Origin of the sequence: Thalassospira profundimaris WP0211 (genome assembly GCF_000300275.1) — a bacterium.
GTDB classification, from domain to species: domain Bacteria; phylum Pseudomonadota; class Alphaproteobacteria; order Rhodospirillales; family Thalassospiraceae; genus Thalassospira; species Thalassospira profundimaris.
Genome location: NZ_AMRN01000009.1, coordinates 1 through 57,671 on the forward strand (window position 1 = coordinate 1; position 57,671 = coordinate 57,671).

50 protein-coding genes, 1 pseudogene and 1 riboswitch (1 of these 52 running past the window's edge) are annotated in these 57,671 nt (G+C 55.7%); of the genes and pseudogenes, 28 read left to right on the forward strand and 23 right to left on the reverse strand.

All coding sequences use genetic code 11. The features are described 5' to 3' along the window. The 10 genes and pseudogenes from TH2_RS16045 to ftsY form a co-directional block, all read left to right on the forward strand. Nucleotides 1-6,358: pseudogene (locus TH2_RS16045) on the forward strand (Ig-like domain-containing protein); the annotation flags it as partial. Nucleotides 6,359-6,517: 159 nt separating this feature from the next. Next, the gene (rpmH, locus tag TH2_RS16050) at nucleotides 6,518-6,652 is read left to right on the forward strand and encodes a 50S ribosomal protein L34 (protein WP_007091264.1); all 135 of its coding nucleotides are present in this window, start codon (nucleotides 6,518-6,520) and stop codon (nucleotides 6,650-6,652) included. 16 nt (nucleotides 6,653-6,668) lie between these two features. Then, nucleotides 6,669-7,118 carry a ribonuclease P protein component gene (gene rnpA / locus TH2_RS16055; protein ID WP_238538725.1) on the forward strand — a complete coding sequence of 150 codons (450 nt, stop codon included), beginning with the start codon at nucleotides 6,669-6,671 and terminating at the stop codon, nucleotides 7,116-7,118. Between the two features lie 5 nt (nucleotides 7,119-7,123). Then, nucleotides 7,124-7,423 carry a membrane protein insertion efficiency factor YidD gene (gene yidD / locus TH2_RS16060; RefSeq protein WP_040824357.1) on the forward strand — a complete coding sequence of 100 codons (300 nt, stop codon included), beginning with the start codon at nucleotides 7,124-7,126 and terminating at the stop codon, nucleotides 7,421-7,423. A gap of 45 nt (nucleotides 7,424-7,468) precedes the next feature. Beyond that, nucleotides 7,469-9,175 (forward strand): membrane protein insertase YidC, encoded by a 1,707-nt coding sequence (gene yidC, locus TH2_RS16065; protein WP_008891490.1) that lies wholly within the window; start codon nucleotides 7,469-7,471, stop codon nucleotides 9,173-9,175. 71 nt (nucleotides 9,176-9,246) lie between these two features. Beyond that, entirely contained in the window at nucleotides 9,247-9,909 is a 663-nt protein-coding gene (gene yihA / locus TH2_RS16070; protein WP_008891491.1) for a ribosome biogenesis GTP-binding protein YihA/YsxC, read from the forward strand. A 39-nt stretch (nucleotides 9,910-9,948) separates the two neighbouring features. Then, nucleotides 9,949-10,878 (forward strand): acetylglutamate kinase, encoded by a 930-nt coding sequence (gene argB, locus TH2_RS16075; RefSeq protein WP_008891492.1) that lies wholly within the window; start codon nucleotides 9,949-9,951, stop codon nucleotides 10,876-10,878. 150 nt (nucleotides 10,879-11,028) lie between these two features. Beyond that, nucleotides 11,029-12,051, forward strand: a complete 1,023-nt coding sequence (locus TH2_RS16080; RefSeq protein ID WP_008891493.1) for a GGDEF domain-containing protein — start codon at nucleotides 11,029-11,031, stop codon at nucleotides 12,049-12,051. 227 nt (nucleotides 12,052-12,278) lie between these two features. Continuing rightward, nucleotides 12,279-13,526, forward strand: coding sequence for a tRNA (N(6)-L-threonylcarbamoyladenosine(37)-C(2))-methylthiotransferase MtaB (gene mtaB, locus TH2_RS16085; protein ID WP_008891494.1), 1,248 nt, complete (start codon nucleotides 12,279-12,281; stop codon nucleotides 13,524-13,526). Next, nucleotides 13,523-14,458: a signal recognition particle-docking protein FtsY gene (gene ftsY, locus TH2_RS16090; RefSeq protein ID WP_008891495.1), complete on the forward strand. Its 936-nt coding sequence runs from the start codon at nucleotides 13,523-13,525 to the stop codon at nucleotides 14,456-14,458. Before mtaB ends, ftsY begins: the two co-directional genes overlap by 4 nt. A gap of 58 nt (nucleotides 14,459-14,516) precedes the next feature. Here ftsY and TH2_RS16095 read toward each other — a convergent pair whose 3' ends face one another. Together TH2_RS16095 and TH2_RS16100 are read right to left on the reverse strand one after the other, a co-directional pair. Then, nucleotides 14,517-15,899, reverse strand: coding sequence for a diacylglycerol/lipid kinase family protein (locus TH2_RS16095; protein WP_238538721.1), 1,383 nt, complete (start codon nucleotides 15,897-15,899; stop codon nucleotides 14,517-14,519). A gap of 76 nt (nucleotides 15,900-15,975) precedes the next feature. Then, nucleotides 15,976-16,479 (reverse strand): Dps family protein, encoded by a 504-nt coding sequence (locus TH2_RS16100; RefSeq protein ID WP_008891497.1) that lies wholly within the window; start codon nucleotides 16,477-16,479, stop codon nucleotides 15,976-15,978. A gap of 228 nt (nucleotides 16,480-16,707) precedes the next feature. Here TH2_RS16100 and TH2_RS16105 point away from each other — a divergent pair, with 228 nt between their 5' ends. Further along, a complete protein-coding gene (locus TH2_RS16105) occupies nucleotides 16,708-17,163 on the forward strand; it encodes a hypothetical protein (RefSeq protein WP_008891498.1) in 456 nt (151 codons plus the stop codon). Nucleotides 17,164-17,269: 106 nt separating this feature from the next. Then, on the forward strand, nucleotides 17,270-17,851 hold the full coding sequence (locus TH2_RS16110; protein ID WP_008891499.1) for a YqaA family protein: 582 nt from the start codon (nucleotides 17,270-17,272) through the stop codon (nucleotides 17,849-17,851). A 74-nt stretch (nucleotides 17,852-17,925) separates the two neighbouring features. On the opposite strand, the gene TH2_RS21340 is transcribed toward TH2_RS16110, so the two are convergent. Beyond that, nucleotides 17,926-18,135: a hypothetical protein gene (locus TH2_RS21340; protein WP_157194183.1), complete on the reverse strand. Its 210-nt coding sequence runs from the start codon at nucleotides 18,133-18,135 to the stop codon at nucleotides 17,926-17,928. Nucleotides 18,136-18,479: 344 nt separating this feature from the next. Here TH2_RS21340 and TH2_RS16115 point away from each other — a divergent pair, with 344 nt between their 5' ends. The 4 genes from TH2_RS16115 to chrA all read left to right on the forward strand — a co-directional run bounded on the left by TH2_RS16115 (nucleotide 18,480) and on the right by chrA (nucleotide 22,675). Beyond that, nucleotides 18,480-19,007 (forward strand): RNA polymerase sigma factor, encoded by a 528-nt coding sequence (locus tag TH2_RS16115; protein ID WP_008891501.1) that lies wholly within the window; start codon nucleotides 18,480-18,482, stop codon nucleotides 19,005-19,007. Nucleotide 19,008: 1 nt separating this feature from the next. Next, entirely contained in the window at nucleotides 19,009-19,251 is a 243-nt protein-coding gene (locus TH2_RS16120; protein ID WP_064782177.1) for a hypothetical protein, read from the forward strand. A 513-nt stretch (nucleotides 19,252-19,764) separates the two neighbouring features. Next, nucleotides 19,765-21,240 carry an AMP nucleosidase gene (locus TH2_RS16125; protein ID WP_008891503.1) on the forward strand — a complete coding sequence of 492 codons (1,476 nt, stop codon included), beginning with the start codon at nucleotides 19,765-19,767 and terminating at the stop codon, nucleotides 21,238-21,240. A 160-nt stretch (nucleotides 21,241-21,400) separates the two neighbouring features. Beyond that, the gene (chrA, locus tag TH2_RS16130; RefSeq protein ID WP_157194185.1) at nucleotides 21,401-22,675 is read left to right on the forward strand and encodes a chromate efflux transporter; all 1,275 of its coding nucleotides are present in this window, start codon (nucleotides 21,401-21,403) and stop codon (nucleotides 22,673-22,675) included. Between the two features lie 18 nt (nucleotides 22,676-22,693). Here chrA and TH2_RS16135 read toward each other — a convergent pair whose 3' ends face one another. The 6 genes from TH2_RS16135 to TH2_RS16160 all read right to left on the reverse strand — a co-directional run bounded on the left by TH2_RS16135 (nucleotide 22,694) and on the right by TH2_RS16160 (nucleotide 28,796). Further along, nucleotides 22,694-24,151 carry a serine hydrolase domain-containing protein gene (locus TH2_RS16135; RefSeq protein ID WP_008891505.1) on the reverse strand — a complete coding sequence of 486 codons (1,458 nt, stop codon included), beginning with the start codon at nucleotides 24,149-24,151 and terminating at the stop codon, nucleotides 22,694-22,696. An 86-nt stretch (nucleotides 24,152-24,237) separates the two neighbouring features. After that, the gene (locus TH2_RS16140; protein ID WP_008891506.1) at nucleotides 24,238-25,416 is read right to left on the reverse strand and encodes an MFS transporter; all 1,179 of its coding nucleotides are present in this window, start codon (nucleotides 25,414-25,416) and stop codon (nucleotides 24,238-24,240) included. 113 nt (nucleotides 25,417-25,529) lie between these two features. Further along, a complete protein-coding gene (locus TH2_RS16145; RefSeq protein WP_008891507.1) occupies nucleotides 25,530-26,111 on the reverse strand; it encodes a helix-turn-helix domain-containing protein in 582 nt (193 codons plus the stop codon). A gap of 68 nt (nucleotides 26,112-26,179) precedes the next feature. Continuing rightward, entirely contained in the window at nucleotides 26,180-26,749 is a 570-nt protein-coding gene (gene rsmD / locus TH2_RS16150; protein ID WP_008891508.1) for a 16S rRNA (guanine(966)-N(2))-methyltransferase RsmD, read from the reverse strand. Between the two features lie 5 nt (nucleotides 26,750-26,754). Then, nucleotides 26,755-28,077, reverse strand: coding sequence for a pseudouridine synthase (locus tag TH2_RS21920; protein ID WP_008891509.1), 1,323 nt, complete (start codon nucleotides 28,075-28,077; stop codon nucleotides 26,755-26,757). Further along, a complete protein-coding gene (locus tag TH2_RS16160; RefSeq protein ID WP_008891510.1) occupies nucleotides 28,074-28,796 on the reverse strand; it encodes a gamma-glutamyl-gamma-aminobutyrate hydrolase family protein in 723 nt (240 codons plus the stop codon). Before TH2_RS16160 ends, TH2_RS21920 begins: the two co-directional genes overlap by 4 nt. A gap of 279 nt (nucleotides 28,797-29,075) precedes the next feature. Here TH2_RS16160 and TH2_RS16165 point away from each other — a divergent pair, with 279 nt between their 5' ends. Further along, nucleotides 29,076-29,528, forward strand: a complete 453-nt coding sequence (locus TH2_RS16165) for a nucleoside deaminase (RefSeq protein WP_008891511.1) — start codon at nucleotides 29,076-29,078, stop codon at nucleotides 29,526-29,528. Nucleotides 29,529-29,561: 33 nt separating this feature from the next. Here the strand turns inward: TH2_RS16165 and TH2_RS16170 are convergent, their stop codons facing one another. Further along, entirely contained in the window at nucleotides 29,562-29,828 is a 267-nt protein-coding gene (locus TH2_RS16170; protein ID WP_238538722.1) for an Atu4866 domain-containing protein, read from the reverse strand. Between the two features lie 83 nt (nucleotides 29,829-29,911). Then, nucleotides 29,912-30,658: an SDR family oxidoreductase gene (locus tag TH2_RS16175; protein ID WP_008891513.1), complete on the reverse strand. Its 747-nt coding sequence runs from the start codon at nucleotides 30,656-30,658 to the stop codon at nucleotides 29,912-29,914. Nucleotides 30,659-30,840: 182 nt separating this feature from the next. On the opposite strand from TH2_RS16175, the gene TH2_RS16180 reads away from it, so the two are divergent. Next, the gene (locus TH2_RS16180; RefSeq protein WP_008891514.1) at nucleotides 30,841-31,746 is read left to right on the forward strand and encodes an AraC family transcriptional regulator; all 906 of its coding nucleotides are present in this window, start codon (nucleotides 30,841-30,843) and stop codon (nucleotides 31,744-31,746) included. Between the two features lie 72 nt (nucleotides 31,747-31,818). Here the strand turns inward: TH2_RS16180 and TH2_RS16185 are convergent, their stop codons facing one another. Continuing rightward, entirely contained in the window at nucleotides 31,819-32,292 is a 474-nt protein-coding gene (locus TH2_RS16185; protein ID WP_008891515.1) for an RrF2 family transcriptional regulator, read from the reverse strand. 172 nt (nucleotides 32,293-32,464) lie between these two features. On the opposite strand from TH2_RS16185, the gene TH2_RS16190 reads away from it, so the two are divergent. Beyond that, nucleotides 32,465-33,106 (forward strand): class I SAM-dependent methyltransferase, encoded by a 642-nt coding sequence (locus TH2_RS16190; RefSeq protein ID WP_008891516.1) that lies wholly within the window; start codon nucleotides 32,465-32,467, stop codon nucleotides 33,104-33,106. A gap of 76 nt (nucleotides 33,107-33,182) precedes the next feature. On the opposite strand, the gene TH2_RS16195 is transcribed toward TH2_RS16190, so the two are convergent. Further along, nucleotides 33,183-34,784, reverse strand: a complete 1,602-nt coding sequence (locus TH2_RS16195) for an OpgD/OpgG family glucan biosynthesis protein (RefSeq protein ID WP_040824384.1) — start codon at nucleotides 34,782-34,784, stop codon at nucleotides 33,183-33,185. A gap of 172 nt (nucleotides 34,785-34,956) precedes the next feature. Next, nucleotides 34,957-35,159, forward strand: a riboswitch (cobalamin riboswitch). 226 nt (nucleotides 35,160-35,385) lie between these two features. On the opposite strand from TH2_RS16195, the gene TH2_RS16200 reads away from it, so the two are divergent. Genes TH2_RS16200 through TH2_RS16210 form a run of 3 tightly spaced genes read left to right on the forward strand, consistent with a single transcriptional unit; the run spans nucleotide 35,386 to nucleotide 38,325 of the window. After that, nucleotides 35,386-36,411 carry an ABC transporter substrate-binding protein gene (locus TH2_RS16200; RefSeq protein ID WP_008891518.1) on the forward strand — a complete coding sequence of 342 codons (1,026 nt, stop codon included), beginning with the start codon at nucleotides 35,386-35,388 and terminating at the stop codon, nucleotides 36,409-36,411. Between the two features lie 40 nt (nucleotides 36,412-36,451). Then, nucleotides 36,452-37,528, forward strand: a complete 1,077-nt coding sequence (locus TH2_RS16205) for a FecCD family ABC transporter permease (protein ID WP_008891519.1) — start codon at nucleotides 36,452-36,454, stop codon at nucleotides 37,526-37,528. After that, the gene (locus TH2_RS16210) at nucleotides 37,525-38,325 is read left to right on the forward strand and encodes an ABC transporter ATP-binding protein (RefSeq protein ID WP_008891520.1); all 801 of its coding nucleotides are present in this window, start codon (nucleotides 37,525-37,527) and stop codon (nucleotides 38,323-38,325) included. The genes TH2_RS16205 and TH2_RS16210 overlap by 4 nt, the downstream gene beginning before the upstream one ends. Before the next feature lie 38 nt (nucleotides 38,326-38,363). Here TH2_RS16210 and purD read toward each other — a convergent pair whose 3' ends face one another. After that, nucleotides 38,364-39,647 carry a phosphoribosylamine--glycine ligase gene (gene purD, locus TH2_RS16215; protein ID WP_008891521.1) on the reverse strand — a complete coding sequence of 428 codons (1,284 nt, stop codon included), beginning with the start codon at nucleotides 39,645-39,647 and terminating at the stop codon, nucleotides 38,364-38,366. Between the two features lie 115 nt (nucleotides 39,648-39,762). Between purD and xseA the strand changes: the two genes are divergently transcribed. Genes xseA through TH2_RS16230 form a run of 3 tightly spaced genes read left to right on the forward strand, consistent with a single transcriptional unit; the run spans nucleotide 39,763 to nucleotide 43,847 of the window. Further along, nucleotides 39,763-41,439 carry an exodeoxyribonuclease VII large subunit gene (xseA, locus tag TH2_RS16220; RefSeq protein ID WP_008891522.1) on the forward strand — a complete coding sequence of 559 codons (1,677 nt, stop codon included), beginning with the start codon at nucleotides 39,763-39,765 and terminating at the stop codon, nucleotides 41,437-41,439. Next, complete coding sequence (locus TH2_RS16225) at nucleotides 41,439-42,293, forward strand: M23 family metallopeptidase (RefSeq protein WP_008891523.1); 855 nt, start codon at nucleotides 41,439-41,441, stop codon at nucleotides 42,291-42,293. The genes xseA and TH2_RS16225 overlap by 1 nt, the downstream gene beginning before the upstream one ends. A 15-nt stretch (nucleotides 42,294-42,308) precedes the next feature. Next, the gene (locus tag TH2_RS16230; RefSeq protein WP_008891524.1) at nucleotides 42,309-43,847 is read left to right on the forward strand and encodes a gamma-glutamyltransferase family protein; all 1,539 of its coding nucleotides are present in this window, start codon (nucleotides 42,309-42,311) and stop codon (nucleotides 43,845-43,847) included. A 23-nt stretch (nucleotides 43,848-43,870) separates the two neighbouring features. Here the strand turns inward: TH2_RS16230 and TH2_RS16235 are convergent, their stop codons facing one another. The 6 genes from TH2_RS16235 to TH2_RS16260 form a co-directional block, all read right to left on the reverse strand. After that, nucleotides 43,871-44,464: a hypothetical protein gene (locus tag TH2_RS16235; protein WP_008891525.1), complete on the reverse strand. Its 594-nt coding sequence runs from the start codon at nucleotides 44,462-44,464 to the stop codon at nucleotides 43,871-43,873. A 105-nt stretch (nucleotides 44,465-44,569) separates the two neighbouring features. Then, nucleotides 44,570-45,469 carry an LpxL/LpxP family acyltransferase gene (locus TH2_RS16240; RefSeq protein ID WP_008891526.1) on the reverse strand — a complete coding sequence of 300 codons (900 nt, stop codon included), beginning with the start codon at nucleotides 45,467-45,469 and terminating at the stop codon, nucleotides 44,570-44,572. After that, nucleotides 45,462-46,433, reverse strand: a complete 972-nt coding sequence (gene lpxK / locus TH2_RS16245; protein WP_008891527.1) for a tetraacyldisaccharide 4'-kinase — start codon at nucleotides 46,431-46,433, stop codon at nucleotides 45,462-45,464. The genes TH2_RS16240 and lpxK overlap by 8 nt, the downstream gene beginning before the upstream one ends. After that, on the reverse strand, nucleotides 46,426-47,718 hold the full coding sequence (locus TH2_RS16250) for a 3-deoxy-D-manno-octulosonic acid transferase (protein WP_008891528.1): 1,293 nt from the start codon (nucleotides 47,716-47,718) through the stop codon (nucleotides 46,426-46,428). Before TH2_RS16250 ends, lpxK begins: the two co-directional genes overlap by 8 nt. Further along, on the reverse strand, nucleotides 47,715-48,446 hold the full coding sequence (locus tag TH2_RS16255) for a lysophospholipid acyltransferase family protein (protein WP_008891529.1): 732 nt from the start codon (nucleotides 48,444-48,446) through the stop codon (nucleotides 47,715-47,717). Before TH2_RS16255 ends, TH2_RS16250 begins: the two co-directional genes overlap by 4 nt. A gap of 62 nt (nucleotides 48,447-48,508) precedes the next feature. Next, nucleotides 48,509-50,317: an ABC transporter ATP-binding protein gene (locus TH2_RS16260; RefSeq protein ID WP_008891530.1), complete on the reverse strand. Its 1,809-nt coding sequence runs from the start codon at nucleotides 50,315-50,317 to the stop codon at nucleotides 48,509-48,511. Nucleotides 50,318-50,492: 175 nt separating this feature from the next. Between TH2_RS16260 and TH2_RS20620 the strand changes: the two genes are divergently transcribed. Further along, complete coding sequence (locus TH2_RS20620; RefSeq protein WP_008891531.1) at nucleotides 50,493-51,290, forward strand: BUD32 family EKC/KEOPS complex subunit; 798 nt, start codon at nucleotides 50,493-50,495, stop codon at nucleotides 51,288-51,290. A gap of 13 nt (nucleotides 51,291-51,303) precedes the next feature. Here TH2_RS20620 and TH2_RS16270 read toward each other — a convergent pair whose 3' ends face one another. Then, nucleotides 51,304-52,446, reverse strand: coding sequence for a glycosyltransferase family 4 protein (locus TH2_RS16270; protein ID WP_008891532.1), 1,143 nt, complete (start codon nucleotides 52,444-52,446; stop codon nucleotides 51,304-51,306). After that, complete coding sequence (locus TH2_RS16275) at nucleotides 52,443-53,360, reverse strand: UDP-2,3-diacylglucosamine diphosphatase (RefSeq protein WP_008891533.1); 918 nt, start codon at nucleotides 53,358-53,360, stop codon at nucleotides 52,443-52,445. Before TH2_RS16275 ends, TH2_RS16270 begins: the two co-directional genes overlap by 4 nt. A 218-nt stretch (nucleotides 53,361-53,578) precedes the next feature. Here TH2_RS16275 and TH2_RS16280 point away from each other — a divergent pair, with 218 nt between their 5' ends. Beyond that, a complete protein-coding gene (locus TH2_RS16280) occupies nucleotides 53,579-54,526 on the forward strand; it encodes a diacylglycerol/lipid kinase family protein (protein ID WP_008891534.1) in 948 nt (315 codons plus the stop codon). Between the two features lie 305 nt (nucleotides 54,527-54,831). Further along, nucleotides 54,832-56,829 (forward strand): methyl-accepting chemotaxis protein, encoded by a 1,998-nt coding sequence (locus tag TH2_RS16285; protein WP_051007656.1) that lies wholly within the window; start codon nucleotides 54,832-54,834, stop codon nucleotides 56,827-56,829. Between the two features lie 95 nt (nucleotides 56,830-56,924). Here the strand turns inward: TH2_RS16285 and TH2_RS16290 are convergent, their stop codons facing one another. Continuing rightward, on the reverse strand, nucleotides 56,925-57,671 hold the 3' portion of the coding sequence (locus tag TH2_RS16290) for a TldD/PmbA family protein (protein WP_008891536.1). 603 nt of this gene lie beyond the right edge of the window; the window shows 747 of its 1,350 coding nt (coding positions 604-1,350); the start codon falls outside the window, past its right edge; it ends in the stop codon at nucleotides 56,925-56,927.

Here is a 57,671-nt window from a genome sequence, read left to right on the forward strand (position 1 = left end):
CTCGGCTGACGGTTCCGATGTTGCAACCACCACCGACAGCATCACAGTTGATGTAACGGGTGTCGCAGATGCACCGACGCTGGATGTGTCGGATGCATCCGGTAACGAAGATGGCGCGATTGCGCTCAGCATTGATGCGGGTCTCACGGATAGTTCCGAAACACTGAACGTGACCATTTCCGGAGTCCCGGATGGTGCAACCTTGTCGGCAGGTGTCGATAATGGTGACGGCACGTGGACGCTGAGCTCTGAGCAGCTTGCAGATCTGACCATCACGCCGCCAGAGGACTTCAGTGGATCATTTGGTCTTGGCGTGACGGCAACCTCTGCCGATGGATCAGATGTTGCTACGACCAGTGGTTCGATCACGGTTGATGTAACTGGTGTCGCAGATGCACCGACGCTGGATTTGTCTGATGCGACGGGCAACGAAGACAATGCCATTGCACTGGACATCGACGCCGGGCTTACCGATAGCTCTGAGACGCTTACGGTTACGGTCAGTGGCGTTCCGGGCGGTGCAACCTTGTCGGCAGGCACCGATAATGGAGACGGCACATGGACGTTGAGTTCTCAGCAGCTTTCAGGTCTGACCATCACGCCACCAGAAAACTTCAGCGGCTCGTTTGATCTTGGTGTGACGGCGACGTCTGCTGATGGCTCCGATGTTACCACGACCAGTGGTTCGATCACGGTTGATGTTGCTGGTGTTGCGGATGCACCAGCTCTGGATGTCTCAAGCGCAAGCGGCAACGAAGACAGCGCCATCGCGCTTGATATTGATGCGGGCCTGACTGACAGCTCCGAGACACTCACAGTTACAATCAGTGGCGTTCCGAACGGCGGGACCTTGTCGGCTGGTACCGACAACGGTGACGGTACTTGGACGTTGAATTCGGATCAGCTGGCAGGTCTCACAATCACGCCGCCGGGTGATTTCAGTGGTTCGTTCGAGATTGGGGTTACTGCAACCTCGGCTGACGGTTCCGATGTTGCAACCACCGCTGACAGCATCACAGTTGATGTGACGGGTGTCGCCGATGCACCGACGCTGGATGTGAACGACGCCTCGGGGAATGAAGAATCGGCCATAGCACTCGATTTTGATGCGGGTTTGACGGATAGCTCAGAAACGCTAGCGATCACCATTAGTGGCGTTCCGGATGGTGCTTCACTGTCTGCTGGGACCGATAATGGTGACGGCACGTGGACGCTGAGCTCTGAGCAACTTGATGGTTTGACGATCACTCCGCCTGCGGATTTCAGTGGATCGTTTGATCTTGGCGTGACGGCAACTTCTGCGGATGGCTCCGATGTTGCGACAACGACCGGCAGCATCACAGTTGATGTCGCGGGCGTTGCCGATGCGCCGACACTTGATGTCGCAAATGCAAGCGGTTCTGAAGATAGTGCGATCGCACTCGATATTGATGCTGGCCTAACGGATTCAAGTGAAACACTGGCCGTGACAATCAGTGGCGTTCCAGACGGTGCAACCCTGTCAGCTGGTACGAACAATGGCGATGGCACATGGTCGCTGGAGCCGGGCCAGCTTGAAGGTCTAACGATCACGCCGCCTCAGGACTTCAGCGGATCATTTGATCTTGGTGTGGCGGCAACTTCTGCAGATGGCGAGGACGTGGCGACAACCACCGACAGTATCACGGTGGATGTTGTTGGTGTTGCAGATGACCCGACGTTGGATGTTTCTGACGCCAGCGGCAATGAAGACAGCGCGATTGCCTTGAACATTGACGCTGCTCTGGCGGATTCGAGTGAAACGCTGACCATAACGATTAGCGGTGTGCCAGAAGGTGCGACGCTGTCGGCTGGGACAGACAATGGTGATGGCAGCTGGACTCTGAGCAGTGATCAACTCGAAGGTCTCAGCGTTACGCCACCGTCCGATTTCAGTGGCAGTTTCGATCTTGAAATTACCGCCAGCACGCAGGACGGAATTGATATCGCATCGGTTACCGACACCGTCATGGTTGACGTTGCCGGTGTTGCCGATGCGCCGACGCTTGCTGTCGCAAATGCAAGTGGTTCTGAAGATAGTGCGATCGCACTCGATATCGATGCTGGCCTTATGGATTCAAGTGAATCACTGACCGTGACCATCAGTGGTGTCCCAGAAGGTTCCGCCTTGTCGGCTGGAACCGATAATGGTGACGGCACTTGGACGCTGAACTCTGAACAGCTTGATGGTTTGACGATCTCGCCGCCTGAGAACTTCAGTGGGTCGTTTGATCTTGGGGTGGCGGCAACTTCTGCGGATGGCGAGGACGTCGCGACCACCACTGGTTCGATTACGGTTGATGTGACCGGCGTTGCGGATGCGCCGACGCTGTATGTCAGCAATGCTGCTGGCAACGAAGATTCGGCGATCGCGCTCAATCTTGATGCAGGTCTTACGGACAGTTCTGAAACGCTGACGGTTACGGTCTCCGGCGTTCCGGAAGGTGCTGCCTTGTCGGCTGGCGCTGATAATGGTGACGGCACATGGACGCTAAGCTCTGAGCAGCTTTCTGGTTTGACGATCACGCCGCCTGAGGACTTCAGTGGTTCCTTCGACCTCAGCGTGACGGCAACTTCTGCGGATGGCGAAGACGTTGCGACCACGACCGGTTCTATTACGGTTGAGGTGACCGGCGTTGCCGATGCGCCGACGCTGGATGTCAGCAATGCATCTGGCAACGAAGATACGGCGATTGCGCTCAATCTTGATGCAAGTCTTGCGGACGGTTCTGAAACGCTGACGGTGACGATCTCGGGCGTTCCGGATGGCGCAAGCTTGTCGGCTGGTGCTGATAATGGTGACGGCACTTGGACGCTAAGCTCCGAGCAGCTTGCAGGTTTGACGATCACGCCACCTGAGAACTTCGGTGGTTCGTTTGATCTTGGGGTGACGGCAACTTCTGCGGATGGGTCTGATGTTGCGACGACGACTGGCAGCATCACGGTTGATGTTGCAGGTGTTGCTGATGCACCAACACTAGATGTCTCAAACGCAGGCGGTAACGAAGACAGCGCCATCGCGCTTGATATTGATGCGAGCCTGACTGACAGCTCTGAGACACTCTCAGTTACAATCAGTGGCGTTCCAAACGGCGGGACCTTGTCAGCTGGTACCGACAACGGTGATGGCACATGGACGCTAAGCTCCGAGCAGCTTTCAGGTTTGACGATCACGCCCCCAGAGGACTTCAGTGGGTCGTTTGATCTTGGCGTGACGGCAACTTCTGCGGATGGCGAAGACGTTGCGACCGCGACCGGTTCTATTACGGTTGACGTGACTGGTGTTGCCGATGCGCCGACGCTGGGTACTTCTGATGCGACAGGCAACGAAGATTCTGCGATAGCGCTTGATGTCGAAGTGGGTCTTGCCGATTCCAGTGAAACACTGACGGTTACGATCTCCGGCGTTCCGGATGGTGCTGCCTTGTCGGCTGGCACTGATAATGGTGACGGCAGCTGGACGCTAAGCTCTGAGCAGCTTGATGGTTTGACGATCACGCCGCCTGAGAACTTCAGTGGGTCGTTTGATCTTGGGGTGACGGCAACTTCTGCGGATGGCGAAGACGTCGCGACCACGACCGGTTCGATTACGGTTGATGTGGCTGGCGTTTCAGATGCGCCGACGCTGGATGTCAGCAACGCATCTGGCAACGAAGATTCGGCGATCGAGCTCAATCTTGATGCGGGTCTGACGGACAGTTCTGAAACGCTGACGGTGACGATCTCCGGCGTTCCGGATGGCGCAGCGTTGTCTGCCGGGACCGATAATGGGGACGGCACATGGACGCTAAGCTCTGAGCAGCTTGATGGTTTGACGGTGACGCCGGCCGCGGATTTCAGCGGGTCGTTCGATTTGCGTGTTACGGCGACCTCCGCCGACGGCGAGGATATTGCCAGTGTAAGTGATACGATCACTGTGGATGTTGCCGGGGTTGCGGATACGCCGACGCTGGATGTGTCGGATGCGTCGGGTTCGGAAGACAGTGATATTGCGCTTGATATCGAGGCCGGGCTTTCGGATGCCTCGGAAGTGCTGTCGGTGACAATTTCGGGTGTCACGGAAGGTGCGCGCCTGTCTGCGGGTACCGATAACGGTGATGGGACCTGGAGTTTGGCGCCGGGGGATCTTGCAGGGCTGACATTGACACCGGCAGAGGATTATTCCGGCGCGTTCGATCTGGATGTCACTGTGACCTCGACCGATGGCACAGATACCTCGACGATTAGCGATACCATTACAGTGGATGTTGGCGGTGTGGCGGATACACCGAGCCTTGATGTGTCCGATATCTCTGGAAACGAAGACACGGACATTGCGCTTGCCATTGATGCCGGGCTGAGTGACAGCTCCGAAACCATGACGATTACGGTTTCCGGCGTGCCGGACGGGGCGAGCCTTTCGGCCGGTACCAACAATGGCGATGGCAGCTGGACCCTGAGCGCTGGCGACCTTGAGGGGCTGGCAATCACCCCGCCAGATGATTATTCCGGCGCGTTTGACCTTGAAGTCACCGTGACCTCGACCGATGGCAGCGATACCAGCAGTGTCAGTGATACGATCACGGTGAATGTCGCGGGCGTGGCAGATACCCCGACCCTTGAAGTCGAAGACGCAAGTGGCGACGAGGGAACCGCTGTTGCGCTTGATATTGATGCGGCAGTCACGGATGCCAGTGAGACCTTGACGGTTACCGTCAGTGGTGTGCCAGAGGGCGCGACCTTGTCGGCCGGTGCCAACAATGGCGACGGCACCTGGACGCTGACATCGGCACAACTGTCGGGCCTGACCATTTCGGCGGCCAGCGATTATGCCGGCACGTTTGAACTGACCGTTTCGGTTCAGTCACGCGATGGCGACGATACCGCAACCACCACAGCCATTCTTGAAGTTACCTTTGACCCCGTTCAGGACGGCGATGAAGTCATCTGGGACCCGAACGATGATGGCGTGATTGAAACCGGATCCGGGAACGATACGGTCGGCGGCAATGATGGAGATGACACCATCAGCACCAATGCCGGGAACGACACGATCTGGGCCGGCAACGGTGATGACGTGATTTATGCCGGGGATGGCGATGACAGTGTTACCGGTGATGGTGGTAACGACACGATCTATGGCGGCGGTGGCAACGATACCCTGCACGGTGGCGAAGGCCGCAACACCATCGATGGCGGCACCGGTAATGACTATATTACGGGCGGCAGCGACCGTGACACGATCAGGTCCAGTGCCGGTGACAACATTGTTTATGCCAGCGAAGGCCAAAACTATGTCGAAACCGGTGCCGGTAATGACAGCCTTTATGCCGGAAGTGGTGATGACACCATTCTGGGCGGTGATGGCGATAACTATGTCAGTGCGGGCGAAGGTCGTAACGACATCACGATCGGATCGGGGGATGACAGCATCCTCGCCGGGAGCGGCAACGACACCATCAGTGCCGGGGATGGCGACAACTATATAAATGTCGGCGAAGGCAAAAACACCATCGCATCCGGGATCGGTGATGACACCATCATGACCGGATCGGGCGACGATGTGATTGATGCCGGTGATGGCAATAACACCATTACCGCTGGCGAAGGCCGCAATACCATCGATACCGGCAGTGGGGATGACAGCATCACCACCGGAAGCGACAAGGACACCATTTCGGCTGGTGACGGTAACGACAGCATTGATGCCGGGAGCGGTCACAACACCGTCTGGGGCGGTGATGGTGATGACTCGATCCACGGCGCCTGGGGGGATGACACCTTCTATGGTGGCGATGGCAACGATATCCTCAATGCTGATGGCGGTGACAACGTGTTTGACGGTGGTGCGGGGGACGACACCCTGAGCGCCGGTTGGGGCGAAGACACGTTCACTGGCGGTGCTGGCAACGATACGCTTGATGGCGGCGGTGGTGACGACAGCCTGGATGGTGGTGACGGCAATGACCGCCTTCTGGGTGGTGCAGGCAGTGACATGCTGCTTGGTGGGGCTGGCAACGACATCCTGCTGGGTGGTGAGGGCGATGACACCCTGATCGGCGGTATTGGCGATGACAGCCTCTATGGCGGGGGTGGATCGGACCTGTTCATCTTCAACATGGGCGATGGCAAGGATCATGTGGATGGCGGTGCCAACGGATGGACCACCGACACCATTGAATTGCACGGGGCCGGTGGAAGCAATATCGACTCGAGCGACTGGACCCTTGTCCTTGATGAGGGCGAGATTACCAAAAGCAAGGGACACTCCCTTGAACTCAGCACCGATTCGTCGGGAACAATCGTGTTTTCTGACGGTTCCGAGTTGACATTCTCCAATGTCGAACGTATCGAGTGGTGACGAATTCGCATTTCGGATGCCGTCGGGACGAAATCCCGGCGGCATTGCCGGTTTTCTGGGGGTAAATGCCGTGTCACGAGTTGACAGCTCTGGTGTGAAGCCCTATACAGCGGACCTCGAATTTTATCGGATTACCTTATTTAGAACGGAGTAAGTGCAGTGAAGCGCACCTACCAGCCAAGCAAACTCGTACGGAAACGCCGCCACGGCTTCCGTTCCCGCAGCGCGACCGTCGGTGGCCGCCGTGTGCTGACCGCACGCCGCGCCAAGGGCCGCAAGCGTCTGTCGGCCTGATGTCGTGACCGTTTCGGTGGAATGCCTTAAAAAGCGGGCGGAGTTTCTCCGTGTTGCGGGCACCCGCCGGAAATGGGTTACACAGGGATTGATCCTGCAGGGCGCACCGCGGCCGGGGATCAAACCGGACACAGAATACGCCGGTGAAGACCGACTCGTACGAGTCGGGTTTACCGTCACCAAAAAGGTGGGAAAGGCCGTCGTCCGCAATCGCGTTCGGCGGCGTTTGCGTGCTGTGGCAGAGCAATTGATGAGCGAACACGCATTGCCCGGTTGGGATTATGTTGTGATCGGTCGTGCGCAGACCATTGATCGGCCTTTTGACAAGCTGATTGATGATATGCGTTTTGCCCTGCGTCGGGTTCCTGATGCCAAGCCGTCTGCGCCTGATGCGCGTCGTCCGAAAAAAGGACGCGCCAACAGCAAGTCAGCCGGTTCGACGAAGGCAGGAGGCCCGGGAAAATGACATTCATGCGTGCTCCCGGTTTTTTTGCCCGTCTTCTTCAAGTCGCAGTTCGCGGCTATCAGCTGTTTTTGTCGCCATATATCGGGTGGTCGTGCCGTTATCAGCCGACCTGTTCGGCTTTTATGCTCGAAGCATTGGCCCGTCATGGTGCATTAAAAGGCGGCTGGATGGGATTTAAACGGATAATGCGTTGCCATCCATGGGGTGGTCATGGTTATGATCCCGTGCCCGGATGTGGCTGTGAACAGAACAAAGCGTCGTCGGATGGTGAAAACCGGTCCCCGGCGCTTTCGTCATGTAAATAGAATATGCGGTCGGCACCTGCTGGCTGAAAAAAGCGGAAAGAGGCGATGAACGAACAACGTAACCTGTGGGTAGCAATTGCATCAGCAGTTGTGATTCTTATCGGGTGGCAATTCTTCTTTGCGCCGGAGCCTGGTCCTCAGGTTCGTGAAGCGCAGGTTCGCGAACAGCTTAATGCGGACGGAACCAACGCGCCGCAGGTATCCGGTCCGGCCGTACCGGGTGGTCAACCCGCTGTTCCGGCTGTTAAGCGCGAAGACGCGCTGGCCAAATCGCCACGAATCAAGATTGATACCCCGCGCGTCGAAGGTTCGATTCGTCTTGTCGGTGGTGTGATCGATGACATTCAGCTTCAGGATTACCGCGAGACCGAAGAACCGGACAGCCCGCTGATCCACGTTCTGAACCCGACCGGCAGCAACGATGCCTATTTTGCGGAGTTCGGCTGGGTCGGTGCGAAAAGCGGTATGGCGCTGCCAAGCAGCGACACCCAGTGGACTGCTGATAAAGAATTGCTGACACCGGACAGCCCGGTCACCCTGACCTGGGACAACGGTGAAGGCCTGACCTTCAAACGTGAAATCGCGATTGACGAGAACTATCTGTTCACCGTCAACCAGTCGGTGGTCAACAATACCGGCGGTGATGTCGTTCTGTATCCCTATGGGCTGATTTCGCGCAAGAACAAGCCGCAGACTGCCGGGTTCTATATCCTGCACGAAGGTCCGCTTGGCGTGATCGACGGTACGCTGACCGAGATCGATTATGACGATCTGGCGGATGACGGTGCGATCGAACAGAAAACCACCGGTGGCTGGCTTGGCATTACCGACAAATATTGGCTGGTTGCGCTGGCACCTTCCTCGGACGAGGAAATGACCACGCGCTTTAGCCACCATGTTGCGGAAAACGCCGACAAGTATCAGACCGATTACCTTGGTGCCCCGCGCACGATTGCGGCCGGTAGCGAAGGTGCTGCCGAGACGCGCCTGTTTGCCGGTGCCAAGGAAGTGACCCTGCTTGATACCTATGCCGAGGATTACGGGATCACCAACTTCGATCTCGCGATTGACTTTGGCTGGTTCTACTTCCTGACCAAGCCGTTCTTCCTGTTCCTGCAGTATCTCTATCATCTGGTTGGCAACTTTGGCGTCTCGATCCTGATCATCACGGTCATCATCAAGGCGATCATGTTCCCGCTGGCCAACAAGTCGTACAAATCGATGAGTGCGATGAAAAAGCTGCAGCCGCAAATCACCGAGATGCGCGAGAAGTTCAAGGACGACCGTCAGCGTCAGCAGCAGGAAATGATGGCGCTTTACAAGCGTGAGAAGATCAACCCGGCTTCGGGCTGTCTGCCGATTGTTGTTCAGATCCCGGTCTTCTTTGCGCTGTATAAAGTTCTGTTTGTCAGCATCGAAATGCGCCATGCGCCGTTCTTTGGCTGGATTCAGGATTTGTCGGCACCCGATCCGACCTCGCTGTTTAACCTGTTTGGTTTGATCCCGTGGGATCCGCCGCAGATGCTGATGATCGGTGTCTGGCCGTTGATCATGGGCATCACCATGTTCCTTCAGCAGAAGCTGAACCCGGCACCGGCTGATCCGACCCAGGCGAAGATCATGATGTTCCTGCCGTTCATCTTTACCTTCATGCTGGCAAGCTTCCCGGCAGGTCTGGTGATCTACTGGGCATGGAACAACACGCTGTCGATCATCCAGCAGCGCTACATCATGTACAAGATGGGGATTTAATCCCCATCTACCCTTCACGGGTTGACCTTCCCTTCGGGGAGCATCCCCGACAGATCGGGGAAGGAAAGACGATGACACAAGAAAACTTGCCGTCGGCAACTGCAATACCGACGCATGAAGACTCAGTGATCGAAGCCGGGCGGAAGCTTTTTAGCCGCCCGGTTAACTTCGTTCTTGGCGTCGCACAGCTCGAACAACTGCCGCCGGAAGACAAAACAGAAATCTGTTTTGCCGGGCGTTCAAACGTTGGCAAGTCCAGCCTGATCAATGCGATCACCGGCCGTAAGGACATTGCGCGCACGTCAAACACGCCGGGCCGGACCCAGCAGTTGAACTATTTCGATCTTGATGGTGCGTGCTATATCGTGGATTTGCCGGGCTATGGCTTTGCCCAGGCACCCAAGGATATCGTTGATACCTGGCATGCTTTGATCAAACAATACCTGCGCGGGCGTGTAACGCTGCGCCGTGTGTTTGTTCTGATTGATTCCAGACACGGCTTCAAAAAGGCTGATCTGGATATGATGAAGCTGCTTGATGAGGCTGCTGTGCCTTATCAGGTTGTGCTGACCAAGGCAGACAAGTTAAAAAAGGGACAGCTTGAAAAACGCATCAAGGAAGTGGTCGACGGGTTGATCAAACACCCGGCAGCCCTGCCGCAGATTTTTGCGACTTCAAGCGAGAAGAATACCGGCCTTGCCGAATTGCGGGCAGAAATATCCACCCTGCTTTGATCCCTGCAGGCACATAAAGCGACAATATGGGGAAGTGACATGAACGACCAAACCCGTTCTGAAGAAGACCAATCGGAAGCCAGCGCATATCGCATGCTTGCACGTGCCCAGGTGCTTTCCGAGGCTCTTCCCTTTATGCGCCGCTTTAACGGGCAGAAAATAGTCGTCAAGTATGGCGGCCATGCCATGGGTGATCCGGAACTGGCGCGCCTGTTTGCCCAGGACATGGTGTTGCTCAAACAGGTCGGCATGAACCCGATTGTTGTGCATGGCGGCGGACCGCAGATCGGTCAGATGCTCAAGCAGCTTAATATCCAGTCGGAATTCGTCGATGGCCTGCGTGTCACCGATCAGCAGACCATCGATGTTGTCGAAATGGTTCTGGCCGGCAAGATCAACAAGGAAATCGTATCAAACATCAATGCCGCAGGCGGCGTTGGCGTTGGTCTGTGCGGCAAGGATGCCAACCTGATTACCGCGCGCAAACTGACGCGGACCAAACGTGATCCGGAAAGCAATATCGAGAAGGTCCTTGATCTCGGCTTTGTCGGCGAACCGGTGAAGGTCGATCCGCACGTTCTTGATTGCTTTATCGATACCGATATTATTCCGGTGATCTCGCCGATTGGCGTCGGTGAAGACGGTCAGACCTATAATATCAATGCCGATACGGCTGCCGGTGCGATTGCAAAGGCCGTTGGTGCCAGCCGTCTTTACATGCTGACCGACGTAAAAGGTATCCTTGATCAGAACAAGAACCTTGTACGGGACGCCGACACCGCCCACATCAATGCAATGATTGCGGATGGCACCATTCAGGGCGGAATGATTCCCAAAACCGAAACCTGCATGGATGCTGTTGAAAACGGGGTCGAAGCCGCCGTGATCGTTGATGGTCGCGCACCACATGCAGTTTTGCTGGAACTGTTCACCGAACGCGGTGCAGGCACAATGATCAGAGGTAACTGAAGGTCGATATTAAACCACCACTTTAGGTTAGTTTATTTCGACCTATATCTGGCTCCGAAGGGCAATTTGAAGTATGTTGAGGCAGATCGGTATGCATTAAGCGCATAACGCATTGTCTTTGCGAATGAAAACAAGCCCGGAGCACCCGTTGTGACCACAGCGGAAAAACAGATTTCCCGTCATTGGGACTTTGCGGATGCCACCCTTAAGGCGTTGCGTGAGCGCGGCCTGCGCCCGACACCCGAACTGTATCATGTTTGGTTTGTCTATTTTGCCGAGGAAAACCCCGAAATCCTGCGCGTCATCGATGCTGTGCAGGCCAGCGGGGAACCCTTGGCCGAGGATACGCTTCTTCAGTTGTATTACCGCTATATCTTTGACCGTCAGGCCGCAGACTTCCTGCAGCGCGGGATGGAAGATTTTTCCGAGCTTGTTGAAAGCAGCGATGAATGTCTGACAACCGCGCGAAGCGGTTTTCAGGATTATGGTGCGCTGCTGACGCGATCTCTCAAGACGCTTAAGGATCATCAGCAGGTTAGCCCGGTTCTAAGCGAGATCATCGAGAAGACCGACGAGATGCAACACACGGTCGAAGGCCTGCATCAGCGCCTTGATCAGTATCTTGGCAAGGTCGAACGGTTGCAACGCGAACTCGAAGAAACCCGCGAACGATCCTATACCGACGGTCTGACGCGTGTTTCCAACCGGATGTATTTTGAAGAACAGCTCAACCTGCTTGTTGCAGAGCACGACTCGTCAAAACATCCCGAGCCATTCTGCGTGATGATTGTCGACCTTGACCAGTTCAAGGCGATCAATGACCGGTTTGGTCACCGCATCGGGGATGAAATCCTTGTTCTGATTGCGTCGATGTTGAAGGCCAATATCAAGGGGCGCGATGTTGTCGCGCGCTATGGCGGTGACGAGTTTGCCATTCTGCTGCCGCAGACGCCGCTGGTCGATGCCATGTCACTGGCAGACGATATGAGCAAACGCATTGCTGAACGTGAAATCAAGGCAAAGCAATCAGGTGTTTCGTTTGGTCAGATGACGATATCGATTGGTGTTGCGGAATATGTTGCCAAGGAAGGCGGCGCAAAACTGATCGACCGCGCCGACGGCGCGCTTTACCGGGCCAAGAAAGAAGGCCGCAACCGCAATTTCGCAGCCTAAGCAGCCTTTTCCAACCTTTGATATCAGTGACAGACGATGATTTGCGCGCCCGATGCATGCGTGCCATGAGGGCCGCGGACTTGCATTGAAGCGTTCAAAAGCGTATGTAACCAACGCCCGGCAAGGATCAATGTCCTTGCCGGGCGTTCCGCACTTGCAGCATCCTTTTTGAATTGCGCTGGCGGAATAATTCCCAAAACCGAACTTTGGATCGCAGAAGTCCGAGCATGAAAGAGCCGCGCGTCGTCACATTTGGTTGTCGCCTTAACACCTATGAATCCGAGGTGATGCGCGACCATGCCAAAAATGCCGGACTTGATGATGCAATCATCATCAATACCTGTGCCGTCACGACCGAGGCCGAGCGTCAGGCGCGTCAAAGCATCCGTCGTCTGCGCCGCGAAAACCCGGACGCCAAGATTTTCGTTACCGGCTGTGCTGTTCAGGTCAATCCCGACAAGTTCGCCAATATGGGCGAGATCGACCGCATCTTTGGCAATGACGCCAAGATGAAGGCCGAAACCTTCATGATGCCCGAACATGAACGCGTCGTGGTCAATGACATCATGTCGGTCGAAGAAACCGCAAGCCATCTTGTGTCGGGGTTTGAAGGCCGTGCGCGCGCCTTTGTGCAGGTCCAGAATGGCTGTGACCATCGCTGCACGTTCTGCATCATTCCTTATGGCCGCGGTAATTCGCGCAGTGTGCCGATGGGGGAAATCGTCACCCAGGTCCGTGAACTGGTGGCCAACGGTTATGGCGAAGTGGTTCTGACCGGGGTCGATATCACATCCTATGGCCATGATTTGCCCGGCAAGCCGACACTGGGGCAGATGTCGCGCCGGTTGCTGGCACAGGTGCCGGAACTGCCGCGCCTGCGCATTTCATCGATTGACCCGGTCGAGGTGGACGAAGACCTGTTTCGTTTGATTGAAACCGAGCCCCGCCTGATGCCGCATATGCATATCAGTTTGCAGGCGGGGGACGACATGGTGCTTAAGCGCATGAAGCGCCGCCATCTGCGCCAGGACGTTGTCGATTTCTGTAAAAAGGTCCGGGAACTCCGCCCGGATGTGACGTTCGGGGCCGATATCATTGCCGGTTTCCCGACCGAAACCGATGAGATGGCGGAAAATACCCTGCGTCTGGTTGACGAATGCGGCCTGATTTATCTGCATGTCTTCCCGTATTCCTCGCGCCCGGGAACCCCAGCGGCCAAGATGCCGCAAGTGCCCAAGGATTTGCGCAAGGAACGGGCAAGTGCCCTTCGCGAAGCGGGCGAGATACAGCTTAACAAGTTCCTGCAATCACGCATCGGCATGACCGAGAATGTGTTGGTTGAAAAGGAAAATACCGGCCATACGGAGCATTTTGCTCCCGTTCTGCTGGATCGCGTGATAGAAGCGGGCACGATAGCAAAGGCCAAAGTCACCGGCCTTGAAGATGGAAAACTGATAGCGGAGCTTGCGGGATGAGTGAAGAGGGGAAAAAAAGCTGGTTTAGCCGCCTGAAAGACGGGCTGAAACGGTCCTCCTCAAAACTGACCACCGGCATTTCCGATATCTTCACCAAGCGCCGTCTTGATGATGATGCGCTTGAGGAATTCGAAGACCTTCTGATCACATCTGACCTTGGCGTGACAACTGCCGCGAAACTGAGCGCGGAACTGTCCAAGACCCGGTTTGACAAGGAAGTCGATTCCGCCGAAATCCAGGAATTCATCGCCGAAGAAGTTGCCAAGATCCTTGAACCGGTCGCACAGCCGCTGGTGATTGATGCCAGCAAGAAACCGCATGTGGTGCTGGTGGTTGGTGTTAACGGATCGGGCAAAACCACGACCATCGGCAAGCTTGCCAAGACATACAAGGATCAGGGCCTAAAGGTCATGATGGCCGCGGGCGATACGTTCCGTGCGGCCGCGGTTGAGCAGCTTAAAGTCTGGGGTGAACGCACCGATTGCCCGGTGATTGCGCGTGACACGGGTGCCGATGCCGCAGGCCTTGCCTTTGACGCGATCGAGCAGGCGCAGCGCGAAGGTTATGACCTGTTGCTGATTGATACGGCCGGTCGCCTGCAAAACAAGGCCCATCTGATGGACGAGCTTAAGAAGATCGTCCGCGTGATCAAAAAGCGCGATGAAACAGCGCCGCATGACACGCTTCTTGTGCTGGATGCCACCACGGGCCAGAACGCGCATTCACAGGTCGAAACCTTTGGTCAGGCAACCAATGTATCGGGTCTTATCGTCACCAAGCTTGATGGCACAGCCAAGGGCGGTGTTGTCGTCGCACTGGCCGAGAAGTTCGGCAAGCCGGTGCATGCGATTGGTGTGGGTGAGTCTGCCGAAGATCTGCGCCCGTTCGAGGCTAAATCCTTTGCCAGAAGTCTTGCCGGTCTGGAAGACTAACCAAAAGATACAAAATAAAGCCCAAAAAAAGACCGCCATTTGGCGGTCTTTTTGTATCTCAGAGATCCTTGGCGATACGATCCAGCGTTTTGGAAAAATCGACCATTTCCGTTGCCAGCCCGTCGAGGGCCTTTGAGACCTCAGCCGGTTGGTTGTCCAACGTGATCGCGTGTATTTCTGTTGTCAGGGTGTCCGCACGTGCTTTCAGGCCATTGGCAAGGCGTGTATCCGCATTGCCCAGCAACCAGCCCATGACCTTGTCGCGGAGTTCCTCAAGGTTCTGAAGATCCGGGTCAGGGGAGGCGGCATTGATCCCGAAGGGACGCACGCCCAGTTCAAGCTGGCGGGCATGGCTGCGCAAATGGCCCGCCGCGTCATGGCAAAGCGATTTGAGCGCGCTGTTTTGTGCGACAGGGTAGATCGCCTCAAGACGTACGGCGAAATCAATGGTGTCGCGCATGACGTCATTAATCTCGTTCTGCTGGGGCAAGGTTTTGGTTTTTGCCTCCCCGTCATTGATGACTTCGTCGACGAAACTGTTGGGGGCAAAGACCGGCAGAACACCTGCACGGATGGCAAATTTGGCCGGAAGTTTGCCGATGATTTCGCCGTCGGCCAGAATGGGCGCACCGTCTTCGCCATCGACCTTGATCGTGTCGCACTGAATTGACGTCGCATAGCTGCTGTCATCGACAGAGCCAAACAACAGCTCGGCTGCGATATCAAGGCCGCTTAGCGTGTCGACGCTGTCGCGAATGGCAAACATGTGCAAAAGACCGTCTTCCGGGCTTTTGGTTTCGCTCGGGCGCAATCCACCGCCGAAATATCGGCCATTGGTGATCGTGACCTGGCGCAGCTTCATGGCTTGCGGGTCGTCTTCGCCGCACGTGATGGTCAGATCAAGCGGATCCATTTCATGCCAGCTTTGCCAGTTGGCAACCGCGTAGCTGATAGCCCCCAAGGTCCGCTTAAGGTCGGGATTGATGCGTTTGCGCGCATCGGCGGGTACGCCAATGCTGGCCGCATTGACAAAGCTTTTGTCATTCACGCTGCCGATATCAAGCATTCTGATCTGGCCGTGGATGGACGCGCGCGCAGCGTCAATCAGATCGTCAGGCAATGTCAGGGTGCGGGCAAAATCGTTTGCCGTGCCAAGCGGCACCGGGATGAGAACGACCTTTTGCGAAATCACGGTATCAAGGACCGCATTAATGGTGCCATCACCACCGCCGACCGCGACGATATCGCCCGGGGCACAGGTAGTGCTGATCTGTTCCTTGATGGCGTCGGGGTTATCGCACAGCGTCAGCTCGGTCTTGTAACCGGCATCTTCGAACACATTGCGCAGCGGCTGTGCGCCATTATCGCGCCACTCGTCGGGGAGTTTCGACTTCGTCAGCAGCAAGTGGACCTTGCCAGTCAGATCAGAGCTTTTCATCATGCTGTACCGTTGGTTTGGGGGCACAAAAAAGAACCGGCACCCGAAGGCGCCGGTTCATCATATCATATTGGCATGATTACGAGATCGTTGCACGCAGCATCCATGCTGCTTCTTCGTGAACACCGATCCGCTCGGTCAGCATGTCGGCGGTTTTCACATCATCAACTTCCTCGGCGGCAGCCACTCCGTCCCGGAGCAGGCGGGCCATTTTTTCATGATCCTCGACCAGTTCCTTGACCATATCCTCGGTCGAAAGAAGTTTGGTCTGATCCTTGATGGACGAGTTTTCCATCATCTCGCTGAGACCCGTTGGCGCCGTAAAGCCGATGGCGCGGATGCGTTCCGCCATGTCGTCAATCGCGGTGTTGAGGTCCTCGTAATGCTCCTCGGTCATGTTGTGGAGCGAATAGAAAGCCGGACCCACCACATTCCAGTGAACACCACGAACTTTGGCATACAGTACATGCGACGAGCCAACGATCTTGGTCAGCATTTTAGCCAGTTCGCGACGATCCTTGCGGTCCACGCCAGTCTCGACGGGAACTTCCTTCGCAACGGTCTGCATACTGCTATGTGCCATAACTAAAACTCCTTTTGTTTACAGCGTGCCCGTGAAATCGGATTGCGCATTCTTTATTGCGCTGTACCCCGTTTCGTTTTGTGGGCGCTTGCAGATGAAACGTGCATTCCGCCAGAAGGTTCCAGAAAATAAAATCAACACAATTGGAACATTCTTTCGCACCATCCGTTGTGAATGATAAGCAGCGTGCAAGTAATTGTGCTGTGTTTGTTTAATAAGGAGGTTGTGATGTTGAACAAGAATATGCTGATGATCGGTACTGTACTTATGTCTGTTTCTGTAATGGCGCCGGCTTATGCCGGGTCTGACAGCTCGGACACCATGGCGACCGACGATGCAGTGAAGTCCGACGTCAATGAGCTGGGCAACGAAATTGCAGCCCAGTACGAAGAAGCCAAAGACTTTACGTTCGAGCAGAAAGAAGACTTCCTTGCCTGGGTTGACGCCAAATCCAAACAGCTTGGCGAACAGTACGACGAGGTTTCTGCCGAAGTTAAAGATGACAGCGAAGATGCTGTCGAAGAAATGGCTGAGGCCTGGGACAGCGCAAGCGATGAGCTGAGCGATGCCCTGGAAAATGCCAAGGATGCATCTGCGGAGACCTGGGAAGATGTAAAGGCCAATACTGTAAATGCGCTTGAAGATGCGCAGAAGGCCATCTCGGATACTCAGACCGCCGAATAAGACGTCACAACCTGAACTCGGCGGATGACGTCCGAGGTTAGCAGCCCGCCCGGCTTCGGGCGGGCTGCTTTTATTTTGGGGCAGGACCGCCAACAAGGATTAGAATATGTCGGGCGATAATCAAAAAACAGGACTGCGCATAAAAAACGGGTTGGCATATGCCAAGTCCCGCCTCGCCAAACTTGCAGAGGGACGCAAGGGACTTGGGGGGATATCGGTCGCGTCGTTTCTTGAAACGACGATCATCCCGATTCCGATCGAAGTCATCGTTGCCCCGATCATGGCGGCTTCACGGACGCGCGGGTTTATTGTGGCATCCGTAACACTTGCGGGCAGTGTGCTTGGTGCCGTGGCCTTATATCTTTTGGCGTGGGTTTTGTTTGATGACCTTGCCCAGCCGCTAATTGATCTGGTCGGTGGGCAGCAGGAATTTGAAGATCTGGAAGGCCGATTTGCCGAAGGCGGATTCTGGGTGGTCTTTGCGATCAGTATTACACCAGTCCCGATGCAGCTTGCTGCCCTGGCCGCAGGGGCGACATCCTATCCGATCTGGTTGTTTCTGATTGCGATCACGGCATCGCGCGCGATCCGATATTACGGATTGTGGTTACTGGTTCTGGGATTTGGCGCAGGAATCGCCCGCATTTTCGAGGGTCGCAAACCCGATTTACGGCAAGATGCGACGTGAAATTGGTCCGAAAACACGCCCAAATGAAAAGGCCCGGCAGTTCGCCGGGTCTTTTTTTGGAAAAATCGAATTTTTTATTCCGTCTCGATGCGGAAATCAGTGGTGCTTTTACCCTCGGTATCGGGGTCATCGACGTCTTCTGCGACGAGGCCACGACGAATGAGCTCGCGGATTGCGGCAGCTCGGGTCGGCATCCGATGGTCAAACCGCCAGTCATCGATGAATTTCAGTTCTTCATCATCGAGCATGATCTGGAGCTTTTCTGTTCTCTTCGACGTAGGCACGTGGGGTTTCCTGTAAATTTCAGAGGTTCTTAAAACCGTCCGAAGCCGTTGAAAATCAAAGCGTTCCAAAATTTTAGAGTAACTTACGTTACCGCTGTTTTCTCCGTAATACAACCATCTTGCTGAATTGGCGTAAGTGAGAATACGGACGTAAATGACGTAAAGTAATTATAATGCGTTATTTGCATAAATTGAATGGGTAGAATAATAAGAGTAAAATAAGTTTGTTGATGTTGCGGTGTATATTATGTGAAGTACTTGTGTTGAATAAGTAGAGCATACGATTTTACTATCAATTATATTTAGCCCTGTTATGGTCAGTGCATCCGAACAAGGAGGTTGTGATGTCTGAACAAGTGATGAACGAAATCGAAAACCATGTGCCTGCACTGCGCCGTCATGCATATCGTCTGACCGGCAGCAACGACATGGCTCAGGATCTGGTCCAGGACACGCTGTTGAAAGCCATCAGCAAAAAGGACCAGTTCGAAGAAGGCACCAGCCTCAAAGCTTGGTTGCACCGTATTCTGTTCAACACGTTCATTTCCGGAAAACGTCGTGAAAAAACGCGTGGTCCGCAGGTTGACTGGGATGATCTTGGCGACGTCTATGGCCATGGCAGCAATCAGATGGCGCGTTTGCAGCTTCGTGATGCTGACCGTGTGCTTGAAGGCCTTCCGGCCCAGGAGCGCGAAGCGATCATGCTGACCGCTGTTGATGATGTGTCCTATCAGGACGCTGCAGATCAGATGTGTGTCGAGATCGGTACGGTCAAATCCCGTGTTGGTCGTGCACGCCGCAAGCTGCGCGCATCGGTTGGTCGAATCGAAGCCCGTGAACACGCATCACGTTATGTCTCGGATGCTGCATGATATGAGCCTGGTTCTTGCGATATATGGCAAAGATCACATTCTTGGCTATGTACGCGGGACGCTTGAAGACGACGAAGAAAAACAGGACATCGAAAGTCTGGTCGAGAGTGACCCGCGCGCTGCCAAGATTGTTAATAAGCTTGAAGTCACCGAAGTTGGTGACCGATGGGCAACCGACAATTCTGCGCGAAGACGACTCGAAAAGTTACAGCGCATCGCCGAGGAGGCAGATGTCCTGGCATAGTGCGAAACCGCAAAATGCCACTAGTGAACAAATAGAATTGACATAAATGACCGCTGGTCATATAAATACAGTACATCAGGGTTGATCGTCTTTTCCCTCAACGTCTAAGGCCCTTCCCTGAAATTGCCGAAACCGTCCCCCGGTTTCGGCATTTTTTTTGCCCTGTTTTCAAATTACCAGCCGTTTCACGCCGCCCGCTTTGTGTGCAGACCTTGCGGGTTATGACGGTCTCCTCAAAACTGTCATTTGGAATTTTTGAAAATAGACACGACATATATTTCATAAGTTTCTGAAAATGCCGGGAAAGGTGCGAATTATAAACTTTCCGATATCCACAAATCAGCGGTTTTGACGTCTGGATTGAAAGTGATGGCAAAGTTTTCGGTTGTCAGAAGCCGGGTGAGCGGTGATAAATCTCTCGCTCCAAGGGGTTTTGTCATTGATCCGTCGCTGTTTTATGCTTCGTGATCTGGCAAAAGACCCAAACAACAATAACAAAAAGGAGCAACCAATATGGTTTCAGAAGTCCATGGATCGGTACGCGATCTGTTTGAATTCACGGACGCCGACCGGGCACTTGCGCGCATCAAGGATATTTATGCGACCGGTGCCAATGCCGTCCAAGAGGCCTTTAACCGTTTCGGTCAAGGCCAACAATCTTCACCGATACGTGCTTATTATCCGTATCTCGGCATCGAAGTGCCGCCGGAAAAGCTGCATGTCGAAAGCACCCTGTCATTTGGCGCACCGCGCGATCCGGGTGTTTATGGAACGACCCTGACCCGGCCCGACCTGTTTGAAGAATATTACCGCGAACAGATCGAACTTCTGCTCAAAAACCATGACGTTCCGGTCGTGGTGGGTGTGTCGGACCGTCCGATCCCGTTGCCGTTTCTGGTTGAAACGGCGACGGACAGTATCGGTCCGAATGATATCCGCCCGATGCAGCTGATCTTTGATATGCCCGATCTGGCGCGGACCGATGATGATATCGCCAATGGCGTTCATTACGGTGCGAACGCAACCCCGGGGCCAAAGCCATTGTCGCTGTTTTCCGGTGAACGTGTGGATTATTCGCTGGCACGCCTGCGTCACTATACGGCAACCGCCCCCGAACATTTCCAGAAGTTTGTTCTGTTCACCAACTATCAGCGCTATGTCGATGAATTCATTGAATTCGCCAAGGCACAGCTTGATGACCCGAAAAGCCCCTACGTCGCCTTTGTCGAGCCGGGGCCGAAAGTCAGCGTGCGCAAAAACGCGCCGAAGGGCTGGGTTGAAAGCGGTGAAGCGGTCAAGCAACTGCCGCAGATGCCGTCCTATCACCTGATCCGCGAAGATGGTCTTGGTGTCACGCTGGTCAATATCGGTGTGGGGCCGTCGAACGCCAAAACGGCAACCGACCATATCGCCGTTCTGCGGCCGCATTGTTGGTTGATGTTGGGGCACTGTGCCGGATTGCGGCGTAGCCAGCTGCTTGGTGACTATGTTCTGGCCCATGGTTATGTCCGTGACGATCATGTACTTGATTCGGACCTGCCGCTGTGGATTCCGGTGCCGCCAATTGCCGAAGTGCAGGTTGCACTCGCGGACTCGGTCACCAAAATCACCGGTCTTAAGGGCCGTGAAATGAAGGCGCGCATGCGCACCGGCACGGTGGCAACCACCGATAACCGGAACTGGGAACTGCGTTATAGCGAACTGTTTGTTCGCCTGAACCAGTCACGCGCGATCGCAGTCGATATGGAAAGTGCGACCATTGCCGCCAACGGTTTCCGGTTCCGTGTGCCGTATGGCACGCTTTTGTGTGTGTCCGACAAACCGGTCCACGGCGAATTGAAGCTGCCCGGCATGGCGAACAATTTCTATCGCCAGCGTATCGGTCAGCATTTGCAGGTGGGTCTGGATACGATTGATACGCTCCGTCAGGACGTCAATCAGCTCCATTCCCGCAAATTGCGGTCCCTGGACGAACCAGCCTTCCGCTAAGGCGTGAATGATCAAACCAAAACCCCGCCTGCGGCAGATCGCCACAGGCGGGGTTTTATTATGGAATTGTGACGAATGGCTGTGGTCCCGATTTTGGCTTTGCCGCCTTTCGATGATTGCGTATGGTCAGGCCAAATCAGGGGTAGGGCAGGACAATCACATGCCAAACGCAACGCCACAAAACAAAACCACAAAAAGTTCCACAGATAACCCGGCATCTTCATTGCCGATTGGTGGTGTTGGTCTTTGGCAAATCTTCCTGATTTTTCTGCGTCTTGGCTTGACCAGTTTTGGCGGGCCGGTTGCCCATATCGGCTATTTCCGTGAAGAGTTTGTCGCGCGCCGCAAATGGCTGAGTGATGCGCGCTATGCCGATCTGGTGGCACTTTGCCAGTTCGTGCCGGGGCCTGCCAGTTCGCAGGTCGGTATGGGCATTGGCATGGCGCTGGGTGGTTTGCGCGGATCGCTGGTCGCCTGGCTTGGATTTACCATGCCATCCGCGATTGTGTTGGCCGCCCTTGGCATGGCCTTTGTCGGATTTGATCTTGGCACGGTCGAGGGGATCATTCGCGGCCTTAAACTGGTTGCGGTCGGGGTTGTCCTGCATGCGCTGCTTGGCATGGCACGCAGCCTGTGTCCGGATGTTCCGCGTGCCATTCTTGCCGTGTTGGCCGCGGCTATCATGATTGCCAGTGAAACGGTGATGGCGCAGTTTGGCGTCATCCTTGGCGGGATGCTGGCGGGCTTTTTGATGCTTCGGGACAAGGTGGGCGCGGATGCCGATCCCGGCCCTGTGCGACGTTCGGCCAAGGGGGCTGTTGCGGCCCTTTGCGCATTTTTTACTCTGCTTGTTCTGTTGCCCATTTTGGCAAAGCTTGATTCCACCGGGCTTTTTGCCGTGATTGATGGCTTTTATCGCAGTGGTGCGCTTGTGTTTGGTGGCGGGCATGTGGTTTTGCCCCTGTTGCAAAATGCCGTGGTGACACCGGGCTGGGTTGATGCCGAGACTTTCCTTGCGGGATATGGCGCAACCCAGGCCGTGCCCGGTCCGATCTTTACCTTTGCCGCCTATTTGGGGGCAGCCCTTCATACCGGGTCTGGTGGTACGGGACTTTTGGTCAGTGCCACCACATCCCTTGTGACATTGATCGCGATTTTCCTGCCTGCATGGTTATTGGTGGTGGGGCTTTTGCCGTTCTGGAATCGTGTGCGGCATATCCCGTCAATGCGGGCTGGATTGATGGGGGTCAATGCCGCCGTGGTCGGCCTTTTGGCGGCGGTGTTGTATGACCCGATCTGGACCGGTGCAAATCTTGATATCTTTGATATCGGGTGCGTGATTTTGGTTTTCGCAATCCTGCAATGGCGGATTGCCCCGGTCTGGGCCGTGGTTGGTGCTGGTGCTTTGGTTGGGTATCTGACAGGTCTTTTGTGATTACACCAACTGGCGCAATCAGCCGTCATTTGCCCCGGTCGTTGTGGCGTCCGATCCGATCGGCGCATCCGCCGGGGCATCTGAAGTCGCCGGGAAAATGGTACTCAGATCGGCAATGAACTGACGCAGCTTGAACGCATCGGAATTGCGGGTGACCCCGAAACGCGCCACCACGAGGTTTCTGGATGGAATGACGGTAAGCGACTGGCCATCATGACCAAGCGCGAAATAGGCGTCTTCGGGGATCTGCGGCACGTCATTACGGGGTGTGCCATCCTCGTTTCGGCTGCCGGGCAGATCAATCCACCAATGTGCGCCATAAAGACCATACGGGTCTTCTGCGGCGGGGCTGGTGGAATATCCGACCCATCCTTCAGGCAACAGGCGCTCCCCCTCCCACACGCCGTCTTGCAGGAACAACTGGCCGATCTTGGCCCAATCGCGTGCGGATGCATGCATGAAGCTTGAGGCAATAAAATAGCCTTCCGGGTCGGTTTCGATCACCGCACTGCTCATGCCAAGCGGACGGAACAGAAGCTCTGTCGGTCGGCTGAGATAGGTTGAGCGTGACCCGCTCAGATTGCGGATGGCTGCTGACAGGATGTTGCTTGCCCCGGAATTATAGGCGAAATCACTGCCCGGCGTGTTTTCCAGCGGCATGGATACCGCATAGCCCGCCGCCGCAGGTTCGATAAACAGCATCTGCACCACGTCTGATAGCGGATTGGCGTAGCTTTCATCGAACTCAAGCCCGCTCCGCATACGAAGCAGATCATCGTAATTGATGGTTGCACGCGGGTCGTTTGGCTCTGCCTGCCATTCGTTGATCAGGACCGGGTCCTGAATGTCGGGCATCATGCCTTCGAACTGCATGCGACCGAGGATGACGTTGAAAACGCTTTTGGTCATCGACCAGCCGGGCAGTGGCGTGTCGGCTGTAATGCCCGCGGCATAGCGTTCTGCGACCACCTTGCCATCATGCAAGATCACCACCGCACGTGTCCGCCGTTCCGGATGCAGGCCCGGCTCATCCATGACGTCAAACAGGATGTTGTTAAGCGCCCGTCGGTCAACATTGGCGGGTGGCGGTGTCGTCAGAAGCGGGCGCGGTGTGACCGGCCTCATCACCGGGGTTGAATTGCGCAATTGCGCGACATGGTCCAGATCATCTGCCAGCGTGCAGCCAAGGTTGGGACGATAAACGGCAAACCGTTTGCGGAACCCGAAGGCATGCGCACTGACAGTCTGGTTGCGCAGATCCACATTGGTGGTGATCAGGGATAAAAGGGCATTGTTGTCGGCAAGAACATCAACATCGCGCGCCCGTGTGGAGGTCAGGCCATCGACAAAAATGGCGGAGCACATGATCTTTGCGCTATAGGCAGCCCCCACCGGGGCCAGCCAGATGAAGAAGACAGCAAGAACGGAAATGCCGATCAATACCAGTCCGATAAAGATGGCTTTGATCAACTGCATTCCACTTCCCTGGATCTTTTTGATTTGTGTGGGAGGGAAGGGTCGCCTGCTTCGCCAGACAGGTCAAGTCATCGTATCGTATAGTTCTAAGATGAATTTTGTCTAATGGGGGCTGCCATGCCCGGTTTTCGTAGGGTAATCAGGAAACCTGCAAAGTAAAAACCCCCCAGAACTACTGCCGCCCCGGCCCAGCCATTTTGATCGATCATCGCCCCGGCAAACGGGGGAACAAGCACGACAAAAATCTCGGCGAATTGTGCCAGCATGCCCTGCAGGGCAGGCATGGAAAGGCCGTCCTTTGCGATCCTTGGCAAAAGTGCAAAGCAGGTTCCGGCGACCATGCCTTGACAGACGTTAAATATAATCAGCGCGGTGATGCTAAGCGGTAGAGAGGTACTGACATAGAGGGTCGAAATGGCAGCCGCCATCATCGGCAAAAATATAATCAGAATGGTCCGGCCAGCAACATCACGGCCCAGAACAGTCCCGGCGGCGACACTGCCGACAATATTGCCGGCAATTGCGGTTGTGCCGATGATCCCGGCCGACAGCGTAATGCCAATATCAAGGTTGTCTGCCAGCATGGCCGGCATGAACGCCAAAGCGGCCGACGTTGCACCCGCAAACGCACCAAAGGTCAACGCCACCTGAAGGGCGGAACGTGATTTCAAAACACCGACCACCCCGACAACAAGTGATCGCCGTGCGGTTCCGATTTCGGGTTTTTCCATCAGGGCAAGCAGCGGCAGCAAAACCAGAACCGGCAGGGTGCAAACCCCAACAGCGATCCGCCAATCCATCCATGTCACCACAGCCGCACTGACCCAGTTGCCAAGGGCAATGCCAACCGGGATAAAGGTGCCCCAGATGCTCATGGCCATGGCAACAAGCTTGGGATTTGTGAAGGCCGCCATCCAGCTTGGCGCGCCGACAACAATCAGAAGATAGCCAACACTGGTGACAATCCGCCCGACATATAAAAGGCTGCTCACGCTTGCGGTGGCAAAGATCAGCGCGCCCGCAATCATCATCATACAGCCAAGGACGAGTGACCTCCGCAGCCCGGCCCGTGCCGCCCATACCCCGGCGGGTATGGCACAAAGTGCGCCTGCTGCGGTGATCAGGGAGGCCACCAGTCCGAACTCCGCCTGACTAAGCCCGAAGCTTGCGCGCAAGTCAGGCGCAATCGGGCCAATCAGACCGACCTGCATCGAGGCGGTCAGTCCAAGTCCATAAAGAATGATAACGGCGGTGATGGGCGGCATGGATCAGTTCCGTGGGGCAGGATCGGTGCACTTGAAGGCACTGATTACCGATATTCTGGGAAGAATGCCACGTATGAAATATGCGCCGGTAAAATATGCGCTGATGATCCGTATCAGATGTGAACCGGCTTTTGATCAAACCCGGTGGTCAGGCGCACTGCCGTGCCATCAGATAGGAAAAACCGTTCCCACAGGATATAGGTATCGACAATCCGCAGCGGTGCGCCCTCCCGGCGGGAGTTTTCAAAGGTCAGGTGATCGGTCTGATCCTCGTGCCAGCCAAGGTCATGCAGGCTTTTTTCTGCTGATGCGATTTCCGGGGTAGCAAAGCACCACAGCGAGGTGCCCAGCAGCGGCGTGCTGTCACGTTGCCACTCGTGTTCGCGCGGGCGCGACAAACAAAGAAGACGGTGTGATCTGTCTTCGATCAGGTGGACACGCTGTGATGAATGCAAAACCAGCCGTTTGATCGCCTGATCAAGGCGGAAATTGCGTTTGCGCGTCATCATTTGATGGATCAGGCCATATTGCAGCGGGGCCGGGCTTTGCGCGCCGCTTTCCCAGCGCGAAACGGTTGCCTGTGTCACGCCCAGAATATCGGCCAGACGTGATTGTTTGATATCGCTTGCACGCCGCCACTGGCGCAAAAGGCGACCAAATTCCTTGTCTGGTGAACTATTGGACAGGCGTTTCATGACGATCAACCGGTAGTGCAGATATCCAAATCTATCACAGAATTCGGTGACGGGCAGCTTTGCTGCAATCAGGCGATAAAGCGCCCGATATCAATCTGGCAGCGGCCATATTTGCGACTGTCGCACAGATAAAAATCTTCAAGTGCGATTTCCGGATCGCGCGGATCACGTTCGGCAACGATCAGGGTGTTATCATCAATCCACCCGGCCTGGGCCAGGGCCGTGATGCTGGGCTCGATCAGGTCTTTGCCATAGGGCGGATCCAGAAACACCATGCTGGCCTGTGTGCTTGTGCGTGGTGGTTTGGTAGCATCGGCACGTCGTGCACTTGCCTGATCGGCAATGCGAAGGGTGTCGATGTTTTGTTCGATGATCGCAATCGCTTTGCGGTCATTGTCAAAGAACACTGCGCGTTCCGCCCCGCGTGAAATGGCTTCAAGGCCAAGCGCACCGGACCCGGCAAAGGCATCAAGGATCACGCCATCAAATAGCGGGTTGAAGTCATCCTCATACCAGCGCGATGCGTGTGACAGGATGCTAAACAGCGCTTCGCGCACCCGATCAAGGGTCGGGCGCGTATCGCGTCCTTCCGGTGCGTTCAAAAGCCTGCCTCGATGGGTGCCGCCGACAATCCGCATTCAGCTTAGTCCTTCTTGCCGCGTGGACGGTTGCCGGACGGTTTGCGACCGGGCGCACTATGTGTGGTATCGCCGGAACGACCAGCAGGTTTTCCCGATGGTTTGCCGGTTGGCTTTCCACGGCCACGCCCTTCAATGAAGCCCGGCTTGCCTTCGCGGCCACCAGTCCCCCGTCCGCCATCACGACCGCCGTCGCGACCGCCATCACGACCGCCATCACGTCCACCGGCAGCTTTGCCTTCGGCACTGTAACGGCCACGGCCCTTGTTGGTCGGGCGCGATGATCCGCGTTCTTCGCGCATATCACGTTCCTGGCGATCCCCGCCAGAAGCCGGTTTGCCACGGCCACCGGCACGCGGGGCAGCCCCGATGCGCGGGCCTTTCCGTGCAGCACCACCAGACGGACGTTCGCGGGTTTCACGCTGTTCGTCGGCCTCGGCATTCTGGGCTGCGGCGTTCGGGCCACCTTGCGGGCGTTTGCGCTGTGCCGGTTGACCAAACACGGTGCGCGGGGCTTTCGGGCGCGATGTGCCGCCACGGGCAACCGATTTCTTTTCGGAAACCTTGGAATAGTCGCCCTTAAAGAATGCAGCGAGCTGTTCTTTCATCACCTTGCCGGTGATTTCCTCACACTCGCCAGGCGCCAGATTGCCCAACTGGAACGGGCCATAGGAAACACGCATCAGGCGCGTGACCGGCCAGCCAAGATGTTCCATCACACGACGGATTTCACGGTTCTTGCCTTCACGAAGTGTGACCGTCATCCAGGCATTGGTGCCTTTCTGAACGTCAACCTCGGCCTGGATGGAGCCATAATTGATCCCGTCGACCGTGACACCGTCTTCAAGCTGTTTAAGCTTGGCCGGGTCAATTTGCCCATGCACACGCACGCGATAACGCCGCGCCCAGCCGGTAGCGGGCAGTTCGAGATAGCGGGCAAGCTCGCCATCATTGGTCAGCAACAGCAAGCCTTCGGAGTTCAAATCCAGTCGCCCAACCGAAATCACGCGCGGAACGTAACTTGGCAGATGTTCAAACACCGTGTCGCGGCCCTGTTCATCGCGGTGGCTGGTGACCAGACCGCGCTTTTTAAACAGGCGCCAAAGACGCGGCTTTTCCTTTTCCGGAAGCGGCTTGCCGTCGACGATGATTTCATCTTCGTCGGTCACGGTGACCGCCGGGGTATCAAGCTTCTTGCCATTCAGGCGCACAAGCCCCTCGGCAATCATGCGTTCGGCATCACGCCTGGAACAAACACCTGATCGCGCAATGCGCTTGGCAATGCGTTCGGGCTTGTTGTCATCCGGGGTGGTGTTCTTGTCGCTCATTTGCGGGCCTCGGAAATCAGGGCGTCGAAAATTTTCGCATCGCCCGAACTGATATGAAATTCGGGATGCCACTGGACCCCGAGACAATAACGATATTTCGGATGCTCAATCCCCTCGATCACGCCATCAGGCGCGTAGGAATTGATGATCACATCCGGGCCAACGCCTGCCACCGCCTGATGGTGGGCGGAATTGACCGAAAGACTTTTCACATCGCCAACGATCTTCGCCAGAAGCGTATCGGGCTCCACCGTGACATCATGGCCGGGCTCGTTGCGCGGGTTCGGCTGTTCGTGGGTCAAGCAGTTTTCAACCGCATCCGGAATATGCTGGATCAACGACCCGCCCAGAATAACGTTCAAAAGCTGCTGACCGCCGCAAATGCCCAGAACCGGCATGTCGCGCTTAAGCGCGCCTTCGGCCATCGCCCATTCAAATTTGGTGCGACGATCCTTGGTGACAACCGTGTCGTGTTTTTCCGTCGCACCAAACAGGCTTGGGTCCACGTCAAACGCGCCACCGGTCACGACCAGCCCGTCAATCAGGTCAAGCAGATCGGGAACCAGTTCCACCTCGTGGGGCAAAGGCATCGGAATGCCACCCGCCTTGGTCACCGCACCGGCATAGTTTTCACGCAGCGCATACCACGGGAATTTGGAATAGCCCCCCGGTTCTTCGGAATCGAGTGTGATACCAATGATCGGCTTACGCGTGGTCATGATCGAAATAGCCTTGATGCTGGTGACAGGTTGGCGAATAAAGTCACGCGGAAACTACCTGTGTAACCCTTTAAGGGCAACGGCAATTCACGCGGATGGTCCATGCGTTTCTGCGGGCCGTCGCCAGTGAAGCTTCACCGGCAACCCGCCAGATCATCGCTTGACCGATTATCTGCATGGTAGCACTGTGAGCATACACGCCCTAAAATGAAGTAAAAACAAGATCAGCCCTGACAATCGACCTGATTTGTCAGATGGCCTAAGCGGGATGGAAAGATCATGAGTGCAGACAGCTATATGGATATGGCACTTGAAGAAGCCCGTGCTGCCGCGCGTCGGGGCGAAGTGCCCGTCGGTGCCGTTCTGGTCGATGCCGATAACGGCGAGGTTTTGGCACGCGCCGGAAACCTGACCGAGGAAATGAACGATCCAACGGCACACGCCGAAATCCTCGTGATCCGGGCCGCTGCCGGGGCCAAGGGCGAACCCAGACTTCCCAACTGCGATCTGTATGTCACGCTTGAACCCTGTCCGATGTGCGCAACCGCCATCTCATTCGCCCGTCTGCGCCGCGTCTATTTCGGGGCCTATGACCCCAAGGGCGGCGGCGTTGATCACGGTCCGCGCGTATTTGAAAGCACAAGCTGCCATCACCGTCCGGAAGTCTATGGCGGCATTGGCGAGGTCGAGGCAGCCAAGCTTCTGAAGGATTTCTTTGGCAGCTTGCGCTAGGGATTTGATTGTTCGGTTGGTCAGCGTCGGAACTTAGTTTTCGGGCACTTCACGGAACATCACCATGCCGCCGTGATACAGGACATCATTTTCAAAATAGCCATCGGCGGTAAAACCGGTGTCATCCTGATAGGTGATGTAATTCCCTGAAACCTGATAGTCGCCCTGATAGGCTGACTGACGTGTGCCACGGGCCTCGTCATAGCGGCCATCGGCACGCAGTTCCTGACGGATATGACCATCCTTGGTCACCCACATGCCGACATACGGGTGCGGGGCGATTTCAGCGCTTTTGTTCATACCGGCCTCCTGTTTGGGCCATGCTGGTGATGCGAACACCACCAGCACGGACAGAAAATACAAGGATTGCAGAATGATCTTCATCAGAATGCCGATGCCGTCGGACGGACAATGACTTCGTTGATGTCGACATCTGCGGGCTGATCAAGGGCATAAAGCACAGCCCGTGCAATCGCATCCGGGGTCAGGGATATCTGACGAAACTGGGTCAGAAGCTCCTTGCTGTTCGGATCGGAAATATCGTGGCCCAGTTCGGTCTCGACCACGCCCGGCGAGATGGTGGTGACACGGACATTGGTGCTTTCCTGACGCAGGCCTTCGGAAATCGCCCAGACTGCGTATTTGGTTCCGCAATAGACAGCAGCACTTGAATATACGTTGTGTGCCGCAATAGACGCGGTGTTGATGACATGGCCGCCACCCTGTTGTTCAAACAGCGGCAGAACAGCTGCAATACCGTTCAGGACACCGCGAATATTGACGTTGATCATGTTGTCCCATTCGTCGGTTTTCAGTGCCGACATCGGGGCAAGCGGCATCACGCCGGCATTGTTGAAAATCGCATCGACACGGCCATAAAGGTTGTTTGCGTTGTAAACCAGTGCCTCGACGCTATCGGCATTGGTAACATCCACTGAACGGGCCATTGCACGGCCGCCAGCAGCTTCGATTTCGGTGGCAATCTCATCAAGGCGTTCTGTGCGGCGTGCGCCAAGAACCACATTCGCCCCCCGGGATGCAAGAAGGCGGGCGGTGGCTTCGCCAATGCCGCTGCTGGCGCCTGTGATGATAACGGTCTTGTTTTCGACATGGTTGATCGGGTTCGACATGACATGCTCCTTGGGTTGGTGTGTCGGTGTTTGTTCGTGGCGCTTACTCTGTCGATAAATCCCCGATTGATGAATACACAGAACTCGAATTGGATTGCCTAATCCTCCAAATCGAAGATTGAGTGCTTTGTCCGCGTGAAGGCGCGTGTATAGTGGGCCTATGGGAAACAAAGGGTTTTGCGATGGATAGCTATCAGAAGCTGTGTGGCCTGATTGACAAATACTGCGAAGCGGATGGTGCGGTGCGCACGGCTGTTGAGCCGGTCTGGATGTTTCGATCAACCGGCCCGACCCTTAAGGTGCCAACGATCTACAAGCCTTGCCTGTGTCTGATTATCTCAGGCGCAAAGGAAGTCACGCTGGGGGATGAGCTTTATCGCTATGAGCCCGGTCAACTGCTGGCCGCATCGGTCGATTTGCCACTTGTTGGCCATGTGACCCTGGCGGCCGAGGATGCGCCGTATCGCAGCCTGTCACTTGATCTGGATGCGAAGATCCTGGGCGAACTTGTTGCCAACATGGATATCAAGATGGGCGCAGACGGCGAAAGTACACGCGGGCTTTTTGTCGAAAAGACAACTGAAAGCCTGACCGATGCCGTCTTGCGGGTGGTTGAGCTGCTTGATCGTCCCGATGATGTGCCGGTGATGCTGCCGCTTTTGATGCGCGAAGTGCATTATCGCTTGTTATGTACCGCCAAGGGGGCGGCGATTGCGGGGCTTGCCATCGGCGGCAGCAACATGCAGCGGATCTCGGCGGCCCTTCAACTGATCAAGGATAATTTCGACAAACCGCTTAAGGTGGAAGACCTGGCAAACCGGGCCAATATGAGCCCTTCTTCCTTCCATCACCACTTCAAGCAGGTGACAGCCATGAGCCCGCTTCAGTACCAAAAGCGGCTCCGCCTGACCACGGCGCGTCAGATCATGCTGGCTGAAATGAAGGATGCGGCATCGGCGGCCTATGCGGTCGGGTATGAAAGCGCGTCACAGTTCAGCCGCGAATATGCCCGCATGTTTGGCGCACCGCCAATCCGTGACATTTCAGCCATTTTGGGACATTCAACAAGCCTTGGCGCACAGGTTTAAGCGCCGCGCCAGAGACAAAAGGCGCAAAGCACATCAAGCTGCTTCTCGCCAGAGCCCATACGGTTCTGGTGGTTACTTGTATTTCCCAGACTGATAAGAGAAGTCGTTGGTTGGCAGTCCAAGTTCGAGCATTTTGGCTTCAAAGTCCTTGGCAATGTCAGCCATGGTCACAGTGCTCAGCGATGCAATAAAAGTATCGGACGCGGCCTGAAGGGCCTTGGCCGTCGCCGAATTGGCTGCTTGTTCCATCAAACAGCTAGACGTATCATCACCGCATCCTAATGCGAACAGTCTTGGTGCGCCAAGTGCCTCGTAAACATCGGCAAGCGTGATCTCCGATAAAGGTTTTGCCAGAAACCACCCGCCGCCATGTCCTTTCATGGAGGTGACAAGACCCTGTTCGCGCAAACCTGACATCGTGCGGCGAACAACTGCCGCATTGGTGTTGAGCATGCCAGCCAATTGATCCGAGGTTGCTGGATTTGTCATCTCGTTCAGGTGCAGGAGCGCATGCAATACGCGGGGAAGGCGGTTGTCCTGGCGCATTTGGGGCTCCGGTTTGCGGTCAACTGCTGCGAGTGGGTATTCATCCTTCTATTACACGTAACACTAAAAGATACATGAAAATTGACAGGTAAAGCGAATCATGTAACTTGAGTTGATACGTGATTCGCTTTTGTGGATCTCCCCCGCGCCACCCTTTTGGAAGGTTGAGTTGATGAAAATGGAAAAAGATGAACCAGCGATGGCCCCTGTCGAATTTTGGGAAGACCGCTATGAGGCGGCCTCGGCTGAAACAAGTGGTCGCCCTACCACCGTTTTAGAGAAGTTTGTGAAGGATCGCCCTGTTGGGCATGCGCTGGAACTTGGCTGCGGGAAAGGGGATGACGCTGTTTGGCTTGCCAAGCAGGGATGGTTTGTTACTGCTCTCGATATTTCCCAGGCAGCAATCGACATTGCGCGTAAAAATGCCGAGCGCAACAACGTCGCCGAAAAGATCAATTTCAAGGTCTGTGATCTGACAAAGGATTTCCCAGAGGGGGATTATGATCTGGTTACGGCCCAGTTTCTTGAGTCACCCTTTGAGTTTCCCCGCGAGAGGATATTGAACCACGCAGCAAGGCACGTTTGTGCGGCGGGCATGTTATTGATCACCACGCATGGTTCGGTGCCACCATGGTCGGAGACACAATGGGAAACGGATTTCCCGACACCGGAAGAAGCTTTGGTCGCACTGAACCTTGATCTAACAGATTGGACGCGGATCTTTGTTGAGAATTTCTCGCGCATCGGCCAGAAACCCGGCAGCAAGCCGGGGAAACTGATCGATACGGTGATTGCACTGGAACGAAACCGGTAACCTTTCGGCGCCCAAAAGACGGGTCAGTGCAAATGACATTGCCCTGTCTTTCTTTTGGTCGCGTTTGATTGCCGAGTTAACCTTGCTGCTGGTTACCAACGGCCGGCAGGTGCTGGAACATCCAGGTTTCACTTAAGGGGCCGTCACCGCGTTTCAGATACATGCGCAGGTCAACCGGATCGGTGCCCGCGGCCTTAAGGTCAAAGGCCGCCCGCCAGATGCGGGTATCCATGATCGGTTCGATCTTGGTGCGGACAATCTCCCCGCGCGAGGATGTCACAACCACTTCGGGGAATTCGCCGTATGCAAGCGTTCCCAGAACCTCACCCTCGAACTCGACCGAAAACTTGATCTCGTCCTTGGGTCGGTTGGTGCCGGGCTCCCCGCCACGGCCCATGCGGGTTGCGGTTGCGGTTGCGAGTTCCTTGACCGGGAACGGGTTATGGGCCTGCCAATACAGGCGGTATTTGAACTGATAAGAATTGCCCGCCTTGGCAGGGCCATTCGGGACCCAGAAAGCGGCAATGTTATCGTGGATTTCATCGTCGGTCGGGATTTCGATCAACTGAACCGCGCCGTCATTCCAGTCGCCCTGCGGTTCGACCCACAGGCTGGGGCGGCGGTGATAACGCACACCATCCAGATAGTTTTTCACATCGCGATCACGCTGCATCAGACCAAAACCACGCGGGTTATTGTCACCAAAGGCCGATGCGCGGATGGTTTCAGGGTTATTGAGCTGTCGCCAGATGCGTTCCCCGCCGCCAGTCCAAAGCTCCAGCCCGTCGCTGTCATGCACTTCCGGGCGCCAGTCAAAGCGGAACGACTTGTTCTGTTCGGAATACCAGAACATGCTGGTCAGCGGTGCGATGCCAAGCCGTTCGATGTCACGGCGCAAAAACAGATGTTTTTCGACATCCATCGTGACGCCTTCGCCGCGATAAAGCAGGAATTTATAAGCACCCGTGATGCTGGGCCCATCCAGCAGGGCATAGACCGTCACCGGGTCTTCGGGGTTTTTGGCCGGTTTGATAAAGAATTGACGGAAATCGGGGAATTCTTCGGGAACCGAGGTCGCCGTATTGACCGCAATGCCGCGCGCCGACAGGCCATATTGGCCTTCATCGCCAATCGCGCGGAAGTACGATGCGCCAAGAAACGCTGCCCAGTCCTGGGTTTTCCAGTCATCGCGCGCCTGATTTTCATGCAGGCGGAAACCGGCAAAGCCGCTATTGGCGGGCAGTTGGCGGGCAATGCTGTCTTCGGGCATGTCAAAGTAATCGGGCTTATAGATCACTTCGCGTGCCTGCCCGTTTTCCAGAAGATACATATGCACCGGTTTGGCGAAATACATACCCAGATGGAAGAAGGTCAGCGGATAGGTGCCTGATCCATCGGAAAACGGCGAATGGTCGCGTTTGTAATGCAGCTTGCCATGGGTGTCGTAATCGATCTTGCCGACAATTTCCGGGTTTGGCGCAACGGGCGGCTCATAGGCCGATGCGGCCATGGATTTGGCGCGTGCAATCAGATCGGCAAAATCAAACGGCTGTGCCGAACCCAGATCAAGGCCGTCGACATCTGCCAAAGCATGCTGATAGATCGACATTCCCGGCAGGATAAGACCGGCTGCCGCGATGGATTTCAAAAAGCGTCTGCGTTCAACAGAAGTCGTCATGTTCATCACATTCCTGTGGTTTGAGGTGTCGGGAAAGCATACCCGGCAGTGTGGAGGTAATCGGGATGAAACATGGCAAATTCAAGGTCGTATCAATTGCTTTTTATGCATGGAGGCGCAGCGTTAATGCCACTGGTGGTCTGCCAATTTCCTTGACCGTGTTTTTGGTTTAATCTAACCGTGACGTGTCGGTATCCGAATATCGGATAAAGGGAATTCGAGATGGGCCGAATATTGGCTCATTAACCGAAGCTGCCCCCGCAACTGTAGGCGGCGAGCATTTTTCTGACCAATGCCACTGGGATCAACCCGGGAAGGCCAGGGAAAATGCGTTGACCCGTAAGCCAGGAGACCTGCCGACACGAAGACGACGGACCGGGCGGGGTGCCCCGGAGAATGTCGGTACGTGTCTTGGCCCAACAGTTTAGCCCAGGTTTTCTAAGCTTTAAGGCCGACATCTTCCGTCATCTCCTGACACTTTTGCCAGTCCATTGACAGCAGTAAAAGTGATGTTATGTTATAACATAACATTTAACGGTGTGTTGAAACTGGATCATCCAAAGCGGTTCCGGATCAGCGCATCAGCAAGAGGGAACTAAAAGTGATCAATCACGATAAACGTGTACTGGCGGTCGGGGTGTTTGCCGCTGGTCTTATTTCTTCTGTTTCATTTGCGTCCGCAACCGAATATCCGCTCAGTATCGAGAACTGCGGCACTGTGTTGCAATTTGATGCGGCCCCCGATCGCGTGGTGTCGCTGGGCCAAAGCACGACCGAAATTCTTTATTCGTTGGGCCTGGCCGACAAGGTCAAGGGTACGGGTGTCTGGTTTGGCCCGGTGATGGATGAATTCAAGGATGTGAATGCATCTGTTCCGCGTCTGGCCGACAATGACCCGGGGTTCGAAACCGTTGTCGCGCAAAAGCCGCAACTGGTTGCCACCCAGTATCAGTGGCATGTCGGGCCCAAGGGCACCGTCGGCACCACTGAACAGTTCAACGAGCTGTCCATTCCGGTCTACACAGCACCTGCTGATTGTGTGGGTAAGGACAATGCCGGTGGCGGTGACGGGGTGCGTCACGAAGGCTTCACCATGGATCTGATTTATCGCGAGATTTCCGACCTTGCGCAAATCTTTGATGTCGAAGATCGCGGCGACGCGCTGATTGCAAGCTTGAAGGAACGTCAGGAAAGCTCATTGGCGCGTGTGACGGCAAGCGGCCATGACAATGTTTCCGCCGTCTTCTGGTTCTCCAGCCCCGAAATCAACAGTGATCCCTATGTGGCCGGCAAAAACGGCGCGGCGGGCTATATCGCCGGTAAACTTGGTGTTCGCAACATCATCGACAGCAATGAAGAATGGCCGACCGTTGGCTGGGAAACCATTGCGCGTGCCAATCCTGATATCATCGTGATTGGCAAGATGGGCCGTCGGCGTTTTCCGGCCGATGACTGGCAGGTCAAGATGGATTTCCTGAAAGCCGATCCGGTCGCAAGTCAGATGAAGGCGGTGCGTAATGGCAATATCGTGGTGATGGACGCCCAGTCGATGGATCCGACCATCCGCCTGATCAATGGTATTGAAACCCTTGCCGAAGCCGTCGAAAGACTGAGTGCTTCGAACTGACCTGCATTGCCAAAGGCGCCTGATATGCCCGGAGAATTCAATGTTTGAAACAACGCCAGTGCAGCAGCCGGTTCAGCCACCTCGGCAATCGCTGGCGGGGCGGGCATATCTTGTGCGGGCCGGTGTCAGTGTTGGCGCCCTGGTTTTGCTTGTTGGCGTCATCGCAATGGCCGCGGCCAAGGGGGAAACGCACATTCCTCTTGGCACCGTGCTTCAGACCATCGCCAATCATCTTTGGCAGGCGGGCTATGACGTTGACCCGATTGATGCCGGGATCATCTGGAATTACCGGATATCGCGCGCCATGGTGGCCGCGGCCTGCGGCGCGTCCCTTGCGCTATCTGGCGCAGTGTTGCAGGCGCTTTTGCGCAATAGTCTGGCGGATCCTTATTTGCTGGGGATTTCAGCCGGGGCATCGACCGGTGCGGTCAGTGTCGCCATTCTGGGGTTTGGCGCGGGCATGGTTTCCCTGTCGCTTGGCGCCTTTGTCGGCGCGCTAGTGGCATTCGGGTTTGTTGCCCTTTTGGCCATTCCGGCCGGGCGCGGGGCCGATGCGATCATTCTGGCCGGGGTTGCCGGATCACAACTGTTTAACGCATTAACGTCATTTATTGTGACCAAGGCGGCCACGGCGGACGAGGCACGCGGGGTGATGTTCTGGTTGCTTGGAAATCTAAGCGGCGTGCGCTGGCCTGATGTCTATCTTGCGCTGCCGGTTGCCGTCATCGGCTTGCTGGTTTGCCTTTGGTATTCGCGGGCGCTCGATGCCTTTACCTTTGGCGTGGAATCAGCAGCATCCCTTGGTGTGCCGGTGCGACGGGTTTATGTGGTGTTGATTGCCATTGCCGCCTCGATGACCGCGGTGATGGTCAGTATTGTCGGGTCCATCGGCTTTGTCGGGTTGGTTATTCCCCATGCCGCGCGGTTCTTTGTCGGCACACGGCATGGCTTTCTGTTGCCGGCATCGGCCCTGATCGGGGCGGTGTTCCTTGTGGCGGCCGATATTGTATCGCGCATCATCCTTGATGGTCAGGTTCTGCCAATCGGGGTGATCACGGCACTTATCGGTGCACCGGCCTTTGCGATCATCCTGTGTCATGGGCGGGTGTTGCGATGAGCCTTGAATTACGCAATGTCGGCTGGAATGCCGGATTCAAAAAAATCATCAGCGACGTGTCGCTTCGGGTCACGCGTGGCGAGTTCCTGGGTGTGATCGGGCCAAACGGGTCGGGCAAAACCAGCATGATGTCGGTTCTGGGCGGCATTCGTGCCCCGTCGACCGGGCAGGCATTGCTGGGGGATCAGCCGATGAAGAAAATTGGCCGACGCAACCTTGCCCGTCATATCGGCTTTGTCGAACAACAGGCCGACACCATCGACCGTATTACCGTGCGCGATGCCGTCGCCCTTGGTCGAACGCCATATCTCAGTTTGCTGACACCATGGTCAGGGCACGACGACGCCATCGTCTGCGAAGCCCTTGCCAGTGTTGAAATGGGGCCGTTTGCGGACCGGATGTGGCATACGCTTTCAGGCGGTGAAAAGCAGCGCGTTCATATCGCCCGTGCCTTGGCCCAGCAGCCGGACTTCCTGTTGCTTGATGAGCCGACCAACCATCTTGATATCCATCATCAGCTCGGCCTGCTGGAACTGGTGCGCGCACTGCCCGTCACCGTGGTGGCCGCCCTGCATGACCTGAACCATGCGGCGATGTTTTGTGACCGGATTGCGATGATGGATGGTGGCAAGCTGATTGCGCTTGGTACACCCGAACAGATTTTGACATCGCAAAACCTGCGCGATGTTTTCGGGGTTGCCGCCGATATCGAAATTGATGATCAGGGCCGCTGTCACATCCGCTATCACGCCGGAAACCAGAAATCTTCGGCCATAAAAAAAGACCGGGTTGCGTAACCCGGTCTTCGATTTTGGTAGCTTGGTCTGCTTGCAGCTTAGCCCTGTTCGCGGGCAACCGCGCGCCAGCCGATATCGCGGCGGCAGAAACCACCATCCCAATCAATTGCATCAACCGCCTCATAGGCGCGTTTCTGGGTTTCGGTCACCGTCGCACCGCGTGCGGTCACACCAAGAACGCGGCCACCGGTCGCAACCAGCTTGTCGCCATCCATCTTGGTACCGGCATGCAGGACTTTGACCTTGTCCATGGCGTCCGCCGCCGGGACGTTTTTGATCTCGGTGCCTTTTTCGTAGGATCCCGGATACCCCTTGGCGGCCATGACAACGACCATCGCGGTTTCATCGTGCCATTCCGGTTTGACTTTATCGAGCGTGCCGGTGGCTGCCCCGTCCAGGATATCAAGCACGTCTGATTTCAAACGGGTCATCAGCACCTGACATTCCGGGTCACCAAAACGAATGTTGTATTCGATCAGTTTCGGGTGGCCTGCGTCATCAATCATCAGACCGGCAAACAAAACCCCCTTGAACGGATGGCCTTCATTGGCCATGCCCTTGACGGTCGGGATGATGATCTGATCCATGACCTTGGCTTCGACCGCATCGGTAAAGACCGGAGCCGGGGAGTATGCACCCATGCCGCCGGTATTGGGGCCGGTATCGCCTTCGCCAACCGCCTTGTGATCCTGGGCTGCGACCAGCGGAATGACGTTTTTACCATCACATACGGCAAAAAATGAGGCTTCCTCACCTTTGAGGAATTCCTCAATCACGATTTCTGCGCCAGCATCGCCAAACTTGCCGCCGACCATGCATTCTTCAATCGCGGCAAAGGCTTCTTCATTTGTCATACAAATGGTCACACCCTTGCCAGCGGCCAGGCCATCGGTCTTGACCACAATTGGTGCGCCCTGTTTTTCGACAAACGCCTTGGCGTCTTTGGGATCGGTGAAGCGGCCATAGGCAGCGGTCGGCACACCGAACTTTGCCACCATGTCCTTCATGAAGCCCTTGGAGCCTTCAAGCTGGGCGGCTGCCTTGGAACAGCCGAATGATTTGATGCCCACGGCATCCAGTGCATCGACAAGGCCCGCCACCAGCGGGGCTTCGGGGCCGACAACGACCAGATCGACCGCGTTGTTCTTGGCAAAATTTACCAGACCATCAATGTCGCTATCGGAAATCGCAACGCATTCGGCCGAATCCGCGATACCGGCATTGCCCGGTGCACACCACAGTTTGGAAATGCGCGGGCTGCGCGCAATTGCCCAGCACAATGCGTGTTCACGTCCGCCGCCGCCAACGACCAGAACCTTCATGACTTTATCCTTCGACTTGTCCGATTGCTTGATGGTCCATGCGCGATGAACTAGGCTAGACCCAATTGCCACCCCGCAAAATTATTAGGCGGGCTTTTAGCATAAAGTACCCTTGATGACGCAAGATTTGTTCGACCCTTATGCCCCGGTTCCCGAAACGCCCGTAAAATCGGGAAATGCACCCGAATTTTCGGTTTCCGACCTGTCAAACGCACTGAAGCGGACCGTGGAGGATGCGTTTTCGTTCGTGCGGGTGCGCGGCGAAATTTCCGGGTTCAAACGCGCCAGCAGCGGGCATATGTACCTTGCGTTGAAAGACGACAAGGCGGTGATTGATGGCGTGTGCTGGCGCGGGCAGGCGGCCAAACTTGGCCTTGTGCCCGAAGACGGCATGGAAGTCATCGTTACCGGGCGGCTCACAACATTTCCGGGCCGATCAAAATACCAGATCGTCATCGAGACGATGGAAGTCGCGGGCGAAGGCGCGCTTTTAAAGCTTCTGGAAGAACGCAAAAAGAAACTCGCCGCCGAAGGGCTTTTTGATCCCGACCGCAAAAAACCGATCCCGTTCCTTCCCGATGTTATCGGCATTGTTACATCGCCCACGGGTGCCGTGATCCGCGATATTATGCATCGCCTGCGCGATCGTTTTCCGCGCCGGGTTTTATTGTGGCCAGTACTCGTGCAGGGGCAAGGAGCCGCCGAACAGGTGGCCGAAGCCGTGCGGGGCTTTAATGATCTTCTGCCCTATGGCCAGATCCCGCGCCCGGATGTGTTGATCGTTGCGCGCGGTGGTGGGTCACTTGAAGATCTGTGGTCGTTTAACGAGGAAGTCGTTGCCCGCGCGGTGGCCGAGTCTGATATTCCGGTAATTTCGGCGGTCGGCCATGAAACCGACACCACCCTGATCGATTTTGTTTCGGACCTGCGGGCACCGACGCCCACCGGGGCGGCGGAAAAGGCCGTTCCGGTCCGGGTTGAGCTGATTGGTCAGGTCGAGGAAGATGGTCTTCGTCTGGCGCAAGCCGTCCGGCGTTTGGGCGTTGAAAAGAAAACGGCGCTTGAAAGTCTGGCGCGTGGTTTGGGCGATCCCAAACGCATGCTCGAGGAGCGCAGCCAGACGCTTGATAACTGGGCGGATCGTTTGCCGCGTGCGGCGGTCAATGTCACGCAGCAGGCGCGTGCCCGCCTGAACGAGGCCAGTGCACGACTGGTCAGCCCGCGTGAACAGCTTTCAGAAAAGCGCGGACGTCTGGAAAACGCGGCATTGCGTCTGGATGGTGCGATGAAATCCGCGCTTCAGATGCAGAAATCCCGCCTTGATCGGGCAACTGCGGGCCTTCGGCCCAGTGACGCCAAACGCGACATTGCCCGTGCCGACAAACAGATCATTGATCTGGGCACACGTTTGCAGGGCGCGGTTCGCAATACGCTTAACCGCGAGGCAGAGGGACTTGCCCGCTATGACCGGCTTTTGGAAAGCTATTCCTATCGCAATGTGTTGAAACGCGGGTTCGCGGTGGTACGCGACGGGAACGGCAACCTTGTTGGAAAATCGTCCGATCTCGTCACAGGTCAGACCTATGATCTTGAGATGGGCGATGGCATTACGCCGGTGACGGCGGGCGAAGGTGTTGCGACGTCAAAACCGCAGAAGGGCGGGGATGATAGCGCTAACATCGCAGCACAAAACACTGCCCCATCCACGCCAGAAAAGGCTGCCAAACCAAAACCGGCGAAGAAGAAAAATCCACCCCCCAAAGATGATGACAGACAAGGGAGCCTTCTGTAATGCGTGTGACGATTTCTGGCATGCTGGCCGCAGCGGGCCTTTTGGCGGTTGGTCTTTCGGCACAGGCGGCCGAGCCGACCTATCAGGGGCAGTTTGTTCAGGGCGGTATTGTGTTCGGGCAAACCGATGCCGGATCGGAAGTGCTGCTGGATGACGCGGCAATTGATACCATCGCACCCGATGGCCGGTTTGTTTTGGGGTTCCCGCGCGATTACGAGGGCCCGGCACGGGTCAGCATCCGGCATGCCGATGGCAGTGTCGAGGCGTTCAGTTACGAGATCGGTGATCGTGAATTCAACGTTCAGCGCATAGACGGGCTGGCACCCAAAATGGTGACGCCCGATCCGGAAGTTATCAGCCGCATTCAGGATGATTCACGCCAGGCCCGTGAAGCGCGCACCGAACGGTTTACCGAGAACTTCCTGAAAAACGGCTTTATCTGGCCCGCCATTGGTCCGATCAGCGGGGTTTATGGATCGCAACGTATTTTGAATGGCGAACCGCGTGCACCGCATTGGGGCGTTGATATCGCCCTTCCGACCGGAAGCCCGGTTGTGGCCCCGGCGGATGGTATTGTGACGCTGGCACACCCCGATATGTATTTTTCCGGTGCGACACTGTTTATCGATCATGGGCTTGGTGTTGTGTCGGCGTTTTTGCATCTGTCGGAAATTGATGTGAAAGTTGGTGATGTGGTGAGCCAAGGCGATCTGATCGGCAAAATCGGTGAATCAGGTCGTGCGACCGGGCCGCATCTGGATTGGCGGGTCAATGTCGGGGCGGCACGGGTCGATGCCCAGTTGCTGGTGCCACCGATGGAAGAAGCACAAAAGACCGCAAACGCCAGTCAGTAACGGGAAACATAAGCCATGAAAACCCACGGGGCCGTTGCCGCAGGACATGCCGTTACCGCAGATGCAGCCGCCCGTGTGCTTGACGCTGGTGGCAATGCCTTTGACGCGGTGATCGCCGCGATGTGGGCGGCCTGTGTGGCGGAGCCGGTTCTGGCATCGCTTGGTGGTGGTGGGTTTGTGATGGCGCGGCCCGCCGGGCAGACGCCACGGCTGTATGATTTCTTTGTCGAAACGCCGCTTGAAAAAAGATCGCGTGAAAACCTTGAATTTGAAAGCCGCCTTGCGACCTTTGCCGGTGGCGTGACCCAGGAATTCCATGGTGGCTATGGTTCGGTGGCAACGCCGGGTGTGGTGGCGGGGCTTTTTGCCGCCCATGACGATCTTGCCAAACTGCCGATGGTAAAACTGGCGGAACCGGCGATCCGTGCGGCACGCGATGGCGTCGAACTTGATGCCTTTCAACGCTATGTGATGGGGATTGTCGCGCCGCTTTTGGGTTTTTCCCGCGACAGCCGGAAAGCGTTTGGCAAGGCTGGCAAAACCGGTGCCGATGACTTTGAACTGCCTGATGCAGGGGTATTGCACCTTCAACCTGATCTGGCGGACAGTATTGAGTATCTCGCCCAGAACGGGGCAGATGGATTTTACCAAGGTGATATCGGTAAGGCGCTTGTAAGCGCATGTGCTGACCATGGCGGCTATCTGACGGCACAGGATCTGGCGGCCTATCGCGTGCTGGTGCGCGACCCGTTACTGGTATCCGGTCGCAAGGGGCGGTTTGTCCTGAACCCGCCGCCCGCATCTGGCGGGGTTCTGGTCGGGTTTGGGCTCAAGCTTGCGCGCGAAATGGCTTTGGGCGGCTTTGGGTCCGAGCGGCATCTGGAAGCGATATCGCGGATCATTCATGCCACGGGCCTTGCGCGTGGCGAACATGGTGCCAGTCCCGCCATCTTGGGGGACGAGCTTTGTGAACGCTATCGCTCAATCATCGGTGAACGTCCGCTTAGTCAGCAGGGAACCACGCATATCTCGGTCGTGGATGCGCAGGGTAATCTTGCGGCGGCAACGATTTCAAACGGATCGACGTCTGGGCGGGTTGTGCCGGGCACCGGGATCATGATGAACAACATGCTGGGTGAGGCCGATCTGTCGCCTGAGGGATTTCACAATTGGCCCTGCGGGGTTCGCATGACATCGATGATGACCCCGGCGCTTTACCTTGGCCAGGATGGGGCATCTATCGCGCTGGGGTCGGGTGGATCAAACCGCATTCGATCCACCATGCTGCAGGTGTTGCTCAATATCGATGCGTTCGACATGACCTTGCACGGCGCGATATCGGCACCGCGCATGCATGTCGAAGAGGATCTTTTATCGGTCGAGCCTGGATTCGATGGGGCATTGCTGGATGGTCTCAGCCTTGCCAATCAGCAGCGTTGGGATTGCGAGGATATGTTCTTTGGCGGGGTGCATGCTGCCAAGGTTGGTGACGATGGCAAGGCCCTGTCGGCCATCGGCGATGGACGGCGGAATGGTCATCAGATCGTTATCTGACCAGGCAAATAAGGCGGTTCAGCTTATCTGAAACGCTGAATGACGGCGAAAATCAGGGAAAAAATCGCAATCAGAATGATGGCAACGGTTGCAATCAACAGGGCCTGTTTGGTGCGCAATTCATAGGCCTGCTTGCGTTCGATATAGACGATCACATCGCGACGTAACTGATCCATTTCCGGTGCAACATCAAGACTGCTGAGATAAAGCTTGGCTCCGGCGCGTGCGAGAAGATCGTTGGTCTTGTTCATTTCGCGCGTAAACAAGGCAAAGCGTTCTTCGGTATCGGCCAGATCATCAAGGAGATCCGGGCCATCTTGCCCGGCCGACGCGATTGTAATGGTTGTACGGGTAAGGTCGCGCGCGTCATCCTCGATACATTGCGACAAGGATTTTCGCGGTTGATCGGATATGCATTCCACTTGTCGGTTGCCAAATTCTAGGAGCACGCGGCGCAGATGTTCCTTGAGTTGCTGATCAAGTTCGGAAATGCGCAGCCGGATATCACGCGCTGTTTCCCGAATGGTCGTATCATTCTGGTCAAGCGCCATGGTCGGCCAGGCGACAAAGATCGATCCGGCAAGGATAAGGGACAAAATGATCAGCAAACGACGCAAGAAAGAGGGGCTCCGAAGACGCGTTCCAAAGGCAATGGACGGCCATTCTGCGTCAACAGAGTTCCTATTCGGTTAATGGTCTTTGGGGAAGGTCGGTTGGGGAAGTCACTTCGGCCAGCGGCGATGCAGCCAAAGCCATTGTTCTGGACGCTCTCGGATCCAGGATTCCATGACAGCGTTGACCTCTGTCATGATTGCCAGAATGTCGGCATGCCGGTCACCGGTTTTGGGAACATCAAGGGCCGGATAGAATGTCATTCTGAAATGCGCACCGTTCAGACGTTCAACACGTACAGGGATAACCGGCGCATCATACTTGATCGAAAATTGTGCCAAGGCTGGTGCTGTCATTGCATCCCGGCCAAAGAAAGGCACAGCGATGCCATCTGCCATTTTCTGATCGACAAGCATGCAGGCACTGCCACCTTCTTTCAGAAAGCGGGTGAGTTTGCGTGCGCCATCCGGGCCTTTTTTGACCAGTTCGCCGCGGAACATTTTTCGGGCGCGTATGAAAAGGTTGTCGACCCAAGGGTTGTCAGGTGCCCGATAGACACACATCATATCCCGATCAAGAGCCGTTGGAATTGACATCGCGACTTCCCAGTTGCCGATATGCCCACTGAAATACAGCCCCGGATTTTCGCCGTTCTCTGCGAGACGGCCATTCTCGATCCCGACCACCTCTATGCGCGGGCCACCCGGACGCATTTTATGCAGATGCGGAATTTCACCGAGAGACCGACCAAGGTTGTCCCACATGCCAATGATGATCTGTTGGATTTCGTCCGCAGATTTTTCCGGAAACGCTGCTATCAGATTATTGCGGGCCTTTTTGGTTTGGCCGACCTTGGGGCCAAGGGTCCGCAGAAGCCAACCGCCAAAGTTTGACGCGACATCAATCGGCAACAGGGCAAACATCCAATAGGCCAGATACGCGCCGAACCCCTGAAGCGGGTGGGAGATGTATTTCTGACGCATTTTGTAAATTTGGCTGTTTTTATCCATCGGCAAGCACTGACGTCACGATTTTGGCGAGCTGTTCTGGTGCCTCAAACACCAGACGAATATCGAGACTGCTTATGCCGTCCCGTTCCGTCATTGGCAAGCGCATGAGATCTTTCTGCGTGGTGACAAGTCTGGCATCAAGCCTTGCGGCCTCGGCACGCAAAGCGACAAGTTCCTGCGGGGTAAAAGGGTGATGATCTGAAAAATCATGCGTTTGGACGATATGTGCCCCAGCTTGGCGAAGACTGTCATAGAACTTGGCAGGGTGGCCAATGCCGGCAAAGGCCAGAACGCGGGCCTGATCAAAATCCGCCCCGTTGATTGGCGCGACCACAGCCCGCAAAACCGGAACCGAGGCTGGAAGGCGAGTAATGAAGTCTGGTGTCTGATCGCCGATCAGAATGATGGCACGCACTTTTTCAAGGCCGCTGATCAGGGGTTCGCGCATGGGGCCGGCGGGCATGACGCGGCCATTGCCAATGCCATAGTTGCTGTCGATCACAGCAAAACTGCAATCCTTGATCAGGGTTGGATTTTGCAATCCGTCATCAAGAATGATCGCATTGGCACCGGCATCAACTGCCATTTCGGCGCCAAGGGCACGGTTGCGTGAAATCCAAGCCGGGCCATGCTGGGCCAGCAAAAGTGGTTCGTCACCAACTTTGTCGGCCGTATCAACGCCCGGATTGACGCGGTGCGGGCCTTCAAGCGATCCGCCATGGCCGCGGCTGACGAAATGCGGCGTGCGGCCAAGGCCTGTCAGAAGATTGTAAAGTGCGACCGCAGTCGGGGTTTTGCCCGCACCACCCACGGTGAAATTGCCGACGCAGAAAACCGGGCAGCCGGGATGGCGCGGCGTGGTTGTCAGTTTGCGAAAGCAGGTGCCCGCCCGCCAAGCAGCCGAGAGCGGGCTTAGAAGTTTGGGAATGACCCCGTCATGCTGCCAGAATTCCGGATCACGCATCACGGGCCTCCTCGATGCCCTTTTGCGCCAACAAGGGGCGCAAGGCATCAAGCGTTCGATCCAGCACTTCGGCCTTGGAGTTCGCGTAATCAAGTGCGGCTTTGGCGATTTTCCCTGCGGACTCAGGGTCGCGAAGCAGGGCGGCAACCTGTCGTGCAAGATCATCCGCATCTGTCACCGGGCGGCAGGCACCGTTCGCCAGCATTTCGGCGCTGATCGCGGCAAAGTTGCTCATATCCGGGCCGTGCAAAATGGCGCAGTTCAATCGTGCCGGTTCCAGCGGGTTCTGTCCGCCACCGGCAGACAGGGTTTTGCCCATAAAGACGATTGGCGCGATACGGTAAAACAGGCCAAGTTCACCCATGGTATCGGCAAGATAAACATCAGTGCCCGGTGTGATGTCGTGGCCGAGGCTTCGGCGCGAAACCTGCAGGCCCTGTGCGACCAGATCGGCCTCAATATCATCGGCCCGGTCGGGATGACGCGGCACGATGATGGTCAGCACACCACTATGATCGCGGGCGAGTTTTTTGTGAACGCCACCGGCAATATACTCCTCGCCCTTAAACGTGCTTGAGGCGAGCCAGACCGGACGGTGACCAATCTGTTCCTGAAGCTTGGCCAGATCAGTTTCATCGGCGGGCAGGGGCGGGGCGGCAAATTTAAGATTGCCAACAGCCCGGACGGATGTCGCCCCGAGACTTTCAAATCTTGCGGTTTCGTCACTGCTTTGGGTCAGGATGAGATCAAACGCGGAAATAACCGGCCGGATAAAGGACGGATAGCGTGAGTATCCCTTAAAGCTTTTTTCCGAAATGCGCCCATTGAGCAATGCAAGGCTTACACCGGCTTTCTTTGCCTTGGTCAGAAGGTTTGGCCAGAAGTCGCTTTCAAGCCAAAGGGCGACATCAGGTTTCCAGTGATGCAGGAAACGCGCGACACAAACCTGACGGTCAATCGGGACGAACTGGTGAATGACGCCCTTGGGCAAGCGAGCATGCATCATGGTCGCCGATGTGACCGTGCCAGTTGTCACCAGAATGGATGCCGACGGATAAAGACGACGGATCTCATCAATCACCGGCAAGGCGGACAGGGATTCCCCCACACTGGCCCCGTGGATCCACACCAGATGTCCTTTGGGACGGGCCGCACCCGGATGACCAAAGCGTTCACCAATACGCCCTGCGTCTTCCTTGCCGCGGTTTTTACGACGGTTGAGATAAAGGTTTAGCGCCGGACCAAGCAGGCGGGTTGCCGCGCGATAGGCGTAAAACAGGCTCATGACCCGGTTTCCCCCGCCGCGATGGCAGATCGCTTTTGCTTGGGCAGTTCATCGGGCGCAGCAGGCGGGATCACCGCAAGACCAAGTTCACGATCAGTTTCCTGGGTGAGCCTGGTCAGGGCGTCTTCAAGCTCGATCCGTTTGGCTTCCATGCCTTCGTCATCAAGCTTGCGGTCGACAAAAATCGGATCGCCCCAGTGAAAAACACCGCGTGAAAAGGGCAGGGGTAAAATGAAGCGATCCCAACTTTGAATGACCTTGCGGTTGGAAGCCGAATAGGTCAGCGGGAAAATCGGAACACCTGCCATGCGGGCGGCCTGAATGATCCCGTCGGATGCCCGCATGCGGGGGCCGCGTGGCCCATCTGGCGTCATGCCGACGACTTCGCCAGCTTTCAGCGCCTTAAGAATCTGGCGCAGGGCCGCGGCACCGCCTTTGCCCTTGCCGGTCGATCCGGCGATGGTCTTGATATCAAAGCGTGCAATCGTCCGAGAAATGATTTCCCCGTCACGATGCGATGAAATCAGCATGTTAAACGGGCGGTCCCCACCGACCGAGCGCCAAGTATAGGGCATCATCAAAAGGCGTTGATGCCAGAAGGCAACGATAAACGGTTTGCCTTCTGTCAGGTAGTGGGCCGGATGGTCACCACCTTTGGTGCGCCAGCGTCCTGTGGCACGCATCAGGCGCACATAAAACGCCGCCAGCCAGCACAGCGTGCTGCGCATTGTATCGCTTTTTATGATCCGTTTATGCCACTGCACGCCCGATATTCCCGAAGTTGTCCGGATCAGTTTCCGTTTTCTTCCGAGAATTGCAAGTTATAGAGGTGCGCATAAGCCCCTCCCAGTGCTAGCAATTCTTCGTGTTTGCCCTGTTCGGTCACGCGACCATTGCTGACGACGCAAATCTTGTCGGCATCAATGATGGTCGACAGACGGTGCGCAATCACAAGGGTCGTCCGGCCTTTCATCAGTTCGGCCAAAGCCCCCTGAATATGGCGTTCGGATTCCGTATCAAGGGCCGAGGTCGCTTCATCAAGCAGCAGGATCGGCGCGTTTTTCAGCATGGCGCGCGCAATCGCAATACGCTGACGCTGCCCACCCGACAGCTTCACACCATGTTCGCCGACAATCGTGTCATAGCCATGTTGGAGCTGTCCGATAAAGTCGTGGGCGGCGGCCTGACGTGCGGCTTGTTCGATCTCGGCATCCGATGCCCCGGCGCGGCCATAGGCGATGTTGGCACGCACCGTATCGTCAAACAGGGTGATTTCCTGGCTGACAAGTGCGGTTGCCTTGCGCAGGCTTTCAAGCGTCACATTGCGGATATCCTGACCATCAATGGTGATGGCACCCTGATCAATGTCATAGAAACGCGGGATCAGGTTGAGGATGGTCGATTTGCCCGCACCCGACGGGCCGACAAGGGCCACGGTTTCGCCCGCCTTGATATCAAGATCAATCTCGCGCAGTGCTGTGATTTCAGGGGTATAGGCAAAGGCAACGTTTTTGAAGTTGATGTTGCCACCCGAAACTGCGAGCTCCTTGGCTTCCGGTGCGTCCTTGATTTCAGGTTCGATATCAAGAACCGTGAAGACGCGCTGGGACGCAGCAAGGCCTTGCTGCAAGGTGATGTTGATATTGGCCAGACGTTTGACCGGCTCATAGGCCAGCAGCAACGCCGTGATAAAGGCAAAGAAGCTTCCGGGGTCGCTTGCCCCGTCGATCACGCGGTTGCCGCCATAAATGATGATCGCAGTGATTGCTGCACCACCAAGTGTTTCCATGATGGGGGAGGAACGCGCGCTAACCGTCGAGGCCTTGAAGCTCAGTTTGAAAACGGTTTCAACCAGCTTGCCCATGCGTGAACATTCATAGGGCTCCATGCCATATGCCTTCACGTGGCGAATGCCCTGGAAGGTTTGTTCAAGCAAGGTGGCGAATTCGCCAATCTGTTGCTGGGTGTTGGCAGATACCTTGCGCATGCGTTTACCCAGTCGCGCAATCGGATAGATCGCAGCGGGAAATACGGTAAAGGCGATGATCGCCAGCAACCAGTCCTTGTAGAACATGACGCCGACAAGGACGGTTGCGGTCAGAAGGTCTTTGCCAAAACCGGTCAGCGAGTTTGAAACTGCTGCGCGCATCGCGGTGATGTCGTTGGTAAAGCGCGTGATCAGCTTGCCGGTATTCGTGCTGTGGAAAAAGCCGATATCAAGGCGAATGACGTGCTCATACAGGCTGTTTTGCAGATCGGCCAGAATACGCCCGCCGACATAGCTCATCAAAACCGTCTGGCCATAGTTGGCAAAGCCTTTGAGGGCAAAGGAGCCAAGAACCGCTGCCCCGACGGGGACCAGCATGTTTTCCTTCTTGTTTATGAAAACATCATTGATGATCGGATCCATCAAAAGCGCGTAAAGGCCAGTCGCCCCGGCCATCAGAGCCATGCACAGAAGGGCAAGCAGTATTTTGCCAAGATAGGGGGCAACCGCATCTCGCACGATACGCTTGACCAGCGGCCAGGTACCCCAGTGTTCTGCAGTATGATCCAACGAATTCTTTGGCAATGATTTGATCCCGGCCTTCTTCGCCATTTCCAGATTGTATCGAATTGATACTATCGTTATGGATACGGCATCATAAAAGTAAAATACTCGCGCTGTTGCTAGCACGCTCGGACAAGGGCGGCAAGCTGCTGAGACGCTTTAACGGACACAAAAATGGTCTGCATAACAGCAGATTACCAACTGCGACATATAAGACAAATAAATGAACGAGCAACTCCACGCACTTGTCGAACGCACTGTGGCCCAAGGTGTCGGTGCACGGGTTTTCCCGCTGCGCTGGGATAACCGGCGCATTTGGGTCAAACAGGCAGTTCCGGCCAAACATAAAGTCTGGCACAGCGTTCAGCGCTTTGCGGCCAACATTACCGGTATTCCATTGTTGCGCCCGACCGTATCGCCCGGCGGGCAAAAGGGCCTTGAAAGCGAGGCTGCGACCTTGCGCAAGCTTGCCGCCCTTGGTGTGTTGGTCCCGGATCTGATTGACGTCGGTGAAAACTGGATTGCCATTGGCGATAATGGCCGCATCCTTAAAACCTGCATCGAAGATGATGTCGACAAGGGCAATGATGATGCCATCCGTCGTCATGTTGTCGACGCCGGTGCGGCCTTGGCAAGATTGCATGGCGAAAGGGTTGCGCATGGTGCGCCGTTGCTTCGCAACATGACACTGCGCGACGATCATCAGATCGGCTTTATCGACTTCGAAGAAGACCCGAACGCCCGCATGCCGGTGATTGATGCCCAGGCACGCGACATCTTGCTGTTTGTTTTTTCCATCCAGCGTGAATTTAAAAAACGTCCGGAATTGCTGCGTGCCGGATGGCAGGCCTATGTCGAGGCCGCTGGCGAAACCGCACCGCAAATGGTGCCGCTGCGCAAGGTGATCAGGCTGTTGCGCCCGGTCTATCTGATGCTCCGCCCGTTCCGTCGCTGGCTGGGCACGGATGCGCTCAACGGTCTTTGGGCATATCGCACCTTGCGCAAAAGCCTTTATCGCTGATCAGGCGTGCGGCCTATTGGGCTGGTTGCTCAACAGGTGCCGTGCCTGCCGCGGTTTCAGGCGCGTGATCCGGTTCTGCGACCGTTGATTTTGCCGTGCTGGTATTTGCCGCGTCATCCAGTGAAATCCGGGTTGCCTCAACACCATCAAACCCACCGGAAAACGGTGCCAGATTGTGCAGGAACTGGTTGGCCGAGTTGCGCCAGCTATATTGTTCGGCCAACGCGCGGGCATCGTCACTTTTAAGCTCCAACGCCGCCAAGGCGGCCTCGCGCAGGTCGGCATCAATGGCGCCAGCCTTGGTGCCGCGCACGATATCGGCTGGTCCCTGAACCGGGAAGACGGCAACCGGGGTACCCGATGCCAGGGCTTCAAGGATCACAAGGCCGAAAGTATCGGTCTTGCTGGGGAAGACAAAAACGTCGGCGGCGGCAAAGGCCGTTGCCAGTTCTTCACCGATTTTTTTGCCGAGAAACTGCGCGTTGGGATATTTGCCCTTCAGCTCATTTAGCTGCGGGCCATCGCCAACGACAAACTTTGTGCCGGGCAGATCAAGATCCAGGAAATGGCCGATATTCTTTTCCACCGCAACCCGGCCAACAAACAGCCAGTGCGGCTTTGGGAAATCGCCAAAGCTTGCGTCTGGTCGGGGGCGGAACAGGTCCAGATCGACACCGCGTGACCAGATTTGCAGGTTGTTAAAGCCCCAGTTGGACAGTTCCTGACGCAGGGTTTCGGTTGCAACCATGACGGATTGTGATTTGCCGTGGAAATGCTTCATGCCGCGATAAAGGATCGAAAGCGGCAGACGCCAGCGGGCATGAATATATTCCGGGAAGCGCGTGTGATAGGCGGTCGAAAACGGAATGCCACGCTTAAGGCAATAGGCCCGTGCGGCCTGACCCAGCGGGCCTTCGGTGGAAATGTGGATGGCGACGGGATGAAGGGCCTCGATCATCTTGGCCATTTTGCGTTTAGCAAAAAGCGCCAGCCGGATTTCCGGATAAGTCGGGCAGGGGATGGTTTTAAACTGATCGGGCGAGATGACATGAACGTCATGTCCCATCTCGCCCAACTCGCCCCGTACGGTTTCAAGGGTACGGACAACACCGTTGACCTGCGGATACCAGGCATCGGTTACGATCAGTATTTTCATGCAGTCTTTCCAATCGGTGCATCATTGCCCTTTTTCGAAGAGCCCGATGCAGAGTTGCCCGCTTCATGGGCGATACGAAACATGGAAATCAATTTGCCAAGGCCAAGCGACGGGGCGCTTGCCGCATCGTGACCAGGGCTTGAATGGCTCATCGCCATCTGGCGCATTTCGGCCCAGTGCAGCAGTTCAAGCTTGCCTTCCTTGTCTTCGACAAGGGCAGTACAGCTTTCAACCCAGTCACCATCATTGCAATAAAGCACATCACCGATCTTGCGTTTTTCGGCGTGATGGATATGGCCGCAGACCACACCATCCACCTTGCGTTTGGCGGCTTCGTGGGCGACGGCATTTTCAAAGTTGCAGATGAACTGAACCGCGTTCTTCACCCGGTTCTTAAGATAGGCCGAAAGCGACCAGTATCCGTAACCAAGGCGGCGGCGAACGCCGTTGAAATAGCGGTTGAGCGTGATGGCAAGGTTGTAGGCGGTGTCACCAAGGTAGGCCAGCCACTTGGCATATTTGACGACCCCGTCAAATTCGTCGCCATGGATGACCAAAAGGCGCTTGCCATCGGCGGTGACGTGGATATCGTTCATTTTAACGTCGACATGGCCAAAAGTCATATCGACAAACTCGCGGGCGAATTCATCATGGTTCCCGGGGACGAAGATGACTTTGGCGCCATTCTTTGCCTTCTCCATGATTGTCGTGATCACGGCATGATGACTTTCCGGCCAGTACCAGCTTTTCTTAAGGCGCCAGCCGTCAATAATGTCACCCACCAGATAATAGGTGTCTGCCGTCACTTCATTGAGGAAATCCAATAGAAGGTCTGCCTGACATCCACGTGTCCCCAGATGGACGTCTGAAATCCAGACCGTGCGGTAATGCGGTTGCAGCGTCATCGCTGTCATTGCCGCTCCTCCGTATCCTGCCAAAAGGATGGCTGGAATTCGACAGTTTGTCTTGCCGAATACTGTTCCAAGCCAGTATCGGTTTAAAACAAATCGTTCGATTATATAACCCGTTCACAGAAATTTCGCAGTTCTGTAAAGCAACTGTTACATGTTTTATTTCATATGGTAGGTGCTGTGAAAAATTTATTTCATTTTTATTTCGGAAGTGGGTCCAAATGACCGATGCGGATGTGACTGTCATCTTCAATCCACGTGCCGGTGGCAATAAACAGCGGTTTTTATCCCAGATATTGCAACATGCCGGCATCAAGGTGGAGTTGCTGCAAACCACCCATCCCGGTCACGCCCGCGAACTGGCCCGCAAGGTCCGTGCCCATCAACGTTTGTTTGTTGCCGGAGGCGACGGGTCCCTGAATGAGGCCTTAAACGGATTGCTTGATGCCCAGATTGACGGGCACGAGGTCCCGCCACTTGGCATTATCCCGCTTGGAACGGCCAATGTGCTGGCAGTCGAGGTTGGGCTTGAAATCCGGGCACGCGCGATTGCCGACTATATTAACAATCCCGGCATGGTCTGGGTGCGTCCGGGACTGGTTAATGGCCGGGCGTTCTTTTTGATGGTCGGCATGGGGGCCGATGCCGATACGGTTGCCAATGTTTCGCTGCGCCTCAAACGCCTGATTGGCAAGGGGGCCTATGTTCTGGAAGGCCTTCGCAACATCTTTTTCCCGCGTCATCGTGATTTTGAAGTCAGTATCGGTCGGGAAAATTATCGGGTGTCGGGCGTGGTTGTAACCCATGCGCAACATTACGGCGGGGCATTTGTCATTTCGCCCGACGCCAGCCTGACCGCCAACAGCCTTGATGTGGTGCTGATGCCGGGCAACGGTATCGGGGCCTTGTCACGTTATGGTCTGGCACTGACGCTTAATCGGTTGCATGCCCAAAGTGACGTTTCGGTGGTTCGGGCGGAGCGCATCACGATCACCAGTCATTGCGGACCAGCCCCGCTTCAGATTGACGGCGAAAGTGCCGGTAAACTGCCGTGCGAGATCAGCTTGTCCCCCTATCCTGTGCGATTGATGGTGCCGCCGGCTTATGCCGAACTGTCTTCGATGACCGATCACCCATCACCTGATCTGCTTCGGATCGCTGCAGATTAAAAGAAATCGCTTCCAAACTTCATTCCTCAGGCTGTCGGGTTGTCTTGGTCAAACGCCTGGATTTCTGCGCTTTATTACGCATCTTTGATGGAATGCTAGTGGGTTCTTGAAGTTGAACTTCTTTTTTCCAATTTAATTATAAGGGGATAAGTGCGTGCCCCCTCTCCGTTTGAGGATATTGGGCACCGAGACAATTCCGCTAGATCGCATCGGTGAGCGTAGATGGTTGTCTTCGCCTTACAAGGAGTTTGACGATGGTTTCGGGGTCCTCTGCTTTGGTTCTCAACTCAGGTGTGTTGGCTAACATGCGAATAAAATCAAAAATTCTGGCTGGTTTTACCGTGGTGCTGGCAATTCTGATTGCCGCACTTGGTTTCGCTTATTTCACCTTCGTTGCGGTGTCACATGATGTGGATGAGTACGCCCATTATGTCGAAGAGGCATCATTGATCGGCGAGATCGAGACGCAGTTCCTGCGCTTTAACAATCATGCGCGTGAATTTGCCAATACGGCTGATCCGGCAGATGCCGACGCCGTCTTTACCTATGCCAAGCAGCTTGAACTGATGCTTCAAGACGCGCAGTCGCAATTCATGGTCGAAGAACATCGCAATCGCATCGAACATATTGCGCATGAGCTTGATGTTTACCTTGAAAGCTTCACAGCCGCCAAAAGCCTGAGCGACGAATACCATTCCCTGATCCTGGATCGCCTTGAGCCGGACGGGATCAAGATCGTTGCCGATCTCGACAAGCTTGTTGCCCATGCGCAGAACACCGGCGATCTTGAGCTCCTCAAACGCTCAGTCGCGGCCCGTGAACATGCACTTCTGGCAAGGTTGTATGCCAATATCCTGATTGGCCGTCAGGATGACAGCTTTGGGGCGAAATCCGCCGATGAGTTTGCAAAGCTTGAAACCGCATTGGGGCAAATCGGCAATCAGCCGCTTACGGGTGACCTGAAAGCTGTGCTGGATGATGCCAAGAACCTGTTTGCTGATTACCGCGAAGTATTCGACAAGATCCGTGCCGATGAACTGGAAATTGTCGCCACGGTCCACGGGACCATGCGCGAAGCATCCGAGGGCATTATTGCCGATGCCGAGGCCCTGAAACAGGAACTGGCGGTGGCAGAGCACAACATCTTTGAAAAGGTCGTCGCCGAAATCATTCTGGCAGAAAAGGAAATCCTGATCGCATCAATTGGCGGTGCCGTTCTTGGAATGGTTCTGGCCTGGGTCATGGGGGATCGTTTGTCGCGTCCGATCACTGCGATTACGACCATCATGCGCAGGTTGGCGGATCATGATCTGGGCGTTGAAATTCCCGGACAGACCCGCAAGGACGAGATCGGCCAGATGGCACAGGCGGTTCAGGTGTTTAAAACCAACGCCATCCGCAATGACGAACTCGAAGCCGAAGCCCGTGCGCAGGAAGAACGATCCAAAGAAGAGCAGCGGCGGTTCATGAACCAGACTGCGGATAGCTTTACCAACAGTGTGGGCAGCATCATCGAAGCCGTTGCCGCCGCCGCGGTTGAACTTCAGGCAACCGCAACCGGTATGTCGCGTATTGCCACAGCCGCGTCCGAACAGACAACGGCGGTTGCATCCGCCAGTGAACAGGCAAGTGGCAATGTCGATTCTGTTGCCTCTGCGACCGAAGAGCTCAACAGCTCAATCGAAGAGATTAACCGACAGGTGATCTTCTCGACCGAGGTCGCCAAAAGAGCAGTTGATCAGGCCCGCGAAACCATGCGCGGTATTCAGGAACTGGTCGAGGCATCCAACAATATTGATCATGTTCTCAAACTGATTGCCGATATTTCCGATCAGACCAACATGCTGGCCCTGAATGCCACGATTGAAGCATCGCGGGCAGGGGATGCGGGCAAGGGATTTGCAGTTGTCGCCAACGAAGTCAAAACCCTGTCGGCCCAGACTGCCAAGGCCACTGAGGAAATCCGAGAACAGGTCAACAATGTTCAAAGTCGAACCGGCTTTGCCGCCAGCCAGATTGATCTGATCAGTAAAACCATCAGCGAAATGGAAGGCATTGTTGCCTCGATTTCCTCGGCTGTTGAGCAACAGTCGGCTGCAACCCGCGAGATTGCCTTTAACATCGAACAAGCCGCAACCGGTGCAACGGTTGTGAGCTCCAATATCGTTACGGTTTCTCAGGCCGTAACCGAGGCTGGCTCTGCGTCCAGTGACGTCTTGTCAGCTGTTAGCACCTTGTCTGAGAACTTCACTACCCTGAAAGGTGCCACTGACAGTTTTGTCAGTACCATTCGGGCTGCCTGAGCACCCGGATACCCGAAGTACCCAAACTTAAAACGCCCGGTCAAATCGACCGGGCGTTCTTTTTTTGATCAGTTGGCAATCAAAGGACGATGGGATTACTGCCCGGCCAGCGTCATGCCGTCAATGCGAAGGGTCGGGGCGTTGGTGCCGTATTTGAATGTCAGGTCATTGGCCGGAACAACGGTCTTGAACATGTCTTTGAGGTTGCCCGCTACCGTGATTTCCGACACCGGATAGGCCAGTTCGCCATTTTCAATCCAGTACCCCGACGCACCGCGCGAATAATCGCCCGTCACACCATTTACGCTGCTGCCGATCATCTCGGTAATGTAAAGGCCCGACTTGATATCCTTGATCATGTCTTCGGGCGAAATCGTGCCCGGTTCCATGTACAGGTTGGTGGTCGATGGCCCCGGCAGGCTTCCGGCCCCGCGCGATGCGTTACCGGTTGATTTCAGGCCAAGCTGACGGGCCGAACGCAGATCCATGATCCAGGTTTTCAGGACACCGTTTTCGATCAGATGGCGTTTCTGGTTTGCCACCCCTTCGGCGTCAAACGGTTTGGAACGCAGACCACGTTTGCGGTGCGGGTCATCAATGATGTTGATATGGGGCGCGAAGATTTCGCTGCCCATGGCATCGAGCAGGAAGCTGGTGCCACGTGCAATGGCGGAACCATTAATCGCCGATGAAAGGTGCCCGACGATAGATGCCGAAACGCGCGGATCATAGATCACCGGGACCTGCGCGCTTTTGACCTTGCGCGGGTTCAGACGACGCAGGGTTTTTTCAGCGGCCTTTTTGCCGATATCGACCGGATCGCGCAGATCGGTCGAAAAGAC

Coding starts and splice junctions, on each gene's coding strand:
- xseA (WP_008891522.1), top strand. CDS start 39,763: ATGACGCAAGATTTGTTCGACCCTTATGCCCCGGTTCCCGAAACGCCC.
- TH2_RS16205 (WP_008891519.1), top strand. CDS start 36,452: ATGTTTGAAACAACGCCAGTGCAGCAGCCGGTTCAGCCACCTCGGCAA.
- TH2_RS16285 (WP_051007656.1), top strand. CDS start 54,832: ATGCGAATAAAATCAAAAATTCTGGCTGGTTTTACCGTGGTGCTGGCA.
- TH2_RS16225 (WP_008891523.1), top strand. CDS start 41,439: ATGCGTGTGACGATTTCTGGCATGCTGGCCGCAGCGGGCCTTTTGGCG.
- TH2_RS16240 (WP_008891526.1), bottom strand. CDS start 45,469: ATGGATAAAAACAGCCAAATTTACAAAATGCGTCAGAAATACATCTCC.
- TH2_RS16255 (WP_008891529.1), bottom strand. CDS start 48,446: ATGCGCAGCACGCTGTGCTGGCTGGCGGCGTTTTATGTGCGCCTGATG.
- TH2_RS16120 (WP_064782177.1), top strand. CDS start 19,009: ATGAGCCTGGTTCTTGCGATATATGGCAAAGATCACATTCTTGGCTAT.
- TH2_RS16275 (WP_008891533.1), bottom strand. CDS start 53,360: ATGACAGCGATGACGCTGCAACCGCATTACCGCACGGTCTGGATTTCA.
- TH2_RS16175 (WP_008891513.1), bottom strand. CDS start 30,658: ATGTCGAACCCGATCAACCATGTCGAAAACAAGACCGTTATCATCACA.
- TH2_RS16125 (WP_008891503.1), top strand. CDS start 19,765: ATGGTTTCAGAAGTCCATGGATCGGTACGCGATCTGTTTGAATTCACG.
- TH2_RS16195 (WP_040824384.1), bottom strand. CDS start 34,784: ATGACGACTTCTGTTGAACGCAGACGCTTTTTGAAATCCATCGCGGCA.
- TH2_RS16165 (WP_008891511.1), top strand. CDS start 29,076: ATGAGTGCAGACAGCTATATGGATATGGCACTTGAAGAAGCCCGTGCT.
- lpxK (WP_008891527.1), bottom strand. CDS start 46,433: ATGCGTGATCCGGAATTCTGGCAGCATGACGGGGTCATTCCCAAACTT.
- TH2_RS21920 (WP_008891509.1), bottom strand. CDS start 28,077: ATGAGCGACAAGAACACCACCCCGGATGACAACAAGCCCGAACGCATT.
- TH2_RS16280 (WP_008891534.1), top strand. CDS start 53,579: ATGACCGATGCGGATGTGACTGTCATCTTCAATCCACGTGCCGGTGGC.
- TH2_RS16095 (WP_238538721.1), bottom strand. CDS start 15,899: ATGATGAAAAGCTCTGATCTGACTGGCAAGGTCCACTTGCTGCTGACG.
- TH2_RS16135 (WP_008891505.1), bottom strand. CDS start 24,151: ATGCAGTTGATCAAAGCCATCTTTATCGGACTGGTATTGATCGGCATT.
- TH2_RS16230 (WP_008891524.1), top strand. CDS start 42,309: ATGAAAACCCACGGGGCCGTTGCCGCAGGACATGCCGTTACCGCAGAT.
- TH2_RS16105 (WP_008891498.1), top strand. CDS start 16,708: ATGTTGAACAAGAATATGCTGATGATCGGTACTGTACTTATGTCTGTT.
- purD (WP_008891521.1), bottom strand. CDS start 39,647: ATGAAGGTTCTGGTCGTTGGCGGCGGCGGACGTGAACACGCATTGTGC.
- TH2_RS16100 (WP_008891497.1), bottom strand. CDS start 16,479: ATGGCACATAGCAGTATGCAGACCGTTGCGAAGGAAGTTCCCGTCGAG.
- TH2_RS16160 (WP_008891510.1), bottom strand. CDS start 28,796: ATGACCACGCGTAAGCCGATCATTGGTATCACACTCGATTCCGAAGAA.
- TH2_RS16270 (WP_008891532.1), bottom strand. CDS start 52,446: ATGAAAATACTGATCGTAACCGATGCCTGGTATCCGCAGGTCAACGGT.
- TH2_RS16180 (WP_008891514.1), top strand. CDS start 30,841: ATGGATAGCTATCAGAAGCTGTGTGGCCTGATTGACAAATACTGCGAA.
- TH2_RS16115 (WP_008891501.1), top strand. CDS start 18,480: ATGTCTGAACAAGTGATGAACGAAATCGAAAACCATGTGCCTGCACTG.
- yidC (WP_008891490.1), top strand. CDS start 7,469: ATGAACGAACAACGTAACCTGTGGGTAGCAATTGCATCAGCAGTTGTG.
- yidD (WP_040824357.1), top strand. CDS start 7,124: ATGCGTGCTCCCGGTTTTTTTGCCCGTCTTCTTCAAGTCGCAGTTCGC.
- TH2_RS16170 (WP_238538722.1), bottom strand. CDS start 29,828: ATGAACAAAAGCGCTGAAATCGCCCCGCACCCGTATGTCGGCATGTGG.
- ftsY (WP_008891495.1), top strand. CDS start 13,523: ATGAGTGAAGAGGGGAAAAAAAGCTGGTTTAGCCGCCTGAAAGACGGG.
- chrA (WP_157194185.1), top strand. CDS start 21,401: ATGCCAAACGCAACGCCACAAAACAAAACCACAAAAAGTTCCACAGAT.
- yihA (WP_008891491.1), top strand. CDS start 9,247: ATGACACAAGAAAACTTGCCGTCGGCAACTGCAATACCGACGCATGAA.
- mtaB (WP_008891494.1), top strand. CDS start 12,279: ATGAAAGAGCCGCGCGTCGTCACATTTGGTTGTCGCCTTAACACCTAT.
- TH2_RS16210 (WP_008891520.1), top strand. CDS start 37,525: ATGAGCCTTGAATTACGCAATGTCGGCTGGAATGCCGGATTCAAAAAA.
- TH2_RS16190 (WP_008891516.1), top strand. CDS start 32,465: ATGAAAATGGAAAAAGATGAACCAGCGATGGCCCCTGTCGAATTTTGG.
- TH2_RS16140 (WP_008891506.1), bottom strand. CDS start 25,416: ATGCCGCCCATCACCGCCGTTATCATTCTTTATGGACTTGGACTGACC.
- TH2_RS16250 (WP_008891528.1), bottom strand. CDS start 47,718: ATGAGCCTGTTTTACGCCTATCGCGCGGCAACCCGCCTGCTTGGTCCG.
- TH2_RS16110 (WP_008891499.1), top strand. CDS start 17,270: ATGTCGGGCGATAATCAAAAAACAGGACTGCGCATAAAAAACGGGTTG.
- rsmD (WP_008891508.1), bottom strand. CDS start 26,749: ATGCGGATTGTCGGCGGCACCCATCGAGGCAGGCTTTTGAACGCACCG.
- argB (WP_008891492.1), top strand. CDS start 9,949: ATGAACGACCAAACCCGTTCTGAAGAAGACCAATCGGAAGCCAGCGCA.
- TH2_RS16260 (WP_008891530.1), bottom strand. CDS start 50,317: ATGGCGAAGAAGGCCGGGATCAAATCATTGCCAAAGAATTCGTTGGAT.
- TH2_RS20620 (WP_008891531.1), top strand. CDS start 50,493: ATGAACGAGCAACTCCACGCACTTGTCGAACGCACTGTGGCCCAAGGT.
- TH2_RS16145 (WP_008891507.1), bottom strand. CDS start 26,111: ATGAAACGCCTGTCCAATAGTTCACCAGACAAGGAATTTGGTCGCCTT.
- TH2_RS16185 (WP_008891515.1), bottom strand. CDS start 32,292: ATGCGCCAGGACAACCGCCTTCCCCGCGTATTGCATGCGCTCCTGCAC.